Raw genomic sequence first — 54595 nt, 5'->3', positions numbered from 1 at the left:
GCAGATCTTCAGGGCGCTCGCAGCCCTTCAGAAGTTCGTCCAGCAGTTCCTTGGAAATCGTCATCGTCCTTGCTCCTCTCAGGAAGCATGGACCAGATCCCGGTTACACAGAAGATCGGACACTCTCCAGGAACCCCGCTTGCTATTTAATTTTCAAGCCCGCGTCACAAGCGCGGGTTTTTTTTACAAAATGAGGGCCGTGCCGAACAATTCCGGTAGTTTAGCCCAAATCTTGCCAGATTTATCGACAATCTTGGTTTCAGAGAGCAGCCATATCTGTTTGCACCCACATGGTGGCACGCTGGCAGAATGAGCTTTCACAGTATTTTAGGATGAACGCCATGACCGCCGTTTCGCAGAACAAATCTGAGCTGATCCGTGCCTGCACGGTGTCTCGTGATGTGCAAAGTTTCGACCTTCTTATTGAAGATATGGAAACCGAATTTGGTGAGGACTGGGGGGATCTAACCTTTGCAGAAGCCTACGCCTACCTGTCCGAACCCGACGCCGGCGCGCTGGAAGTGATCGCCATTGCGTTGGACGATGCGGATGAATCGTCCATGCAGATCGTCCGCGGCATCATCGAGAAAGCCTCGGCTCGAAGTATCCATATTCTGTTGATAGCCGAAGCATTGTCGCCGATCTTGCTGCACCAGTTATTGCGGGCGGGGGCCGAAGATTTCGTGCCATATCCGCTACCCGAGAACGCCTTGCATGACGCGATTGAGCGGCTTCATAAAGCGGACCAGGCCAAGCTGGACACGGCAGCGGCGTTTACCACACCCGGCGGCAAGCAAGGCTCTGTTCTTGCCGTGCAGGCGCTGTGCGGCGGGGCAGGTTCCACCAATTTCGTCGTAAACATGGCTTGGGAACTTGCGCAGATTTCCAAGACTGAAGAACGGAAGGTCTGCATTCTCGATTTTGACTTTCAATCCGGTTCGGTTGCGACCTATCTTGACCTTGCGCGCACCGAAAAGGTCTATGAACTGCTGTCACAGACCGCATCGATGGACGCGGATGCATTCTTTGCTGCGTTGCAGGTGTTTCAGGAAAAACTGTATGTGCTGACTGCGCCGTCAGACATGCTGCCGCTTGATCTGCTTGCTCCGGAAGAGATTGACCGCGTGGTCTCAATGGCGCGCGAACATTTCGATTATGTCATCATCGACTTGCCGCGTGCTGTCATGCACTGGACGGAAACGGTTCTGAACAAGTCCGACGCGTTCTTTGCCATGATGGAACTGGACATGCGCTCGGCCCAGAACACGCTGCGCATGATCCGCGCCTTGAAGGCCGATAGTATCGACTTGTCGAAGCACCGCTTCGTCCTGAATCGCGCCCCGAAATTCACGGACCTTGGTGGTAAATCGCGCGCCAAGCGCATGGCCGAAAGCCTTGGGATTGACCTTCATCTTCACCTGCCAGACGGCGGTATCCAGGTACGAGATGCCAATGACCACGGGCTCCCTTTGGCTGAATTTGCGGGCAAGAACCCGCTGTTGAAGGAAATTCGCAAAACGGCAATTGAACTGCACAATACTGCCAGCGCCACAAAGCTGGCAGCAGAGTAACGAGGACCAAACATGTTTGCACGTTATCGCAAGAACGCAGAAAATTCTGCGCAGCCTGTACGCCCCTCTGCCGGGGGCACGACACGCCCGGCGCCTTCCGAGCTTCAAAAGGCACCTGTCGAGGCACAGCAAGATCCCAAACCGCGCGCGGTGACCACACCCGTCGCAGGCTCTAAGGAAGAGCAGCGCAAACTGCGCATGAACAAGATCAAGTCGGACTTGCATCGCCGCCTGCTGGACAACCTGAACCTGTCAGCACTGGAAAACGCCAGCGAATCGGAACTGCGCGAAGAGATCAACTCCATCGTGGTCGAAGCCTTGTCCGAAATGAATGTGGTGCTCAACAGTGAAGAGCGCACCACGCTGAACCGCGATCTGTTCTACGAGGTGATGGGTCTTGGGCCGCTGGAACCTCTTTTGCAGGATGATTCCGTCAACGATATTCTTGTGAACGGTCCAAAGCGGATATTTGTCGAACGCGCGGGCAAGCTGGAATTGACCGATGTCACCTTCCGCGACGAACGCCACCTGTTGCGCATTATCGACAAGATCGTGTCGGCCGTGGGCCGCCGCGTCGATGAATCGAACCCCTATGTCGACGCGCGGCTTGCCGATGGGTCGCGCTTCAACGCCATGGTGCCACCGGTTGCGGTGGATGGCTCGCTGGTTTCTATCCGTAAGTTCAAGAAAGAAAAGCTGGGCACCGCCGACCTGGTGAATTTCGGTGCGTTTTCGCCCGAGATGGCACTTTATCTGGAAGCGGCAGTATCGACCCGATTGAACGTGATCGTGTCCGGCGGCACCGGCTCGGGCAAGACCACCACGCTTAACGCATTGTCCAGCTTTATCGGCAATACTGAGCGCGTCTTGACCATCGAGGATACGGCGGAATTGCAGCTACAGCAGGAACATGTCGGCCGCATGGAAAGCCGCCCGGCCAATATGGAAGGCAAGGGCGCGGTCACCCAGCGCGACTGTTTGCGCAACGCACTGCGGATGCGTCCTGACCGCATTATCGTGGGCGAAACCCGTGGCGAGGAAGTGATCGACATGTTGCAGGCCATGAATACGGGCCATGACGGGTCTATGACCACCATCCACGCCAACTCCGCGCGTGACGGCATCAGCCGCCTTGAAAACATGGTCGCTATGGCCGGGATCGAGATGCCGCTGAAAGCTGTGCGCAGCCAGATCGGCTCGGCTGTGAACCTGATTGTCCAGGTCTCGCGGCTGCAAGACGGGTCACGCCGCATGATGTCGATCACAGAGATTACCGGCATGGAAGGCGAAATCATCACCATGCAGGAAATTTTCCGGTTTGAACGCACCGGAATGGAACCCGACGGCACCATCCTGGGCCATTTCACCGGGACCGGTTTGCGCTCGCATTACGCGGACCGATTCAAGCGTTGGGGCTATGACCTTCCGTCTGCAATTTATGACCAAGTGAAGGCGAACTGAACATGGAACTCTCACTTAGCCCATTGATCTATATTGCGATATTTGGTGCCGTCCTGTTCATTATTCAGGGGCTTTATCTGCTTCTTTACGGCAAAAGTATCGAACATGATTCGAAGCTGAACCGTCGCCTGGAGCTGATGTCCAAGGGCAAGTCCAAGCAGGATATCATAGAGCAGCTCCGCAAGGAGCGCTCGGTGCATGTCGCGCGCGATTCTATCCCTCTTTACGGCCTGCTCTCAGATCGTGCGCAGAAAGCCAATATTGCCTTTACCCCCCAAATGCTGCTGATGCTTATGGGCGGGCTCAGCCTGTTCAGCTTTGTTATGCTGACCTTTGGCACAAGCGCGCCGCTTCCCGTGCGTCTGGTCATCGCGATCGCGATGGGCGTGGGGGGCGTATTTTTCTGGGTGTCTCATAAAGCCAAAAAGCGCATCGGAGCAATCGAAGAGCAATTGGCGGAAGCGGTCGATCTTATGGTGCGCAGCCTGCGCGTGGGGCACCCGTTTAGTGCGGCCCTTGGTATTGCGGCGGATGAAATCGCGGACCCGCTTGGCACTGAGTTGGGCTTGATCTCTGACGAGGTCGCCTATGGCCGCGACGCAGGCGAAGCGCTTGCCGAATTCGGCAATCGGGTCGGCCTGCCAGATATCGGGTTCCTATCGGTTGCGGTTTCCATTCAGCAGAAATCTGGGGGCAACCTGGCCGAGATTTTGGATGGTCTGTCCAAAGTCATTCGCTCGCGCTTCAAGCTGTTCCGGCGGGTGCGGGCGATTACCGCAGAAGCGAAATGGTCTGGGATGTTCCTGTCTGGCTTCCCGATTCTGGCCATGGTCATGATTCAGGTCATCAAACCGGACTACTACGACCCCGTGAAGGGCACGCCACTTTACATCCCGTTGGCCATTATCGTCGGCCTGTTTCTGGTCATCAATGTGCTCTACATGCGCAAGATGACCGACATCAAAGTCTGACCTGCACCAGCAATAAGGAAGTTTTCCGATGTTCGATATTTTCCAAGGTGGGTTTGGCACGATCCTGATTTTGGGTCTGGTGGGCCTTGTGCTGGTTGCGATTGCAGGATTTGCCGCAGTTGGCGACAATTCCGGCGACCCGATGAACAGGCTGAAAGAGCAGATTGACGCGGCTGAAAGTGCAAAGGCCGACAAGTCTGGAAGCGCCAGCACTGCACTCCGCCTCAAGCAGAGCAGCGGCCTTAAGGCTCTGGATAAATACGCAAAATTCCTTGAGCCAGAAGACGCAAAGGAGATGTCAGAGGCGCGCCAGCGTATGATCCAGGCGGGGTATCATGGTCGACACGCGGTGCGCGACTTTCAGGCGCTGCAATTCATTCTGGCTATCGGTCTGCTGATTGTATCGCTTTTGGTAGTGTTTGTGATTGCGCCCGACACTTTTGAGAGCACACAGATGAAGGCGGGGGGGATCATTCTTCCCATGCTGATCGGTTATTATGGACCGCGCAAATGGATCGATGGGCGGGTCGAGGCACGCAAGGAAGAGATCATCTCTGGTTTCCCCGATGCGCTTGACATGCTGCTGATCTGTGTCGAGGCGGGACAGTCGCTTGACCAATCCATCCAGCGGGTCTCGATTGAGATCAAGAACGGCTATCCGGCGCTTGGTGAAGAACTGACCACCGTGGGCGAGCAGGTGAAGGCCGGTCGCGAGCGGAGCGAGGTGTTGAAGGACCTGGCCAAGCGGTGCGACATTTCCGACATTACAAGCTTCACCACAGTGATGATTCAGGCCGCCGCCTACGGCACCTCTATCACCGACGCGCTGCGGGTCTTCGCATCCGAAATGCGCGACAAGCGAATCATGCGTGCAGAGGAAAAGGCGAATATCCTGCCAACCAAAATGACGCTTGGTACCATGATGTTCACCGTCCCGCCTTTGCTGATTATCTTGATCGGGCCGTCTGTTGTCGGCATCATGACTGAATTGAGCACCAGCAACATCACGGGCATGTAATGCGGCACTTCGTCTGCCTTGTCCTCTCTCTCGCGGTCCTTGGCTGCGCGCCCTCTGCCGACAGGGCGCGCGACAGCGCATCCGCTATGGGGGCCGGGCCTGACCAGATCGCATCGCGGGGCAACGATATCGCGGAAGCGGTCGACGGGTTGGTCGTTGGTCATCGGTTAATGGCGGCAGGAGAATATGAACTTGCACTGCGGGCTTATTACCGCGCCTCTGCCGAGCGGGGCGTCAATGCCGATATCCTGTCGGCCATAGGCTCTGCCAACTTGCGTCTGGGCCGCGTTCAACAGGCCGAGCAGGTGTTGCGACGCGCGCTTGAACAGGATGAAACTTTCGTGCCCGCGCATAATAATCTGGGCGTCGCCCTCAGCGAGCAAGGCAAATGGGGTGAAGCAGGGCTACATTTTCGCAACGCTTTTGCATTTGATGGCGGAAGATCGCGGGAAATTCGTGAAAACCTGCGTTTGGCAATCGAAAAAACCGAAGAAACCGGGTATGCTGAAATTGAGGCACACCGGCTATCGCTGGTGCGGCGTGGCCAAGGCAGGTTCCTGCTGCTGGATACGCCGTTGTAACGAGCAATGAGGACGCAAAAAATGCGCCAACCCATATTGAGGACGCTGCTTGTGGGCAGCGCATTAGTGATATCCGCCTGTAGCGGCAGCAACCCGGCAAATGTCACGCGCGCGATTGACGCTGTGAATGCAGTTGACCAGAAGAATGTCGCTGAACTGATGCTCGCCTCGGGGAACCCCGAAGAAGCGGTGGCTTATTTCGCGACACAGGTAGAGCGTGACCCCGACAATGTAACCCTTCAGCGCGGGCTTGCCCGATCGTTGGTGCGCGCAGGGCGCTTGGCCGAGGCCATCCCGGCATGGCGCACCGTGGCGCAACATCCCGAAGGCACGCAGGATGACAAGGTCATGTTGGCCGAAGCCCATATGCGCGCCAATGACTGGGATTCGGCAGAAACGGTGCTTAACACCGTGCCACCCACGCATGAAACCTTCGACCGCTACCGGCTGGAGGCGATGATTGCCGATGGCAAAAAAGATTGGAAGAAGGCGGATCATTTCTACGAAACCGCGGCCGGCCTGACCACGCGCCCATCCGGCGTGTTCAATAACTGGGGGTTTTCCAAGCTGACGCGCGGTGCACCGCGCGAAGCCGAACAGCTCTTTTCTCAAGCGTTACAGCATGATCCGCACCTGTTCACGGCCAAGACCAATATGGCGCTCGCAAGGGTTGCGCAGGGCAATTACAGCCTGCCACTGGTGCGGATGACCCAACAGGAACGCGCGATGTTGCTGCACACCATGGCGATTGCCGCAATTCGTAAGGGCGACGTGAATGTCGGGCGCACCTTGTTGCAGGAAGCGATCGATACGCATCCGCAACACTTCGACGAAGCCGTGCGCGCCCTACGCGCGCTCGATGGGGGGATTGGCTGATGGCGCTGTCCGAAATCGCCGCGATCTGGTTTCTGCCATTCGTGGCCCCGATTGCGCTTTGGGTCGCGTGGAGCGACCTGAAATGGATGAAGATCCACAATTACGCCGTGATCGCGCTGGTCGCGGTCTATTCAATCATCGGCCCTTTGGCCTTGCCCTTGCAGGTCTGGGCCTGGGGCTGGGCCGGGCTGGCGCTGGTGCTGGTTGTTGGGTTCGTGCTTAGTTCGGTGGGGTTGTTGGGCGCGGGCGATGCTAAATTCGCCGCGGCCATGGCGCCGTTTATCGCGCTGGCCGACCTTGGCAGCTTCATGCTTCTGTTGTCCGCCGTTATTGTGATCAGCTTTATCGCGCATCGGCTGGCGCGCAGCTCCACGGCGATTGTCGGGTTGGCACCCGATTGGGAAAGTTGGCAGCGGCGCGAGTTTCCGCTTGGCCTGGCACTTGGCCCGGCGCTGCTGTTGTATCTGGTCGCATCGGCCCTTGGTGGCTGATCTGTTTGTGTCCCCGCGCTGCATGACGGGGTTGGAGTGTCTGCAATGAATGTCCATAGCCCCACCATCAACGCGCCGACCGTTCCGCGCAACCTTGACGATACCGGCCTGACGCTGGTGATGATGCGCGATATCCTGCTGAAAACCATGTATCGCATGAGCCTGTCGCGGATTTCCGAAATCGCGCGCACGATATGCCTGCCGATCCCGCAAACAATTGAACTGATCGACCAGTGCCGTCAGGGCAAATTGCTGGAGGCGACGGCAAGCCTGACGGCGAACACGTCAAGCGAGGCCAGCTTTCAGTTGACGGAGGCAGGCAAGGGGCGCGCCATGGACGCGCTGTCGCAGTCTGAATATTATGGTGCGATGCCAGTGCCTTTGGGCAGCTATGCTGAACAGATCAAGAAACAATCCATTCGAAATGTGCAGATCACGCGCCGCCAGTTGCAGATCGCGATGGGCGATCTGATCCTGCCGCAAAACCTATTGAGCGAGCTTGGCCCTGCGGTCAGTTCGGGGCGCTCCATTCTGATGTATGGGCCGCCGGGAAACGGGAAGTCCTCTATCTCGAACGGCATCCGCGCCGCAATGGGGGACCGCATCTATGTGCCGCGCGCGGTCACACATGCCGGTCAGATCATAAGCGTTTACGATCCGATTGTGCACACCATGGTAGAGACGTGGGAGGATGACCCGAACCTGCTGCGCCAGACCGGAAACCGCTTCGATGGACGTTACGTCTATTGCGAACGTCCAACCGTCATCACCGGGGGCGAGCTGACCTTGTCGATGCTGGACCTGACCTTTAACCCGGTGTCACGCACATATCAGGCACCGTTGCAGTTCAAGGCGACAGGTGGGGTTTTCATCATCGACGACCTTGGCCGCCAAGAGGAACCGCCACAATCCATTGTGAACCGATGGATTGTCCCGATGGAGATGAATTACGACATCTTGGCCTTGCAATCGGGCGAGAAATTCGTCGCGCCTTTCGACACGCTGGTGATTTTCTCGACCAATTTTCATCCGAATGAGATTTTCGATCAGGCTGCGCTGCGCCGGATTTTCTACAAGATCAAGATCGACGGACCAAGCCAGCAGGATTTTCTGAAGATATTCGCGCTCGTCGCCAAAAAGCGCGGCTTGCCGCTGGACGAGGATGCGATCATTCACCTGATCAAAACGAAATACCCATCGATCCACAACATTTATGCGAATTACCAGCCGATTTTCCTTGTCGACCAGATGATCGCCATCTGCGATTTCGAAGGCAAGCCGCGCCGCATGTCACCGGAATTGATTGACCGTGCCTGGAAGAACATGTTCGTCGAGACGGAGGAGATCGTGCGGTAAAGCGCGCCGGGTTCATTTGTGCGGCGCGCTATACTCGCTTTAGTCCACTTCGGCCGCGCGCGCTTCAAGAACGTCAAACGGCACACCCGGCTCCAGCTTGGCGCCGCGGATGACGAGCGAAGTCTTGACGGTGATCACGTTGTCTGCGGCAAGTAATTCTTCCGTCAGAAAGCTCTGAAAGGTGGACAGGTCGGGCGCCACGCATTTCAGAATGAAGTCGATCTCGCCGTTGAGCATATGGCATTCGCGCACCAGCGGCCAGTTGCGGCAGCGTTGCTCGAAGCGCGACAAGTCGGCCTCTGCCTGGCTGTTCAGCCCGACCATTGCAAAAACCTGCACTTCGAAGCCCAGATCGCGGCTGTTGACTTGGGCATGATACCCGCGAATGAAACCGGCCTCTTCCAGCGCGCGCACCCGTCGCAGGCACGGTGGCGCAGAGATGCCCACGCGTTTTGCAAGTTCCACATTTGTCATCCGGCCATCGGCCTGAAGTTCCGCAAGTATCTTGCGATCGATCGGATCCAGCTTCCCGCCCGACATTGGTGTTCCCCTTTATTTTGCACTTATGTAAGGTGCTGTGCCGGTTTGCGCAATAATATTTCAAGCAACGGCAATAATTATTCGCGCCCAGATCCCGGGGATTGCCCTCTTGTGTGGCGGGGCACAATGCATAGATTGCGCTGCAACAGAACCCCGAAAGGAATGACCATGACCGAAACGCGCCATACACGCTTGCTTATCATTGGCTCTGGCCCGGCAGGCTATACTGCGGCAGTTTATGGCGCGCGCGCCATGCTGGAGCCGGTTCTGGTGCAAGGCATTCAACCCGGCGGGCAATTGACCATTACAACAGAGGTCGAAAACTGGCCGGGCGACACGATGGTGACTGGACCGGAATTGATGGTGCGCATGGAAGCGCATGCGCGCGAGATGGGGACAGTGATTATCAGCGAGCATATTTCATCGCTCGATCTGTCGGCGCGACCGTTCCGCGCGGTGGGCGATAGCGGCGCCATTTATACCGCCGATGCGGTGGTGCTGGCAACCGGCGCGCAGGCCCGCTGGCTGGGCCTGCCGTCGGAGGAGAAGTTTCAGGGCATGGGCGTTTCGGCCTGTGCGACCTGCGACGGGTTCTTCTACCGTGGCAAGGAAGTCGTTGTTGTCGGTGGTGGCAATACGGCGGTGGAAGAGGCGTTGTTCCTGACCAATTTCGCCACCAAAGTCACATTGGTGCACCGTCGCGACAGCCTGCGCGCAGAGAAGATTTTGCAGCACCGGTTGTTGAAACACCCCAAGGTGCAGGTGATTTGGGACCATAGGTTGGAAGAAGTGCTGGGTGACACAAATGGCGGTGGCGTTCAGGGCGTGCGTTTGGCGCATACAACAACGGGTGAGGCGCAAGAACTTGTCTGTGACGGCGTCTTTATTGCCATTGGCCACAGCCCGGCGAGCGAATTGGTCAAGGACCAATTGAAGATGCAGCCGGGTGGCTATGTCTGGGTCGAACCGGGCAGCACGCGCACGTCTATTCCCGGTGTATTTGCGGCAGGTGATTTGACGGACCACATCTATCGTCAAGCGGTCACTAGCGCGGGTATGGGGTGCATGGCAGCGCTGGATGCCGAGAAATTCCTGGCCGAACAGGGGCTGGACGCCGAGGCCGCCTAAACGCGGCTGACCAAGCCGCCGGGATGGCGCTGCACAGCGCCATCCAGTTCCAGCGCGACAAGTGCAGGGGATATGACCGCAGCCGACAGGCCCATGTCGCGGATGACCATGTCTTCATGGATCGGGGTTGGCCCCAACAGGGACAAGATCGCGGCGTTCAGGTCAGAAGGTGCCGCAGCTTTGGGGCTTTTGGGTGCAGCGGCGGGGGTGCTACCCGGTTTGGGTATGTCATCGCGCAGATGTTGCAGCACTTCCAGCACATCTTCGACATTGCGGATGAGCGTGGCACCTTCGCGGATCAGCCGGTTGCAGCCGCCTGCACGCCCGTCAACCGGGTGGCCGGGCACCGCCATTACCTCTCGTCCCTGTTCCAGCGCGTCTTTCACCGTAATAAGCGTGCCAGATTTTTCCGCCGCTTCTACCACGATCACGGCCATCGAAAGGCCAGAGATAATGCGGTTGCGTGGGGGAAAGTGGCGCGCTTGCGGGTAAGTGCCCATGGGTTGTTCCGACAGGCGCAGGCCCTGGTCAGAGATCGCGGCAGCCAGAACGGCGTTTTCGGCAGGGTAGATCACGTCAACCCCGCCGCCCATTACCGCGATCGTGCCGGTTTTCAGGCTAGCCTGATGCGCGGCGGTGTCGATGCCGCGCGCAAGCCCAGAGACAATCGTATAGCCCGCCAGCCCCAGCCCTTCGGCCAGCATCCGTGCCATTCGGGTGCCAAGGCTGGACGCGTTGCGCGCACCGACCAGCGCGACCATGGGTTGGGCCAAGGGTTTGCGCCCGCCCATGCACCACAGCACCGGGGGCGCGTCTGCAATGGCGGCAAGGCTTTGCGGATACGCCTGTGTTCCAAAGCACAGCATGCGCGCCCCTTTGGCGCGGGCAAGCTCGATCTCGGCTTGGGCCTGGTCTGCGGTGAAGGGCGTGTAGCTGGCGACGCCCGCAGCTTGCGCCACTTTCGGCAAGGCATCCAGTGCGGCCTGTGCGCTGCCATGTTCGCGCATCAGCCGGTGAAAGGTCGTTGGCCCTACGCGCGGCGAGCGAATGAGACGAAGCCAGGATAGCCTGTCCTCTTCCGTGGTGGGTGGGGTGAAGGGTGGGTGAGAAGAAAACAAATCTTTCGCCATCCGTCCTACCTCGTCTCATTCACTTACGAATGTGACCGCTGATAGTTAAGGGCAGGTAAAGATTCGCTGGTTTGGCCAGATTTTTTCACATCGCCGCCGCAAAAAAACCTTAGTCGGCTTTGCGCGCCCGTTGTGCTGCCTTGCGCACCAGCACCTCGCGCAAATCCTGCATGGCCAACAACAGGTCATCGGTGGTGGCTGCAAGTTCCTCCGGGCTGGCCCGGAACTGCGCCCAATGCGCAAGATGGCCGATCTGTTCAAGGGCTTTCGCGCCATCGCCCTCCAGGCCATTGCCATCGGTCAGCCAGGCGTCGATCAGGGCGCGCTCGGCATCTGTCAGGTCGTGGCCGGTGCTTACGTCGACCGCACCAGAGGCCTTGTTGACCCCGGCAATCCGGTGCATTTCGGAACGACGCAACCGAGCATTATACTCAATGCGCAGCAGCATCGCCCCGCCGGGGCGCGGGCGGAAATAGTACTCGCGCCCGCCCCCCATGGTTATTTCAACCCCGCGCAGAAATCCTGAATGCGGGTGCAGGCCTCGCGCAATGCGTCATCCGATGTGGCGTAGCTCACGCGGAATGCAGGCGAGGTGCCAAAGGCTGCGCCGAAGACCACGGCCACACCTTTTTCTTCCAGCAGCGCGGTCGCAAAGGCTTCGTCATTCTCGATCTTGGCGCCGCCCGCAGAGGTCTTGCCAATGCAGCCTGCGATCGAGGGGTAGACGTAGAATGCGCCTTCCGGGACCGGGCAGGTGATGCCCTCGGCCGCGTTCAGCATCTTGACCACCAGATCGCGGCGGCGCTGAAAGGTTTTGTTGTTCTCTGCAATGTAGTCCTGCGGGCCGTTCAGCGCCTCCAGGGCCGCCCATTGGCTGATAGAGCAGGGGTTCGACGTGCTTTGCGACTGGATCTTACGCATCGCGCCGATCACCTCTTTCGGGCCAGCGGCATAGCCAATGCGCCAGCCGGTCATGGCATAGGCTTTCGACACGCCATTGACCGTCAGCGTCCGGTCATAGAGTGCGGGTTCGACCTGAGCGGGCGTGCAGAATACGAAATCATCGTAAACAAGGTGTTCATACATGTCATCCGACATGATCCAGACATGGGGGTGGCGCATAAGCACGTCGGTCAGGGCTTTCAACTCGTCCCAGGTGTAGCCCGCGCCGGTGGGGTTGGACGGCGAGTTGAAGATCAGCCACTTGGTTTTCGGCGTGATCGCCGCTTCCAGTGCTTCTGGCGTCAGCTTGTAGGCGGTGTCCGCGGTGGCTTCTGCAATGATAGGCTCGCCGCCGGCCAGCAGCACCATATCGGGGTAGCTGACCCAGTAGGGCGCAGGGATCACCACCTCGTCGCCCGCGTTCAGCGTGGCGACCAGCGCGTTATACAAAACCTGCTTGCCGCCTGTGCCGACGGTCACTTGTGCGGGCGCGTAATCCAACCCGTTGTCACGCTTGAACTTGGCGCAGATGGCGGCTTTCAGGTCCGGCAGGCCATCAACAGCGGTGTATTTCGTTTTTCCCGCATCAATGGCCGCTTTTGCCGCGTCTTTAATGTTCTGCGGCGTGTCAAAGTCGGGCTCACCGGCGCCAAGGCCAATCACGTCCTGACCGGCGGCCTTCAGCTCCGCGGCCTTGGTCGTGACGGCAATGGTCGGCGACGGTTTGACGCGGGACAGGGTGTCGGACAGGAAAGCCATGATGGGAACTCCGGTTTGTGTCTTGGGCGCCCATGTCATAAGTTGCGGCCAATGGCCGTTCAAGCACAATCAAATCCAGAAGGCAGCGACATGACAGAAAACTCAGAGCAGCAGGATTGGTATTCGGGTGACCATGCCACGTTTGGCGACCGTCTGACAGCAGCACGCGAAGCGCAAGGCATCAGCCAATCGCAAATGGCAAGACGGCTGGGTGTAAAGCTGCGCACGGTAGAGGGCTGGGAAAACGACACCTCGGAACCGCGGGCCAACAAGTTGCAAATGGCGGCCGGGTTGCTGAATGTGTCGTTGCGATGGTTGCTGACAGGCGAGGGGGACGGGGTGGCGGAACCTGCCACTCAAGAAGACCTTGCCGAAGACGCGCAGACGATCTTAAAGGATATGCGTGGATTGCGGGCCGATCTGACCCGCGTTTCGACAGAACTTGGGCGCATGGAAAAACGCCTGCGCCAGATTGTGAAGGAAACGATCTGACATGCAGATTTCCCCGGAAGAAGCGCGCTTGAAGCGGTTGAAAATGCGGTCTTGGCGGCGTGGAATGAAAGAGATGGACCTTATCCTTGGTCCATTTTCAGATACCGAACTGGCAGCGTTCAGCGCCGCCGAGCTTGACGCTTATGAGCGACTGCTCGACGAAAACGACCAAGATCTTTACCTTTGGGTGACAGGCGCGATCGAAGCGCCGCGCCAGCACGCGCCCATGCTTCAGACCATCCGTGTTATGGCCGAAAACAGGTTACGCTGATCTCTTAACGGTTTTTTCGCAAGTTTTCGCGATGCTGTGCGTCAAAAGAACATGACGGAGCATCGCGTGAGCTTGCAACAAGATATGGGCGCCCCAGTGCGCAAGCAGACATTGGTGCGCTATCTGGACAGCGTGGCGCTGCTGGAGCGGATGCACCGGCTGTTGCTGGATGTCATCAAGGACGAATTCGAGCGGTTGGGAATCGTCAACATAAACCCGGTGCAGGCGCTGTTGCTGTTCAACATCGCAGATCACGAGGTGACAGCCAGCGAATTGAAATCGCGCGGCTATTATCAGGGGTCAAACGTCTCTTACAACCTCAAGAAGCTGGTTGAATTGGGCTATATGCACCATCAGCGCTGCGCCATTGACCGCCGTTCGGTTCGCGTGCGGCTGACGCCGAAAGGTCAGGCCATCCGCGCCCGCGTGGCAGAACTGTTCGCACGCCAAGCCGACCAGTTGGACGAAGGCGGCGTAATCGCCTTTGCGACGCTGGATGAAACCGTGCGCGCCTTACGCCGGTTGGAGCGATTCTGGGGCGATCAGATACGGTATATCTACTAGCGCGGGCTGCGGATTTTGAGTGCGTCGGATCAGGCTATGATGGACGCTTTGCTGTGGCTTGAAATAGGGCGATGCCGTTCGGTCTGACGCGCCAGCCTGTGCCGATGGCTCATGGCAGGCCAGCAAGCACGGGGGCGTTGGGCCATCTGGAAACGCTGAACCAAATGCCAAGCCCGCAGCCGAGGCGCTCTCTTCAGCAGTTTCCCGCCCCTCTGTGCTGCTGGAAACCCTGTTCTGCCATAAAGCCCATGGGACAGGTCGCGTCTCAGATATGTGTCACGCAAAATCGCCTGTTCGCTCCATGCCCTTACCTCTCGTTCAGATGGTCATGGATCACCTGCGCCAAAGCATCAGATATGCCCGGCACGGCGCGCAGATCTGCAAGCCCCGCGCGCGTGACCGCCTTGGCAGAGCCGAAATGCGCCAACAGCGCTTTTTTGCGCCCCGCGCCCACGCCCGGAATATCGTCAAGCGGCGAGGCCGTGAAGGCTTTCGCACGTTTCGCGCGGTGGGTGCCGATGGCGAAGCGGTGCGCCTCGTCGCGCAGGCGTTGGACGAAATACAAAACCGGGTCATTATGGCGCAGCGCGAAGGGGCGCCCGCTGGGGCGATGGAATTCCTCTTTGCCCGCGTCGCGGTCCACGCCCTTGGCCACCCCGATCATTGGAATATCGGCCACGCCCAATTCTTCCATAATGCCCGCCACGGCAGAAACCTGTCCTGCGCCACCGTCAATCAGCAGCAGGTCTGGCCATAGGTCGGACTGGCGGTCGGGGTCTTCTTTTTGCAGCCGGGTGAAGCGACGGGTCAGAACCTCTTTCATCATGCCGAAATCGTCGCCGGGGGTGACGGTTTCATCCTTGATATCGAATTTGCGATACTGGCTTTTGATAAAGCCTTCCGGCCCCGCCACGATAAGTGCGCCGACCGCGTGGCTGCCTTGAATGTGCGAGTTGTCATAAACCTCGACCCGCTTCGGGGCGCTTTCCAGCCCGAAAGCATCGGCCAGCCCTTGCAGCAGTTTGGCTTGCGCCGTGCTATGCGCCATGCGGCGGGCAAGGCTCTCGCGGGCGTTGCGCGCGGCACTTTCCACCAGTTCCGCCTTCTCGCCCCGCTGCGGGACCAGAATCTCCACCTTGCGGCCCGCGCGTTGGCCCAGAAGCTCTGTCATCAGATCGGGCTCTTCCAACCCGTGCGACAGCAAAATCTGCCGAGGCGGTTCTTTCCCATCATAGAACTGCGCCATGAAGGCTTCCAAAATCTCTGGTTCCGCGGCCCCCGCGCCAGTCGCGGGGTAGAAATCGCGATTGCCCCAGTTCTGGTTCGCGCGGATGAAGAACACCTGCACGCAAGCCTGCCCCTTTTCCAAATGCAGCGCGATCACATCCGCCTCTGGCACGCCCTGGGGGTTGATGCCCTGTTGCTGCTGCACATTGGTCAGCGCGCGAATACGGTCGCGTAGGGCGGCGGCGCGCTCGAATTCCATCGCCTCTGATGCGGCCTGCATTTCGACCGCCAGATCCTTTTGCAAATGCGTGTCCTTGCCCGACAGGAATCGTTCGGCGTCCAGCATCAGCGCGCCATACTCTTCTTCGGAGATATAGCCCACACAAGGGGCAGAGCACCGCTTGATCTGGTATTGCAAACAGGGGCGCGTGCGGCTGTTGAACACTGCATCGGTGCAGTTGCGCAGCAGGAATACGCGCTGCAACTGGTTGAGCGTGCGGTTGACGGCCCCGGCGCTGGCGAAGGGTCCGAAATACTTGCCTTTCGTCGAACGCCGCCCACGATGCTTGCGCAGTTGCGGAAACGGATGATCGCGCGGCAGCAGGATATAGGGAAAGCTTTTGTCGTCGCGCAGCAGCACGTTGTAGCGTGGTTTGAGCTGCTTGATGAGGTTTTGCTCCAGCAGCAGCGCTTCGGTTTCCGTGCGCGTGGTCAGGAACATCATCGACCGGGTTTCATCTATCATCCGGGCAATGCGGGCGGTGTGGCCCGAGGCGCGCGCGTAATTCGACACCCGCGCCCGCAAGTTCCGCGCCTTGCCGACATAAAGCACCTCTGAGCGCTCGTTCAGCATACGGTAGACGCCCGGCGAATTGTCCAGCACCTTGAGGTAGGACTGAATGCACGCATGGCCGGCAAGCGGCGTTTCGGGGGTGGGGTCTGGCGTGTTCTGCATCTGTTTACTGGAACCTTTGAGAGTGGTCCGATTCTATGTTGCGCTGCCCTGAATTCAAACCCTCTTCAACCTGAATCCTGTCCACTGAATCTGTGGGTAAGTTTGTGGAAAAAACTTGGAGGGGGGCGTTTTTTCCTTATGGCATAGGCGCTTTGATGGTCTGCCCAAAAAATAGGCATTAATTTAAAGCATTGTTTTTGCTAGTAAATTTTTTTCCGCGTTACAAGTCTTTGATAAACCGGCAGTTTTCATTGCAAGTTTGTGACGGTTTCGTGAGCGGTGCACAACTTTTGCGATAACGCGTCACATTCGTTGTCAATGGTCGATGACATCGGCACTTTGCCAAACCAAATGCTGGCCCCCATCAATGCACAATAACTGCCCTGTTACGGCTTTTGCGTCTATGAAATAGCCCAGCGCGGCGGTGATGTCGTCGGGGTTTGCGCCGCGGCCCAGAACGGTCGCGCGGCGGCTTGCGTCGTAGATCGCGCGGGTCTGGTCATGGGCTTGCAGCGTGGGCCCCGGTCCAATGGCGTTGACGCGCACTTGCCCGCCCAAATCCTGCGCCGCCATTTGGGTGAAGGCCCAAAGCCCCATTTTGGCAATGGAATAGGTCATGTGCTGCGGTGTCAGCTTGCGCACCTTCTGGTCGATCATGTTGACGACCAGTCCCTGCGCGACCGGCTCTCCTTGCAGGTCCATGTCGGGCCGGGGCACTTGGGCTGCGAAGGCTTGGGTCAGCACAAAGGGCGCGCGCAGATTGCTCATCATGTGCCGGTCCCAGCTTTCGCGGGTGGCGGTGGCGATGCTGTCCTGCTCGAAAATAGAGGCGTTGTTGACCAACACGGATAGCGGCCCGCCAAGCGCCTCTGCGGCATTGCTCACGATCGGCGCCAGTGCGGCCTCGTCCAGCAGGTCTGCCTGCACAGAAACGGCACGGCGGCCCATTGTGCGGATCTCTTCGGCCAGTGCCTCTGCTTCTGCACCGGAACTGGCGTAGTGGATGGCAACGTCATACCCCCGCCCGGCCAGATACAGGCACATGGCGCGGCCCAAACGGCGCGCGCCACCGGTCACAAGGGCATTGGGCATGAGTCAGGCTCCGGATTGGATAAGAACCCACAGATAGCCCGCATACCCCAGAAGCAAGACCACGCCCCAGACCCGCGTGATCGGCGCGGCACGCCAGATGAAAGGCGCCAGCACCAATGATGCGCCCAGCATGACCCACAGGTCCAGACGGAACATTTCTGGCGGAAAGGTCATGGTGCCGAACAGCCCCGCCGTGCCCAAGATGAACAGCAGGTTGAACAGGTTTGACCCAACAATATTGCCCAGCGCCACGCCGCCCTCGCGGCGGATGGCGGCCATGACTGTTGCGGCCAGTTCGGGCAACGAGGTGCCGATAGCCACCAGCGTCAGCCCGATCAGCGCATCGGATACACCAAGGTCGGTGGCAATGGCGGTGGCCCCGGTGACAAGGAAATTTGCCCCAAGTGGCAGGCCGATACAGCCCAGCACAAGGAAAATCGTGATCTTGTGCCAGCCAATGCCGGGGTCCGCACCCTCCAGTTCATCTGGTTCCACGCGGGATTTCAGCCCGCGGCGGATACTGTCGGCCATGAACAGCGCAAATGCGCCCAGTAAAACCAGCGCCTGCCATGTTCCGATCTGCCCGGTGAAGGCCACGGCAATGAACAGAAGCGAAGCACCGATCATAATGGCGTAATCGCGGGTAATGTCGCGCCCGACCGCCATGGCCGATATCAGCGCGGGCGCACCCAGCACCAGCAGGATGTTGGCAATATTCGACCCCACCACATTGCCAAGTGCCAGCCCGCCGGCGTCCTCGATCGCGGCGCGCACAGAGACCAGCAATTCTGGCGCCGATGTGCCAAAGGCCACAACTGTCATCCCCACCAGAAGCGCGGGAATGCCCAGTCGCAGCGACAGGTTGACGGCCCCCTTCACCAGCAGGTCGCCCGCCAGCAGCAGCACGACAAGGCCGCCCACCACCATCCCAAGATCAAGCAGCATGACTTATCGGTCCTTGCAGGTGCAATCGTCCTGCCCCAGCAGGAAGCGACCACAGGTTTTACATTTGCGGGGTTTCGGCAGTTTGGTGCTGCGCAGCCGGTCCAGCGGGGTGCGATGTTTCGGGTTCAGCCATTTCTGGACCGCGCCCATCACGATCATGAATAGCAAAAACCCGACAACAACCTTGAACAGCATGGGCTACAGCCCGAAGCGCGCATAAAGCGCGCGTTCTTCCGAAAGGGTCAGCGCGTCCTGCATCAGCGATAGCCCGAAGCGCGACAGGAAGGGGCGGCGCGGGCCGTAGACGCGGAATTTCACCTTGTCGCCGTAGCGGTCCTTCAGGGTTGGGACCAGATGGCCAAGCCCGTCGGCCAGCCCCAAATCAACCGCTTGCGCGCCCAGCCAGAATTCGCCGGTGAACAGGTCTTGCTCGGCCAGTTTGTTGCCGCGCCGGTCCTTGACCTGCGCAATGAAATTCTGGTGTATCTGGTCCAGTAGCTTTTGCAGGCGGGCCACGTCTTCGGGCTTTTCTGCGCGGAACGGGTCCAGTTGCGATTTCGACGTGCCAGAGGTGTAGACCCTGCGCTCTACCCCGTAGCGCGCGATCAGGTCTTGCAGCCCGAACCCGGCAGAAATAACGCCAATGGACCCAAGGATCGAATTGGCATCGGCGAACACCTCATCCGCCGCCGTGGCCAGCCAATAACCGCCAGAGGCCGCGACATCTTCGACAAAGGCCAGCACGGGCAGTTTGTGCTCATCGGCCAGCCGCCGGATGCGGGCTGCGATCAGTGCGCTTTGCACCGGGCTGCCACCGGGCGAGTTGATGACCAGCGCCACGGCCTTGGGCTTGCCGCGTTTGAACGCGGTTTCAATTACAGGGGCAAGGGCCGCGTCGTTCAGACGGCCCGCGCCGGGGCCACTGGCGATCATGCCTTGCAGGCGGATGACCGCTACGCTGGGCGGCGTCTTGATGAACGGAATAAGATGTTTCATGATTTCGCAAATAGGCTGGCCGTGCGCAGGCAACAAGAGGGCGCGCCGGATTATCGGCTTGCGTGGCGAAATAGGCTCTGCCCATATACCGGGCAGGAGAATAGCCGCATGCTTGACCGTCTGGAAATGTTCATGGCCCTTGCCGCCGAACGCCATTTTGGCCGCGCTGCCGAGAAATGCGGCATCTCGCAGCCCTCGCTGTCGGCTGGGATAAAGCAGCTAGAGGGCGAATTGGGTGTGCAACTGGTCTGGCGTGGCAGCCGCTTTGAGGGGCTGACGCCCGAAGGCGCGCGGGTGCTGGACTGGGCGCGCCGTATTGTGGGCGATGCGCGCACATTGCGGCAGGAAATGCGCTCTGCCCGGCATGGGTTGTCGGGCAATTTGCGGCTGGGCGTGGTGCCCACTGCGCTGCCTATGGTGGCAGATCTGACCGGCCCGTTCATTGCCCGCCATCCCGGCGTGCAGATCGAAATCCTGTCGCGCAGCTCCATAGAGATCCTGCAACAGATTGATGATTTGCGGCTGGATGCGGGGATCAGCTATCTGGATAACGAACCCTTGGGCCGCGTCGTCACAGAGCCGCTTTACACCGAACGCTACCTGCTATTGACCGCCAAGAGCCGCCCCTGTTCGCGACAATCGTCGCTGAATTGGGCCGATCTGGCGGGGCTGCCCTTATGCCTGTTGACGGAAGACATGCAGAACCGGCGCATTATCAACCATGAACTTGTGCAAGCCGGTGTGCCGATTGCCCCGCGCATCGAATCCAACTCCATGATTGCACTGGTTGCGCATGTTCTGACCGGCGATTGGGTCAGTATCGTAAATGCCGACACGGCCATGCTGTTCGCGGCGCGACCCGAACTTTGCGCCATTCCGCTGCGCGGCGAGCAGAGCTCGAAAGAGGTCGGGCTGATCGCCCCGTGGCGCGAACCGCACACGCCGGTTTTGACGGCGCTGCTGGCACAGGCGCGGCGTTTGTTCAAAGCGCGCAAGGACAAGGCATGAAGGTTCTTTTGGCAGGTGCAACCGGCACAATCGGGCGCGCCGTTCTGGACCGTTTGCAGGCCGAGGGGCATGATGTAACTTGCCTTGCGCGGCCGGGCAGCCGCTTGCCCGAGGGCGTGACGCGTTGCCAAGCGGATCTTGCCCTGCCGGATGCGTTGTCGCCAGGGGCGCTGCGCGGGGTAGATGCGGTGCTGTCCTGTATGGCCTCGCGTTCCGGCGCGCCCGCTGATGCGTGGGCCGTGGACTACGCTGCGCATCTGGCGCTTTTGCGTGCGGCGCAGGCTGCGGGCGTGGGACAATTCGTGCTGTTATCTGCGATCTGTGTGCAAAAGCCGCTGCTGGAATTCCAGCGTGCGAAACTGGCGTTCGAGGCAGAATTGCAAGCCTCTGGCCTGCGCCATTCCATCATTCGTCCCACCGCGTTTTTCAAGTCGCTTTCGGGGCAGGTGGCGCGGGTGCAGGCTGGCAAGCCGTTCCTGCTATTCGGCGATGGTCGGTTGACGGCGTGCAAACCCATCTCGGACCGTGACTTGGCGGCGTTTATCGTGGGCTGTCTTGATGACCCTGCGCGCGAGGGTATCTTACCAATCGGAGGGCCGGGACCGGCAATTACCCCGCGCCAACAGGGGGAAATGTTGTTTCAGATGACCGGCCAAGCCCCGAAATTCCGCAGCCTGCCCGTGGGCGTTATGGACACGATTATCGGCGCGCTGTCACTTGGCGGGCGGGTGGTGCCAGCCCTGCGCGCAAAGGCCGATTTTGCCCGCATCGGGCGCTATTATGCGACTGAATCGATGCTGGTTTGGGACGGCAAATGCTATGACGCCGACGCTACACCAGAATTCGGCACCGAAACCCTGCGCGACCATTACGCAGCGCTATTGCGGGGCGAGGTGACAACCGATCTGGGCGATCACGCGATGTTTTAGGGGTCTTGCCCGGCTAGTCGCCGCGCTGGGCCGCGACGGCGCTGGCGCGGCGGGCTGCGCCCTTGATGCCGCGCTTTGGCGAGGTGACGGGCGGCCTTCGGGCCAATGCTCAGGGCGATAAAATCTGTTGCGCTGGCACATCCCCATTCAACTTGCGTACCGCGTCGCCCCGCGTCGCCGTGCATCCACCGGTTTTGACAGAACCACCGCATTATGCGCGCGTTGGTCGCAATCCGCTCTTGGGCAGGTGCGGCAATTTATGCCTATGGGCACCGGCCGTGTTTTGCTGGCCCGCAGGCTTTCAGCATAGCCGATCTGCGCGGCATGTTCGACATCGCAGCCCATTGCCACCGCCAGCCGCACGTCGGTTGCGTGTCCGGACAGACTGGGTCGATCCACCGTGCGCGAGAACACGAAAAACTGGCTGCGGTCTGCCATTTCCACGAATTGCGGCACAATCTGCCCCGGCGTGCGGAACGACGTATGCACGTCCAATCGTGGACAGGCTCCGCCATATTCCGCCAAGTGAAAATCTGTCGCGTTGAACCGCTTGGTCACGTTGCCGGCCTTGTCGATTCGTACGAAGAAGAACGGCACCCCCTGCGCGCCTGCCCGCTGCAAGGTGGTCGCCCGGTGGCAGGCCTGTTCAAAGCTGACCCCGAAACGCGTGGCCAGATGCGTGAAATCGTATTTAGACGCCAGGGCTTCGGACAAGAATGGCGCATAGGGCATCAACACGGCGGCGGCGAAATAGTTGGTCAGTTCCACACGGCAGCGGGCCAGCCCGTGCGGGTCGGTGATTCGTGATTGCGACAGAAGCTTTTCCAGCAGGTCCGCATGTTCGATCAACCCTGCGACATGAACAAGCTGGAACACCCGGTTGGGATGGTCCATCGCTTCCGACAGGCGCACCTCGCGGGCGGCTTCGTCATATTCGCGCAATGTGTCCGGCATCTCTGCGGTTGTGACCAGACGCACATGCAGGCCCAGCCGGTCGCGCAGCAGCGCTTTCAGCGTGGCATAGGTGTCGTCGGGGGCAACCGTCTTGCCGCCCCAGAACTCTGCCGCGACCGATTCGAGCACCGCGAAATGGTTGTGATTGCGCCGAAAGAAGTTATGCACGGCGGCTTCGGGCGAGCTTGGCAGCACATCGCCCGCGCCGCTGCCGCTGGTCGCCAGTGACATGAGTTGATCTGTCGCAGCCTGATACGCGCGGTGCAATGTCAGGAAAGACGCCACAAGGTCAGGACTGTGGATTTGTGCGGCCCGCAGTTGCGGTAAATCGGGGCGATCTGCGTCGAACAGGTTGTCCAGAAGCGCCGCGCGCAGGTCGGCCAGTGTGGCGGTATCATCATCTTCGGCAATGTCGCGCCATTCGACGCCATAGGTTTCGAATATCTTCAGCAAAACCGGGACCGATACTGATCTTTCGTTCTTTTCCAGTAGGTTGACGTAAGATGTCGATATCCCCAGCGCCCGCGCCATTTGGCTTTGAGTCTGGCTATGCTCCTGCCGCAGGCGCCGCAGTCGGGGGCCAATGAAGGTTTTCAGCATGCAATTGTATCCTGTAAAATTCACAGATTTACAGAAATGATAACATGTAAATCTTCGCATTTACAGCAGGACGCGGAAAGAATTCACGAACCGCTATTTGTGCCGCATGGTCTGCCCATCGCGTTTGGGAGGACGCCGCACATGACCATCGGACAATCACATCTTTTCACGCCCGGCCCAACGCCGATCCCCGAAGCCGTGCGCCGCGCCATGAACGTGGCGGCAGAGGACCATCGCGCCCCCGGTTTCGGTGCTTTGGCGCGCGACATTAGCGCTGGGCTGCGCCAGATTATGCGGATGGAGCGGGGCAATGTCTTTCTGTTCCCCGGTTCCGGGTCTGCCGCATGGGAGGCCGCGATCACCAACACGCTCAACCCCGGTGACCGCGTGCTGATGGCGCGGCATGGGCATTTTTCTGTGCTTTGGGCGCAGATGGCCGAGCGTTTGGGGCTGGATGTCGAGTTGATTGATGTCGCTTGGGGCGCGGGTTGTCCGGTCAAGGAAATTGAGCGCCGTCTGGGTGCTGACAAGGATGACCGCATCAAGGCCGTCTTCGTCACGCATAATGAAACCGCAACCGGCGTCACGTCCGATGTGGCCGCTGTGCGCCGCGCGCTGGACATGACTTTCCACGATGCGCTTTTGTTCGTGGATGGCGTCTCGTCCATCGGCTCTATCGAGTTTCGGATGGCCGATTGGGGGGTCGATCTGGCCGTGACGGGTAGCCAGAAGGGGTTTATGTGCCCTGCCGGTCTGGGCATTCTTGGCGTCAGCGACAAGGCGATGCAGGCGGCTAAAACCGCAACCATGCGCCGCGCCTATTTTGAATTTGCCGATATGGCAAATTTGCAGGACGACGGGGTCTTCCCCTACACGCCGCCTATTCCGCTGCTGCACGGGATGCGCGCTTCGGTTGGGCTGCTGCTGGAGGAAGGCATCGACACCGTCATTGCCCGTCATGCCCGCATGGCAACTGGCGTGCGCGCCGCCGTGCAGGCTTGGGGGCTGGAGATGGTCGCAGAACACCCCTCGCTTTATTCCGACACCGTGACCGCCATTCGCACGCCCATGCACATTGATGCGCGCGAGGTGATCGCCATTGCCTATGACGAACTTGGTGCATCCTTCGGCGGCGGGCTTGGCCGCTTGGCAGGGCGGGTGTTCCGCATCGGGCATCTGGACTGGGTCAATGAAGGCTCGTTGGCGGGCGCGCTGTCGATGGCCGAAATGGCCATGTGGCGCGCGGGCGTTAATATTGAACTGGGCGCGGGGCTGGCGAGCGCCCAACGCTATTGGTCGGACGGCAAGCGCCGTGACCGCCCGCGCGTGGTGGAAACCACCCCGATCGCGGCCGAATAACCCCACTCTGGAAGGGACATTTCATGTCACACACTCTTTACCCGCTTCGGCGGCAGCGTCTGCATCGGTCCGAATTGGCGGTGCCTGCCTCGAATATCGACATGGTGGTGAAGGCCGCCGACAGCGATGCCGATGTGGTGTTCCTGGACCTGGAGGATGCGGTTGCGCCGCCCGAAAAGGAACAGGCCCGCAAGAATGCGGTCAAGTTGCTGAACGAGATTGACTGGGAAGCCAAGGGCAAGACCGTGTCGGTGCGCATCAACGGGCTGGACACGCATTACATGTATCGCGACGTGGTCGATATCATGGAACAAGCGGGCGACCGGGTGCATACGCTTCTGGTGCCGAAAGTGGGTGTGCCATCGGACCTGTATATGGTCGAGGCCATGGTGAACCAGATCGAACAAGGCTGCGGTTTGAAAACCCGCGTGGGGCTGGAAGCGCTGATTGAGACCGCGCTGGGCATGGCCAATGTCGAAGCCATCGCGCAATTCGGCGGGCGTCTGGAATGTCTGCATTTCGGCGTGGCCGACTATGCCGCGTCGATGCGCGCCCGCACCACGAATATCGGCGGTCTGAACCCCGATTATCCGGGCGACCAGTGGCACGCCTCGATCACCCGCATGGTTGTGGCCTGCCGCGCCTACGGGCTTCGCGCGGTCGATGGACCGTTCGGCGATTTCTCGGACCCCGAAGGCTACAAGGCTGGCGCACGCCGTGCCGCGGCTTTGGGCTGCGAAGGCAAATGGGCCATTCACCCCAGCCAGATCGCGCTGGCGAACGAGGTGTTCAGCCCGCCGGAATCGGAAGTGACCAAGGCACACCGCATTATCGAAGAGCTGAAGAAAGCCGAAGCGCAGGGCAAGGGCGCTGCCTCGCTCGATGGCAAGATGATCGACGCGGCGTCCGAGAAGATGGCGCGCAACCTGATTGATGTGGCCGAAGCTATCGCGGCCAAAGGCTGAGAACTCCAAGGGAGGAGAGACCATGGACATTCATGAACATCAAGCCAAGGATATTCTGGCCAAATTTGGCGTGCCGGTGCCCAATGGGGGCTTGGCCTATTCGCCAGAGCAAGCCGCCTATCAGGCGCGCGAAATCGGCCTGCCGGTGGTTATCAAGGCGCAGATCCATTCGGGCGGGCGCGGCGAAGCGGGTGGCGTGAAATTCTGCCGCACGGATGAAGAAGTGCGCGAATTTGCCGCCAATATTCTGGGCCGTCAGCTTGTGACCAAGCAAAGCGGGCCAGCGGGCAAAGGCGTTTATCGCCTGTGGGTGGAAGCGGCGACCGACATTGCGCAAGAGATTTATCTGGGCTTTGTGCTGGATCGCAAATCCGAACGCATCATGATTGTCGCGTCGGGTGCAGGCGGGATGGAGATTGAGGATCTGGCCGAAAACGACCCCGACAGCCTTGTGCGCATGATTATCGATCCGGCCTCTGGCCTGTGCGACTTTGAGGCGCGCGAGCTGGCCTTTCGGCTGGGCCTGACGGGCAGCCAGATCGGCCAGATGGTCAACACGCTGCGCGCCTGTTACCGCGCGTATCGCGATCTGGACGCCACCATGGTAGAGATCAACCCGCTGGCGATTACTGGCTCTGGCGATCTGGTGGCACTGGATGCGAAGATGAGCTTTGACACCAACGCCATGTTCCGCCGCCCCGAAGTGGCCGCGCTGCGTGACCTAAGCCAGGAAGACCCGCGCGAGGCGATGGCGGCAGGCTCTGGCCTGTCCTATATTGGCCTTGATGGCGATATTGGCTGCATTATCAACGGCGCGGGCCTTGCCATGGCGACGATGGATATGATCAAGCTGGCCGGGGCTGAACCCGCCAACTTCCTTGACATCGGCGGCGGGGCGAGTGCCGAGCGCGTCGTGACCGCCTTCCGCACGGTTCTGACCGACCCGAATGTAAGCGTGATCTTGGTCAACATCTTCGCAGGCATCAACCGGTGCGACTGGATCGCGGCAGGGGTTGTGCAAGCCTATAAAGAAGTGGGCATGACCATCCCTGTAGTTGTTCGCCTGGCGGGCACCAATGTGGAAGAAGGTCGCCGCATCCTCGAAAGCGCCGATGTGCCGATCATAACCGCAGGCACCTTGGCAGAGGCCGCAGAGGCCGCCGTCAAAGCGCGCCCCAATGCCGCCGCTGCATAAGAAAGGACCACCAAAATGGCTATCCTGATTACACCAGAGACCAAGATCATCGTGCAGGGCATTTCGGGCCGCATTGGCCAGTTCCACGCGCAGGAAATGATCGAAACCGGCACCAATGTCGTGGGCGGCGTTACGCCGGGTCGCGGTGGCACCACCGTGCTGGGTCGCCCTGTGTTCAACACCGTGCGCGAAGCGGTGGAAGCAACCGGCGCCGATGCGTCCTTGATGTTCGTGCCCCCGCCCGTTGCCGCCGATGCGATGATGGAAGCGGCGGATGCGGGCATTCGCGTGGCGGTCAGCGTGGCCGACGGTATCCCGGCGCAAGATATGATGAAGGTCAAACGCTTCCTGCGCCGCTACAAGGAAACCCGCAAAATGCGCCTGATCGGGCCGAATTGCGCGGGCGTTATCAGCCCCGGCGTGGGCTTTATGGGCATCATGCCGCCGCATATCTACATGCCGGGGCGCGTGGGCATCGTGGGGCGCTCTGGCACGCTGGGCTATGAAGCGGCAAGCCAGATGAAAGAACTGGGCATCGGTGTTTCGACCTCTGTCGGCATCGGTGGCGACCCGATCAACGGCTCCAGCTTCAAGGATATTCTGGAACTGTTCGAGAACGACCCCGACACCGACGCGGTGATGATGATTGGCGAAATCGGTGGCCCGCAGGAAGCCGAAGCCGCCGAATATATCCGCGATCACATGACCAAACCGGTCGCGGCCTATATTGCCGGGCTGTCCGCGCCCAAGGGCCGCAAGATGGGCCATGCGGGCGCAATCATCTCTGCCTTTGGCGAAAGTGCGCAGGAAAAGGTTGTCATCCTGCAGGAAGCAGGCATCAAGGTCGCGCCGAATCCGTCCTCCATGGGGGTGACGGTGGCAGAAATCCTTGGCAAAAAGGCTGCTGCATGATGCACCCCAAAGGGTATGAAGATAAAGCCGTGGCCGATCCGCAAGCATGGGTCGGCCGCGTGGAAGAACATGATGGCGCGCTGACGCAGAACTTGGCGGGGATGATGGGCGCGACGCTTTCGCACGCATCATCCCCTGCGCATGACCTGCGCGTGGGCGCGCCCCTGCCGCCCCTGTGGCACTGGATCGCGTTCCCGGAATTCGTTCCGCTGTCAGAGCTTGGCACCGATGGCCATCCGGCACTGGGGGGCTTCCTGCCGCCCTTACCTTATCCGCGCCGCATGTGGGCGGGGGGCAAGCTGGAATGGTCGGGCGCGCTGGAGGTGGGCGAGGTCTTGCACCGCCGGTCCGAAATTCTGGCCGTGACCGAAAAGCAGGGCACGACAGGGTCGATGTTCTTCGTGCGGGTTGGCCATGATCTGCACGGCAAGAACGGGTCCATCCGAGAAGAACAGGACATCGTCTATCTGGACATGCCCGACACGTTTCGCCCGCCCCGTGCCATTCCTGCGCCGGACACCCCCGATTTCCACGAGGTCGTGCCGATGAACGAAGCGCGCCTATTCCGCTTTTCCGCCGTCACCTTCAACGCGCACCGCATTCATTACGACATGCCCTACGCGCGTGAGGTGGAGAAATACCCGGCCCTGATCGTGCATGGCCCGATGCAGGCCTGCCTGCTGATGGACGCCGCCTGCCGCCATACCGGGCAGGCCCCCAAACGCTTCCGCTTCAAAGGAGTGCACCCGATGTTCCACACAGAGGACACCGCCCTTGTTGGCCAGATGGACGTCGCCGCCCCGGCGGTTGACCTGTTCAGCGTCGCCGCCACAGCGAACCATCAATGCATGCAGGCCCGGATGGAGTGGTCTGCGTGAGTGGTATCCTGAACGGAATGCGCGTGGTCGAAGGCTCGGCCTTTGTCGCTGTCCCGCTTGCAGGCATGACGCTGGCGCAGATGGGGGCCGATGTCATCCGCTTTGACCGTGTCGAAGGCGGGCTTGACGCCGGGCGCTGGCCCGTCGCGCCCTCTGGCCAAAGCATGTTCTGGGCGGGGATGAACAAGGGCAAACGCTCCATCGCCATCGACATGAAACACCCCCGCGGGCGCGAGATCATTTCGGAACTGATCTGCGCGCCGGGCGACGATGCAGGCCTTTTCATCACCAATCTGCGCGTGCGCGGCTGGATGGATTATGAAACCCTGTCCACCCGCCGCCCCGACCTGTGCATGGTCACGCTGACGGGCGATCGCGCGGGCCGCCCGGCGGTGGATTATACCGTCAACCCGGCCTTGGGTTTTCCCATGGCGACCGGACCCGAAGGCTCCACCGACCCTGTCGCGCACGCGCTGCCGGCTTGGGATTGCATCGCGGGCAATATGGTTGTTTCAGCCCTTCTGGCGGCAGAGCGCAAACGCTTGCGCCACGGCCACGGCTCTGCGGTCGATCTGGCGCTGAAAGATGTCGCCGCCGCCATGCTCGGCCATCTGGGCGTGATCGGCGAAGTCGAGGTTAATGGCATTTCGCGCCCCAAATCCGGCAATGCGCTTTACGGCGCTTACGGGCAGGATTTCCTCTGCGCCGACGGCAAGCGCGTCATGGTCATCGGCCTGACCGACCGTCAATGGCGCGGCTTGCAAAAAGTCACCGCCACGACAGACGCCATCGACGCGTTGGAATCGCGCCTTGGCGTGTCTTTGCGCGATGAGGGCGCGCGCTGGGAGCATCGCCATTCCATCACAGACATTCTGCGCCCGTGGTTCAAAGCCCGCAAAGTTGCCGATTTTGCCCAAGCCTTAGAGGATGCAGGCGTCACCTGGTCGCAATTCAGGACCTTCAAGGAAGCCGTTGCCGAAGATGAGGACATGTCGCTTGATAACCCCATGTTCAGCGACCTCGATCAACCCGGAATCGGCCGTTACCGCGTGCCCGGAACGCCCATGTCCTTCAGCCACGACCCGCGCGAAGCGCCGGTGCGCGCGCCGGTGCTGGGTGAACATACCGAAGCGATCTTGGGGGATGTGATCGGCCTGCCCGATACCGAAATCGCGTCGCTTTTCGACAACGGCGTGGTCAGCCAAGGCAAACCATAGCCTTTCATTGTGCTGTAACCTACGTTTTAGCACTGATACCTGGGGTTTGATACCGGAAGTGGGCGGGGGTCCGGGGCCTATCCCGGATCGGATTGATATTTCCGTTTATAGACCCTGCGATACCAGTCGTGAATGGCAGACCGTTTGACTTGCCGTTCTGGCGGGAAGTTTTGGGCTACGTCATCCGCGATCTGGTCAAAGGTCATCCGGTTGAACCGGGCGTCCACAAAGGCGCGCAAATCAGGATCGGCGGCAAGTTTCTTGGGGCGTCCGGGGCGGTGTTCGCGCAAGTGCTGCGAGGGTTGAGCCGGGCGTTGAACGGGGACTTTAACGGCGTCTTCATGGCCATTTTCAAGGCTTGCCAGAAGGGCTTCGGCTTCGCGTTCGATCCGGGCAACATCGGCCCGAACGTCCCGGCACATGGCAAGGATACCTTGCGCGGTTGCGCGCCGGTCTGCATTGGACGGTATGTCTTGCTCTGCCATGGCACCTTCCCTTTCATGAAACAGGCGGGGGCGCGCAGCCTCGCCCCCGCCTTATCGCGGCCCCTGTTGAACCGTGTCAGGGGCCACGGAACCGGCACTGGTGATGAACTCGCTCTGGCCGGTATCTGGTGACGGCTTACACCTTTGCCAGCTTGGCCGGGTCAATCCCAAGCTGCGAACAGACGGCCATTTCCTCAGCGCTCTGCGCGCTTGTGCTGAACCGCTTTTCAGGGGCCACGCTACGCGCGCCGCTTGGTCCGAACAGGTGGCCAAAGGCCGGGGGGCTGGACGCAATGAAGCGATCAAAGCTGTCCGGGTCTTGGCGGCAAAGCGCCACGGCCCAATCCTTCATCGCAGGCGTGATGTAGCCTTCGCGCATGGCCTCTGACACGCGGCTTTGCGCCTGTTGTTCCGAGTTCAGCGCCAAGGCGCTACCGCGCTCTGCGATCAATTCGCGCACCGCTTCAATCGGCACGAATTTGGCCGGGTCCGGCGTGACTTCGGACGCGGTGGCCAGCTTCTCGCCCAGGGCGGCAAGAATGGCGTCTTCGGTCGCATCATCTGGCAGGCCAAGCGCCTTTGCGATCCGGGCAAAGGGGGTCGATGTGTCGGGCATGGGCTGCTCCTGTTCGCTGGCAAGGGCCTTGAGGTGTAGGGCTGGCCTATGGACAAGGGACGCGCCCATAAGCCGTGTGATCCGTCCATTCGCATCATGCGTGAACACGGGCGACAGATAGGGGTATTCGCGGTTCGCGATCATCTCGCGCGCGCGGGCCGTCCAGTCCACCTTGGCCCATAGGCCGGACCGGGCGTCATAGAAGAGCGACTTGATCCAACCCGCAGCCGGGACAGGCCCATTGCCGCGCCGCGCCGGATCATCCTCTTGGTGTTCGTAGTCAACCGGCTTGTCCACCGCGTCGGCCTTGAAAAGCGCGATCAGGCCATTCGGGTTGTCCAGCCGAAAGCCGCGCCCGTCGCGCGCCGTGAACGCGCCGGGGGGCAATAGCTGCACCGTGTCAGGCGCGGTTCCCCCCGGCAATTCGCTGCATGTGGCGTGAACAAGGGTCATGATCAGGCCGCGTTCAGAAAGGGCGTGACAATCGGTTTCGCCGTGCCCTTCCATTCGTTCGAGTTGCCGCCGTCCACATGTTCAGTGTTCAGCAGGCGCATGGCCGCGCCTTCCAGTTCCGGGGGCACAACCAGAACCGTGGGCTTGATCCCCAAGGGACGGCCCTTGTCAAATACCTGACGCTGCATCGCGGTGCGCGCGGCTTCATGGTTCGCCTTGTTCAGCGGCGCGCGGCTGGCATAGGCCATTTGCCGCCCGTCCGCGTCCGTCACGGGGCCGTCTTCATCGACCACCGGGTGTTCGGTATCAAAGAAGCTCTGACCGTCATAGCATTCGGTGGCAAAGCCAGCCGCCAGCAGGCCGAACACCACATGATCGGGGTGAATTGCGGCCTCATAGCCCATGCTTTGGATCACCGGGCTGAACACGCCCAAGCGATCATCTGCAATGTCGTCGCGGCCGATCGAAATGGTGCTTTCGAACTTGCGGTTCGTGATGGTGAAGCCATGCGCTTCAAGCTGCCGGATCACGCGTTCGTCGCCAACCCATTCGCGCATTTGGGGAAACTGGCCAAGCCAGTTATAGGTTTCGTCGCGCGCGGCGCTGGTCACGGTCATAGCGACTTCGCTGGCCTGCGACGGGGCGTCAAGCGCCGCCGTGGTGTAGAGCGTTTTGAAGCCCTTGAACATGGCGTCAAGTGTGGCTGCGTTGATAATCATCGGTCAAGGTCTCCGGGTGTTGGAAGGGTCGGGCGCGGGAAGCGCGCCCATGTCTTGCAGGCGTTTTTTTTGACGCCCAACTGTTCGGATTGTGGTGTTTGCCGCTTCTGCGATCTGTGCCAGCGACGCCCCGTCGCGCAGCATGGTGTAGATCAGCCATGCCACGCGGTTCTTGCGGGCCAAGGGGCCAAAGTGAACAATAATCTTGCCTGCCCCAAACCGTTTGGACATCCAGATTTTCGCTTGTCCAAGCGCATCGGTCGCGGGTTCGGGTGTGTTCTTGACGTGCATTTCGCGCCCGCCATGCGCCAAGATCACGGCTTTCAGAACGTCAAAGCCCAGATCGTCTTCAAGGTCATATTGCCAATCTGGACCGGCATAAATGCCAATGCCCGCGCATTGCGCGCAGGACGGATAGGGCAAGTCTGAGGGGCGTTCTCTGGTCATAGTCTGACCATAGTCAGCCTTGACACTTGTCCAACCTAGACACCTGTCAAGGGCCGGGTATCTGCCCCGAAACCATGCACCATTGAACCGTAGCAGAAAGCCATTTTGCGGCGCAAGCCGGGAATGCCAGATCAGGATTGCGGGCAAACGCGCCGTTAAACACCGATTAAAGGGGGCAGGACCGGCCAAGCGTGAATTTCATGGGGCGTTCTGCCAAAAGAAAGGGGCGCGGCTTTCACCGCGCCCCTTTCTGCGTTGTCCGGTCGGGTCAGGCCGCGCGCGATGTCATCGCCTTCAGCGCCGTGATCACCTTTGCCGCCGTGGCCTTGTCCAGAAACCGCAAGCTGGTCAGTTTGAAACTGCGTTCAAGCCACTTGTTCAACTCGCTCTGGCCCGCGCGGCCCCGGCTGTATTCGGTCCAAAGCGCCCGGATCAGTTCAAGCTGCGCATAGCTGGCCATGCCGGGGCGCGTGCCACAGTTCGCCCCGTTGCGGGTCATGGGCTTGAACCCACGCCATTCAAAAAACCCAGCAGCAGTTCGAACACCGCCTGGTCAAGCTCGGTCGAACTGGTCACGCCGCACAGGTTCGCCAGTATCGACCGATACAGATCATCATCGATCCCAAACTTGGATTGCGCCACATGGATCAGCGAATACTGTTTCCTACTCAAAGGCATGTCAGGCTCCTTCGCTTTTAACCGCGTCGCGGAATTTCAGGTCCAGCTTGAACAGGGCTTCCAGTTCGTCATCTTCACCCCCGCGACATGCCCGCGCAAACAGCCTCAGAACCGGCGTAATGTCCGGCGTGTCATTGTCTGAATTGCCCAGAAACTCGCAGGCGCGGCCCAAATCGCTGATCAGGTCATAGGCTTGCGGCAACGCCCGCGTGATCATGTCCAGATCGTTTTCGGACAGGTGCAGCGTGACAGGCTTGGGCGTAGTCCGGCGCTCTTTTTCTGCCGTGATGTGTTTCGATCTTGCTCATGCGTCGAACTCCCCGTTCGGCTTGCCGCCGAAATGGCGCATTAAGCCTGCGTTCGCCCGTTCGGTGCTCTTGCGCCGTTGTTCTTCAGGGCTATCGGGATTGGACGGCTGATATTCCACCACACGCGCGCGGGCTTCGTCTGGAAAGCGCCTTCCAGCCGTGCTTTGCCTTCTGGGTGATAGGGTTGGCACCGGATCACATTGAGGTTCGACAGGTCAGCCATGGCCGCGAACCGCGTCGTGCATTCCGAAATGAACCCATATTCACCGCCGTTATCGATGATGAAGGTTTCAGGCATACCGCCCCACGGGCAGGTCACAACCTCATAAAGCGAATTCGCCACGTCCCTTTGCGAGATACCTTGATTGCCTCGTGTCATGACCGGCGTTGCCCAGATATATCCGCTGGAACAGTCCATCCATGCAATCAGAAATGCCTTTTGGCCGCTGGTCAGATCGACTGTGTGCGCGTCCCCCATAAGGGCTTGCATCGGGCGTGCGGTCAGGCCGCGCTTGACATGGAATTCATGCCGGTCTGTGAACCGTTTGTTGTCCCGTTCGAAGGCATGGACAATGCGCATATCCCTGAAACGCTTTGCAAATTTTATATTCAGCTTGCAGACTTCAGCCAAGCGCGACCCCGATACAGGGCTTCCCGCGCCTTCGGTCATCCTTGTAAAAATATCCTGGGGGAGTGCGGTCCCGGCACGGGGCCGGACGGGGGCAAAGCCCCCCGAAACAAAGACCTGGGCGAAGCCCGCTATTTGGTCAGCACCAACAGCTCTGCCGTCACCAGAACCGGGTTCGCCCCGGCCACCAGCCGCCCCGCGATCATCCGGCCATCCAGCCCGATGCTCGCGGCGTGCAGCGTCACACCCTCCGGACCGACATGGCCATCGGTCAGCAATATCTCTGTCGCATAGCTGTCCAGCCGGTCCGCGTCGGTTTCGGTTCCGATCAAGCTGCCCAAACCCTTCACAAGGCCTGTCAGCCCAAGCCCTGCCAGTGCCGCGCCAATATCCTGATTGGGGCGCAGCGTGACCAGATGCGCGGGCAGGCCGCCGCTGCGCGCCGCGCGCATTTCTGGTCGGAACAGCGTAAACCCAGTTTCCGGGTCCGGCTGTGCCACAAGGCAGCCGCCTGTCAGCCCCCAGCCCGTGACCGTGCAATCGCGCGCGACCACCGCCTGATCCGGCAGGATATGCCCCATATGCCGAGCGCCCGTCGCGTCTTCCCATATGCCATGCGTATGCGTGAACCGCGCGCCATCGCGCCAGCCCATATGCACGCAGCCTTGCACAATCCGTGCGCCTGCACCCATCTGCTGCGTTGCGCTATACCATGCTGCAAACCCGTTCTGTGCGGGGCCGGGGATGACATAGGCCAGCGGGTCCATCGCCACATCGCGCAGCTCCAGAAACCCGCCCTCGAAACCCTCGAACGCGGTCGCAACTGCCTCCCCGAATGGCAAACCACCGCGCAAGACAACTTCGACCGGATGCGCCTGCACCGGCAGCACGGTCACGCGTGGTTCAACCGCTGCTCCGGGATGGACAACATGGCGCATCATGGCAGTTGTCCGCGCGCATCCAGTTCCTCGCGGATCATCTTTTTCGTGATCTTGCCATAGGCGGATTTCGGCAGTTCGTCCCAGAACACGACATGGCGCGGCAGCTTGTAGCGGGCGAGTTTGCCCGATAGCCAGTCCAGCAGGTCGGCGGGCGGATCTCCGTTGCAGACGCAAACCGCCATCCCCACCTCGCCCCAGACCGGGTCGGGCACGCCCAGCACCGCGACCTCAGAGATCGCTGGGTGCATCAGCAATTTTTCTTCAATCTCGCGCGGGTAGATGTTCGACCCGCCAGAGATATACATATCCGATGCACGGCCCGTCAGATAGACGAAGCCAGCCTTGTCCATATGCCCCAGATCGCCGGTCAGGAACCAGCCACCCCGGAAGGATTTTGCATTGGCATCGGGGTTGTTGAAATACCCGGCAAAGACGGCGGGGCCGATGACGGCTATCTCGCCGGTCTCATACGCTGCCACCTCTTGCCCCTCGGCATCCTGTATCTGCACCTGCATTCCCGTTCGGGCAAACCCGCACGTGCCGATGCGCATGGCCCCGTCGTCAGTATGGTGATGCGCTGGCGGCAGCACGGTGATGTTGCCCGTCACCTCGCCCAGCCCGAAATACTGCACCAGCACTGGCCCCAGCTTTTCCAGCGCGCGGATTTGGTCGGCGCGATACATTGGTGCGCCTGCATAGATGACATAGCGCAAGGACGCGTGGTCATGCGCGTCGACGCTTGGGTGTTCGACCAACAGTTTCACGATGGTTGGCACGGTGAACATGTTGGTCACGCGCCAGCGCGCGACCAGCGCCCACAGTTCATCGGGGTCGAATTTCGCGCCCGCGGGCAGGATGGTTTTCACCCCATGCGCGACTTGGCTCAGTTGATGAATGCCCGCGCCATGCGATAGGGGTGCCACGACGAGTGATGCATCCTGGGGCCCGGTCGCGGGCATAAGGTCGCACAGGTGGTTGGTGATGACAAAGGCCATTTGCCCATGTGTCAGAACCGCCGCCTTGGGCCGCCCGGTGGTTCCGGAAGTGAAGAAGAACCAGCACGGGTCGTCGCGGTAAACGTCGGCCACCGGCTGCGGCTGGCCGATATGGGGGGCGATCAGCGCCTCATAATCCGGGCCGAACTCCGAGTCGCCAATGGCGATGGTGGGCAGGCCGCAGGCCGCCGCGTGCTCTGCAAATTCGGCCCCGCAAAGCATCAGTTTCGCACCAGAGGATTGCGCAAGGAAGGCCACATCCTCGGGCGATTGGCGGTAATTTGCTGGCACCCACACAGCCCCCGCGCGCCAACATCCGAAAACCGCTTCGAACATCTGGTTGCAATTGGCCGATTGCACCAGCACGCGGTCGCCCTTTTGCACACCGTAATCCTGCACCAACACGCGGGCAAAGGCGGTGGCGCGGGCCTCAAGTTCGGCCCAAGTCCAGCTTTGCTCACCCCAGACCAGCCCCAAGTCATCGGGCGCACGGCGTGCGCTTTCCGTCAGCAGATGCGACAGGTTCATCACACGGGTAGATACGGGCGTCATGCCTTGCGACAGGTCCATGCTCACTTCACCCGCTCCATGATCGAAACATAGTTCGTCACAGCCGCCCCGCCCATGTTGAACACGCCTGCCATACTGGCGCCCGGTATCTGCATGTCGCCCGCGTCATGCGTCAGTTGTTGCGCGGCCATCACATGCATCGACACGCCGGTCGCGCCAATCGGGTGGCCCTTGGATTTCAGCCCACCAGAGGGGTTCACCGGCAAGCGCCCGTCCTTGGCGGTAATCCCCTCGCGGATGACGCGGCCGCCTTGGCCCGGTTCTGCCAGCCCCATGGCTTCATATTCCAGCAGTTCGGCAATCGTGAAGCAGTCATGCGATTCGACAAGCGACAGGTCATCGAGCGTGACACCCGCATCGGCCAGCGCGCGGCCCCACGCCAGCCGCGCGCCTTTGAACTCCAGCACATCGCGGCGCGACAGGGCCATGATGTCATTCGCATGGGCGCGTGCGCGAAAGGAAATCGCCCGGTTCAGGCCAGCAGCCGTGTCCGCATCCGCCAGCACCAGCACTGCCGCCCCATCGCTGACAAGCGAGCAATCGGTGCGTCGCAGCGGGCCCGCCACGCGCGGGTTCTTGTCCGATACGGTGTTGCAGAACGCCACATCAAAGGGTTTGCGCATATGGGCCAGCGGGTTGGCCATGCCGTTGGCGTGGTTCTTGGCGGCGATCATGGCCAGCTCTTCCGATTTGTCGCCGTAGCGTTGGAAATAGCTGGCCGCGATCTGCCCAAACAGGCCCGCGAACCCGCCATCAACCTCGGCTTCCTCGGCGCGGTAGCTTGCCCCCAGCAGAATGTCGCCCACCTCGGCAATAGGGGTGGCGGTCATCTTTTCAGCGCCCACCACCAGCGCAATGCGCCCGCGCCCGGATTCGATGAAATCCATCGCGCCATGCAGGGCGGCTGACCCGGTGGCGCAGGCATTTTCATAGCGCGTGGCAGGGGTATGGGCGAAACGTTCGTCCGCCATGGCGACAAGCGCGCCTTGAAAGTCTTGGCGGGAAAATCCGTTGTTGTAGACGCCCACAAAAATGCCATCGACATCTTCCGCGCCAATGCCCGCATGTTCCAGCGCAGGGGCGAGGGCTTGGGCTATCAGGGCTTCGGTGGTCTCGGCCTCTGATTTGCCGAAGGCGGTGTGGGACCAGCCCACGATCTGCGCTTGTGCCATGTCAATTCCTCCCGTTTGGATGAGAGGTTAGACCGCGACCCTGAACTTGGCCAGAGTTTGCTTGCGCGCAGGCAAAAGGCGGACCGCTTGCGCAGGCCCGCCTTTCAGATTGTCGCAGCCCTTAGCTGTTGACGGCGTCTTTCAGAGCCTTGGCGATCGTCACCTTTACGGCGCGGTCGGCTTCTTTGGTCATGGTTTCGCCCGTGGCGGGGTTCCGGACCTGACGCTCTGGGCGGGCGCGGCACATGACCTTGCCAATGCCGGGCAGCGTGACAGCACCACCGGCCGCAACCTCGCGCATGACCAGCGCGGAAATCGCGTCCAGCGCGGCATTTGCGGTTTTCTTGTCGGCGTCCATCTCTTCTGCCAGGGCGGCGACAAGCTGGGTTTTGGTCATCGGTTTCGCGGTCATTCGTCTCTCCTGCATAAGTTTGGCGGTCTCGCTCGCACCGCTGTGAACTGTTTTGCGATGCGCATCTAGCCTTGTTTTACGGGTGGTGACAATTCCTTGAACCCCGCAAAAGCACCTTTTCCAGTGGAAAAATGCCAGAAACCCGCGTGTTCCGGCGATGGGCGGGCCAAATATCGACTGATGGTTACAAAAACGCCGTTTCGCTGAAGCTGCGCAGTTTCCGGCTGTGAATACGCTCCAGCGGCATGTCACGCAGCAATTCCATGGCGCGAATCCCGATTTGCAAATGTCGCGCGACCTGTGCTTTGTAGAAGCTGGATGCCATGCCGGGCAGCTTCAACTCGCCGTGCAGAGGCTTGTCGGACACGCATAGAAGCGTGCCATAAGGCACCCGGAAGCGGAACCCATTGGCCGCAATCGTGGCGCTTTCCATGTCCAGGGCAATCGCGCGGGATTGTGACAATCGCTGCACCGGGCCGGATTGATCGCGCAATTCCCAGTTGCGGTTGTCAATGGTGGCGACAGTGCCGGTGCGCATGATCTGCTTCAGCCCGTACCCGTCCAGTTGCGTGACCTGTGCCACGGCGTCTTGCAGCGCGATCTGTATTTCGGCCAAAGCTGGGATTGGCACCCAGACGGGCAGGTCGGCATCCAGCACATTATCCTCGCGCAAATATGCATGCGCCAGTACGAAATCGCCCAAGGCCTGAGAGTTGCGCAGCCCCGCGCAATGGCCAACCATCAACCAGGCATGAGGACGCAAGACGGCAATATGATCGGTCGCGGTTTTCGCGTTCGAGGGGCCAACCCCGATATTGACCAGCGTGATGCCCGCGCCCTTGGCGCGTTTCAGATGATAGGTCGGCATTTGCGGCAGGCGGGGCAGGGGGGGGATAACGCCATCCGGCTGGGTGATGACCGCATCACCGGGGGCGACAAAGGCGGTATAGCCGCTGTCGGGGTCGCGCAGCATCTCGCGGGCGAAGGCTTCGAATTCATCGACATAGAACTGGTAGTTTGTGAACAGGATATGGTTCTGGAAATGCTCTGGCGTGGTGGCGGTGTAATGCGCCAGCCGCGCCAGCGAGTAATCGACGCGCTGCGCGGTAAACAGCGCAAGAGGCAGCGACCCATCGGCGTTGCGCACCCGGTCGCCATTGACGATGTCGTCATTCGTGGTGTCCAGATCAGGCACATCGAACACGTCCCGCAAGGACAGCGCCATCTCGCCGCCCTCTGGCAAGGCTACGTCACCGCGCCCGGCCATTGCGAAATGTAGCGGGATCGGAGTGGCAGAGGGGCCGATGCTGACGGGCATGCCATGATTTTCCATCAAAAGCGCGATCTGCTGGCGCAAGTAATGGCGAAACAGGTCGGGCCGCGTGACCGTGGTGGCATATTCGCCGGGTTCCGCGACATGGCCAAAGCTCAGGCGCGAATCCACCTTGTCAAACCGCGTCGTGACAAAACGGATCTCGGGGTAGAATGCCCGATAGCGGCCTTGCGGGCTGGCCCCCTTGGCAAGATCGTTGAACGCCGCAATCAGGAATTGCGTCGCCTCTTGATAGAGAGCCTCCAGCTTTGCCACCGCCGCATCGGGATCGGTAAAGGTGTTGTGCGGCGCAACAGGCGGGGTCTGGATATCGGCAAGGGTCATGGCATGTCCAATTCGGGCTTTGACGCAGCTTGCCCCAAGCCCACCGCTGCGACAAGCGGCGCGGGCATGGAAATTGCACTTCCCCCTCAGACCTTGATCGAATACCGTCCAAGGCATGACAACTGCATTTTATACCCATGCCGATGGTGAGGCGCACCAGACCCCGCCCGGCCATCCCGAAGCGCCCGCGCGGCTGGCCGCGATTGCAGACGCTCTGGCCGCGCGGGAATTCGACGCGCTTGATCGCCAATCCGCACCGCTTGCCACCGAAGAGCGCGTGCGCCTATGCCATCCGCAAGCCTATATCGACCGCATTCGCCGCGCGTTGCCCGCGGCGGGTATCTACCAGCTCGACGCTGACACGCATGTGTCCAACATGTCCATGCAGGCGGCCTTGCGTGCAGTGGGCGGGGCTTGCGCGGCGGTGGACCGGGTCATGGGCGCGCAGGGTGGCAATGCCTTTGTCGCCATGCGCCCGCCGGGCCACCATGCCGAAACGGAAAAACCCATGGGCTTTTGCCTGTTCGGCACGGCCGCGATTGCTGCAAAATACGCGATGCAGATGCATGGGCTGACCCGTGTCGCGGTGGTGGATTTCGACGTGCACCACGGCAACGGCACGCAAGACCTGCTGTGGGACGAAAGCCGGGCGCTGTTCATCTCCAGCCACCAGATGCCGCTTTGGCCGGGCACCGGCAATGCGGATGAAACCGGCGCGCATGGCAACGTCATGAACGTGCCACTGAAGCCGGGCACCGATGGCGCAGCTTTCCGGCGCATCTATGAAGATATTGTCTTGCCCCAACTGGACCGTTTCGCGCCGGAACTGGTCATTGTCTCTGCCGGGTTCGACGCGCATCGGGATGACCCGCTGGCACAGCTAGACCTGCTGGAAGATGATTTCGCATGGGTCACGGGCGCTTTATGCGACTTGGCGGCGAAACATGCTGATGGGCGGCTGGTTTCCGTGCTGGAAGGCGGCTATGCCCTGCCCGCGTTGGGCCGCTCGGTCGCGGCGCATGTCAAGGTTCTGATGGAGCGCAGCGCATGAGCGACACCCCGATTGACGAGATGAGCTTCGAGGCCGCCTTGGCAGAGTTGGAGCAGGTTGTCACCCGGCTGGAACGCGGCGATGTGCCCTTGGAGGACTCTATCACGTTGTATGAACGCGGCGCAAAGCTGAAAGCGCATTGCGAGGCGCGGCTGCAAGCGGCGCAGATGCGGGTTGAAGCGATCCGGCTGGCCGAAGACGGCAGCCCAAAGGGCACAGAGCCGTTCAATCCATGAGTGCCTTTCCCACTGCGTTAAGTGCCGCCGCCGACAGGGTCGAAGCGCGGTTGCAAGTTGAGATCGCGACCCTTCCGCCCAGTATGGTGCGTGATGCGATGGCTTATGCGGCAAGGGGTGGCAAGAAGCTGCGCGGATTTCTGGTGCTGGAAAGCGCGCGATTGCACGGGATCGGGCCGGAACACGCGATCGCCAGCGCTGCCGCGATCGAAGCGATCCACGCCTATTCGCTGGTGCATGATGACTTGCCCGCGATGGATGACGATGATCTGCGGCGCGGCCAGCCCACGGTGCATGTGAAATGGGACGACGCGACTGCTATCCTGACGGGCGACGCGCTTCAAACGCTGGCCTTCGGGCTGCTGGCGCGGGACGATGCCGCGCCCACCGATGCCGGTCGTCTGGCGCTGTTGGTATCGCTGGCCCATGCCTCTGGCGGGGCGGGTATGGTGCTGGGGCAGGCGCTGGATATTGCGGCCGAATCCGCCGCATCGCCGCTGGATCTGGACGCGATCACCGAGTTGCAACGCGGCAAGACAGGCGCGCTGATCGAATGGTCCGCCTGTGCTGGCGCGCGCATGGCTGGGGCCGACACCGCACCGCTTGCGGCCTATGCGCAGGCGCTGGGGCTGGCTTTCCAGATCGCTGACGACTTGCTGGACATAGAAGGTGACGCCGCGCTCGCCGGTAAACGCCTGCAAAAGGACATGGCGGCGGGTAAGGCGACATTCGTCTCTCTGCTTGGGGTCGACGGCGCCAAGGCGCGTGCGCGCCAGTTGGTCGCGCATGCACAGGATGCCCTTGCCCCCTATGGCTCGCAGGCCGATATATTGCGAGACGCCGCCCAATTCGTTATTGCCCGCAAGGCGTAACCTTCTGCGCGCATGCCAAGGACCAAAGCCCATGCCTGACACGCCCCTTCTGGACAAGGTCCGCAGCCCCGCCGATTTGCGCGGCATGACCGATGCGCAGTTGCGGCAAGTGGCCGACGAATTGCGTGCAGAAACCATCTCGACCGTGTCTGAAACCGGCGGTCACTTGGGCGCAGGGCTTGGCGTGGTGGAACTGACTGTTGCCCTGCATGCGGTGTTCGACACGCCCCGCGACCGGCTGATCTGGGATGTATCGCATCAATGCTACCCGCATAAGATTCTGACGGGCCGTCGCGACCGAATGCGCAGCTTGCGGCAAGAAAACGGACTGTCGGGTTTCACCAAACGGTCGGAATCGCCCTATGACCCGTTCGGCGCGGCGCATAGTTCGACCAGTATTTCCGCCGCCTTGGGCTTTACCATGGCGCGCGACCTTGGCGGCACGCCCGACCCGGCGCTTGGCGACGCGATTGCGGTCATCGGCGACGGTGCCATCAGCGCGGGCATGGCCTATGAGGCGCTGAACAACGCGGGCCATCTGGGCAAACGGCTGTTCGTTATCCTCAACGACAATGAAATGTCCATCGCGCCGCCCACCGGCGCCATGTCCAGCTATCTGTCGCGCATTTACGCCGACCGTCCGGTGCAAGACCTGAAACACGCGGTAAAGGGGGCTTTGTCCTTCATGCCCGGCCCGATTCAGGAAGGCGCGCGCCGCGCCAAGGATTTGCTGAAACACGCGACCGTTGGCGGCACCTTGTTCGAGGAGTTGGGCTTCAATTACATCGGCCCCATCGACGGGCATGATCTGGACCAGCTTTTGTGGGTTCTGCGGACGCTTCAGGCGCGTGCCGATGAACCTGTGCTGATCCATGTGCTGACCAAGAAGGGCAAGGGCTATGCCCCGGCCGAAGATGCCGAGGATCGCGGCCATGCCCGCGCCAAGTTCGACATGGTCACGGGCAAGCAGCAAAAAGCCGCGCCCAACGCCCCCAGCTACACCAAAGTTTTTGCGCAGGCTTTGATTGACGAGGCCGGACGCGATGACAAGATCGTGGCCGTCACGGCGGCCATGCCCGATGGCACGGGGTTGGACCTGTTCGCCAAGGCGCACCCGGACCGCATGTTCGACGTGGCGATTGCCGAGCAACATGGCGTGACTTTCTGCGCCGGGCTGGCCGCTGGCGGCATGAAACCGTTTTGCGCGATGTATTCGACATTCCTGCAACGCGGCTACGATCAGGTCGTGCATGACGTGGCCATTCAACGCCTGCCGGTGCGCTTTGCCATCGACCGGGCGGGGCTTGTCGGCGCGGATGGCGCGACCCATGCGGGCAGTTTCGATGTAGCCTATCTGGCCAACCTGCCGGGGTTCACCGTTATGGCGGCTGCGGACGAAGCGGAACTGGTCCATATGGTCGCCACCGCCGTGGCGCACGACGAAGGCCCCATCGCCTTTCGCTATCCGCGCGGCGAAGGCGAGGGCGTTGAGATGCCAGAACGTGGCATCCCGCTGGAGATTGGCAAGGGCCGGATGATCCAGCAAGGCAGCCGCGTGGCGATCCTGTCTTTTGGCACGCGTCTGGGCGAGGTGCTGAAAGCCTGCGAGGCGCTGGCCGCCAAAGGCATTACCCCAACCGTGGCCGATGCGCGCTTTGCAAAGCCGCTGGATCGCGAAATGATCCTTGGCCTTGCGCGCGACCACGAGGCGCTAATCACCATAGAGGAAGGCGCTGTCGGCGGCTTCGGCAGCCACGTTGCGCAGCTTCTGGCAGAGGAAGGCGTGTTTGACCATGGGCTGAAATTCCGCTCCATGGTGTTGCCCGACACCTTCATCGACCAAGCCAGCCCGGCGGCGATGTACGACGTGGCCGCCATGAACGCGCCGCAGATTGTCGAGAAGGTGCTGTCAGTGCTGGGCGAAAGCGCGCAGGCACTGACAGCTTGATCGATCCGCGATTGCCCGCAGATGCTTAGTCCTGTGCCCGCAGAATTCCTGCGGGCCGCGCGCCCAAGGGCCGCAGCGCGAATAGCAAACCGGCGATCAGCGTGGCAATGACGCCACCCGCGATGATGCCCAATGCCGAATACGGTTCGAACCGGTAAGTGCTTTCCATCACGAAGCGCATAACTGCCCAACTGGCCAGCGCGCCAGCCCCCAGCGCCACGATCCCTGCCGCCGCCCCCATCAGCGCAGAGCGTAGCGCAAAGCTGGTCAGGATAGCGGCGCGGCTTGCGCCAAGGGTTTTCATCACCGCCGCTTCGAACACGCGCGCGCGTTCACCCGCCGCAGCCGCGCCGATCAGCACGACAAAACCTGTAAGCAAAGTGGCCAAGGCCGCGTAGCTTGTGGCGGTGGCCATGGTCGACAGCGCCTCTGTCACCCGTTCCGCCGCTTCCCGAACACGAATGGCGGTGACATTGGGAAACAAGTTGGACAGATCGCGCAGGATCGCGCCCTCTGCGGCTTCTGCCGCGTAAACGGTGGCAATATGCGTGTGCGGCGCGGCAGAGATCGGCATGGGTGACATGACCATCACGAACCCTATGCCGCCGGTCGAAAAATCGACCTCGCGCAGGCTGGCGATGGTGGCGGTGATCTCGCGCCCCAGCACATTGACGGTGACAGTGTCGCCCAAGCTCAGGCCCAGTTCGTCGGCTTCTTCCTGCGCGAAACTTATCAGGGGCGGGCCGGCATAGTCGGGCGCCCACCATTCGCCAGCGGTCAGGGTTGCCCCCTCTGGCAGGTTGGCGGAATATGACACGCCGCGATCCCCGCGCAGCACCCAATGGCCAGAATTCGGATGCTCGCGCGCCGGGATGCCGTTCAGCGCGGTCACAACACCGCGCAGCATGGGCGCGGTTTGCACATCTTGCACATCGGGGTCTTGAGCAAGCCGGTCCAGAAACCCGTCTATCTGCGTATTCTGGATATCCAGAAAGAAATAGCTTGGCGCGCGGTCGGGCAGGTCCGTGGCAATGGCGTTGCGCAGATTGTGGTCAATCTGGCCCACGGCGGCCAGCACCGTCAGCCCCAGCCCCAGCGACAGGATAACCGCGCCCGCGCCCTCACGCGGGTTGGAAATGGCACCCATTGCCATGCGCAGCGCGGTTTTGCCGCGCAGCGCGCGCGACCGGGCCAGACGCCGTGCCAAAACACGCACCCCGATGGCCGCCAGTGCCAGCACGACCAGCGCGCCAAGCACGCCGCCAGCCGTGGCGAAGGCCAGGGCCGGGACCGACGCAAAGGCGGCAGAAATCAGCACCAGGACAACCACCAGCGCGGCGATCACCAGCAGATAGGGCAGGCGCGGCCAGCTTTGCGTGGCCTCTGCTGCGCCCCGAAAGATCGTCGCCGCGCGCACATGTTCGGTGCGCGCCAATGGCCAAAGCGTAAAGATAAGCGCGGTCAGCGCGCCGTATATGGCGGCTTCGGACAAGGCCGCGGGCGAGAGCGAAATCTGCAAGGACACCGGCAGTTGGTCCGCGACCAAGGGCGCGACAATGAAGGGCACAAGCGCCCCCAGCGCCAGCCCCACGGCAAGCCCCAGCCCGGTGAGAACGCCGATTTGCATAAGGTAAACGGTAAAGATGGTCCGGCTTTGCGCGCCCAGCGTTTTCAGCGTGGCGATGGTGTTGGTCTTGCTGTCCAGATAGGTGCGCACGGCGGCGGATACGCCCACGCCCCCCACAGCCAGCCCCGCAAGCCCCACCAGCACAAGGAAAGACGACACCCTGTCAATGACCCGGCGCACCTGTGGCGCGGCGTTGCGGCTGTCGCGCCAGCGCACGCCCGCGCCCTCCAGCCCCGCAAGGGCTATGTCGCGCGCTTGGTCCAGATCGGCACCGGGCAAAAGCAGGCGGTAGTTCACCTCATAGAGCGTGCCCGGCCCTAGTAGTTCGGCATTTTCCAAGGCTATCTTGCGCACCAGCGTGCGTGGGCCGAATCCGAAATTGCCGCCAAACCCGTCGGGTTCGCGCAGGATATGGGCCGTCAGGACAAAATCCTGCACGCCCAAGCGGAAGGTATCGCCAATCTCCAGCCCCAAACGGTCGGCCAAAATGGGTTCCATCACGCCGCCGGGCAGGCCATTTGCACCGTCCAGAGCTTGCGACAACGGCAAAGGAGGGTCGAGCCGCATCTCGCCCACCAGCGGATAGGCGCTGCCTACCGCTTTTACTTGCGTGATCGCGCGCTCTGCATCCTCGCCGCCCACGCCGCCCACGGCCATGGAGCGGAAATCATACACTTCGGACACGCTCGCTGCGAATGCGTCGATGAAGGCGCGTTCCTCTGCATTCGCCTCGCGGTAGGTGAAGCGCAATTCCGCATCACCCCCAAGAAGCGTCGCGCCCTCGCGTTCCAGCCCCGCGTCGATCGCGCTGCGAATAGACCCGATGGCCGCAATCGCGCCGACACCAAGCGCCAGACAGGCAAGGAATACCCAGAACCCGCGCAAGCCGCCGCGCAACTCGCGCCGGGCAATGTTCCACGCGACCCGGATCATTCGGCGGCCTTTGAAACGCGTGCGTTATCCTGCGCGACCCTGCCATCGGCCAGATGGATGACCCGGTCGCAGCGCGCGGCAAGGTCGGGCGCGTGTGTGACCAGCACCAGCGTTGCCCCATGGCGGTCGCGTAATCCGAACAGAAGATCCATGATCGCTTGTCCGTTTGGCCCGTCCAGATTGCCCGTCGGTTCATCCGCCAGCAAAATATCGGGGCGCGGCGCGGCGGCGCGGGCCAAGGCCACGCGCTGTTGCTCGCCGCCCGACATTTGTGCGGGGTAATGGTCCATCCGGTGGCCAAGGCCCACGGCGCGCAATTCTTCCTCGGCACGGTCGAACGCATCGGATTTTCCGGCGAGTTCCAGTGGCGTGGCCACGTTTTCCAAGGCCGTCATGGTCGGAATAAGGTGGAAAGACTGGAACACCACCCCCATATGATCCCTGCGAAAACGGGCGAGCGCATCTTCGTTCAGCGTGGTCAGATCGTTGCCAAGGGCCGTGATCTTGCCTGCTGTCGCGCGCTCCAGCCCGCCCATCAGCATCAGGAGGGATGACTTGCCCGACCCCGACGGACCCACCATGCCCACAGTCTGCCCGCGCACAATGTCGAGAGTAATGTCACGCAGAATAGTGACCGGCCCGGCATTTCCTGCAAGGGTTAGCCCGACATTCGACATAGAAAGCACGGAATCAGTCATGAAAATCGTCCTGCATCAGTTCGCTTCCTTCGCATATGGGGTGTCACGTTCCGCTGGCAACCGCGCACGCGCCGGGCTTTTGGGTTTAACGGCGTTATGTGCGCTTTCCGTCGCACCCGCCACGGCAGACACGGTGCGGCTGGTGGCGCTGGGGGATAGCTTGACCCAAGGCTACGGCTTGGCAGACGGTGAAGGCTTTGTCCCCGTGTTGCAGGACTGGCTGACACAGCAAGGCGCGGATGTAACGGTGATTAACGCAGGCGTGTCGGGCGATACAACGGCGGGCGGGCTTGCGCGCATGGATTGGACGCTGGCCGAACCCGCCGACGCGATGATCGTGGCGCTTGGCGGCAATGACCTGCTGCGCGGCCTTAGCCCGAAAACCAGCCGCGAGAATCTGGACGGTATTCTGGCCCGGCTGAAGTTGGAGCGCATCCCGGCACTGTTGGTCGGTCTGCCCGCGCCGGGGAATTATGGCCCCGAATTCAAAAATGCGTTCGAGGCCATGTATGTCGATCTGGCGGCGAAATACGATGTGCCGCTTTACCCCGATTTCCTGCGCCCGTTGTCGGAGAAGGCGGACGCTGGCATGTCGTTTCGGGATTTGATGCAGGATGACAACATCCACCCCAACGCGACCGGCGTGCAAGAGATTGTCGATGCGATGGGGCCAGAGGTCTTGCAGCTTGTGCAGTCGGTCGCGGAGGCAGAGGGCTAAGGCGCAGATTACTGGTCGCGCGCCGGCACCTTTTGCAACAGCGGCATCAGCGCGCCCATTTCTGGCCCGCGCGCTTGGCCCGTCAAAGCCATGCGCAGCGGCATGAACAGACCCTTGCCCTTGCGCCCGGTGGCCGCTTTGACCGCATCGGTCCAGTCTTTCCACGCGGTCGGGCCATAGGGGGGCGGCGGTAGCAGGGTCAGGGCTTGGGCAATGAACTCGCGGTCTTCGTCTGCAATGACCGGGCTTGCCCCGTCGCGGCAGAGCGCCCACCAGCCCGACAGATCATCCAATGTTGTGATGTTTTCGCGCGCCACGTCCCAGAACTGCGGTGCCAGATCGTCGGGCACACCAAGGCTGCGGATGGTGTCCGCAACCGCCGCATAGGGCCGCGCTTGCAGGTCGCCGCGCGTCAGGGGCCACAGATCTTCGGCATCGAATTTGGTGGGGGCGGACCCGAATTGCGACAACTCGAAGCCCTCGGCAATCTCGTCCAGCGAGGCGCGCAACTCCACCGGCTGGCTGGACCCAAGCCGCGCCATCAGCGACAACAGCGCATTCGGCGTGACACCCTGTTTGCGCAGATCGCGCAACGACAGCACGCCCAGCCGTTTCGACAATGCTTCACCCTGCAGGCCGGTCAGAAGCGAGTGATGCGCAAAGCTGGGAACGGTTCCGCCAAGCGCCTCGATGATCTGGATTTGCGTGGCCGTGTTCGTTACATGGTCGGACCCGCGCACGACATGGGTGATGCCCATATCGGTGTCATCCACCACAGAGGCCAGCGTATACAGCACCTGCCCATCGGCGCGGATCAGCACCGGGTCGGACACGCTTGCGGCATCAATCGACAGCGGCCCAAGAATGCCATCGTCCCATTCGATCCGGGCTTGGTCCAGCAAGAACCGCCAATAGCCATCACGCTCGGCCCGCAAGGCTTCGCGTTCGGCTTCGCTGAGCGTGAGCGCCGCGCGGTCATAGACCGGCGGGCGGCCCATGTTCAACTGCTTCTTGCGCTTCAGGTCCAGTTCGGTCGGGGTCTCGAAACATTCGTAAAAGCGGCCATCCGCGCGCAGCTTCTCGGCGGCGTCCTTGTAGCGGTCCAGCCGTTTCGATTGCTGCTCGACCCGGTCCCATGTCAGGCCCAGCCATTCCAGATCGAACTTGATCGCGTCGATATATTCCTGCTTGGAGCGTTCCGGGTCCGTGTCATCCAGCCGCAGCACGAAGGTGCCACCCTGCTGCCGCGCGATCAGGTAGTTGAACAGCGCCGTGCGCAGGTTACCGATATGCAGATGCCCGGTGGGCGAGGGCGCGAAGCGGGTGACGATGCTGGACATGGTGAAAACCCCTTTTTCATCCGCTTTCCTCTTTCACAAGCCCCGCGCGCATGCAAGACCGTGAGCATGAACGACACGCTCTGGACCGACCACCTGCCCCCAGATGACGCCGATTTTCTGGCGCTGGTCGCGGCTGCGATTGCGGAGCTGCCAGAGCCTTTTGCCACCCATGCCAAAGCGGTTGCCGTGCAGGTCGTCGACTTCGCGCCCGATGCCATGCTGCAAGAGCTGGATATAGATGACCCGTTCGAGTTGACGGGACTGTATGACGGCACGCCCCTGCCAGAGAAACTGGGCGAGCAGGTGCTTGGGCCGGATACGATCTGGCTGTTTCGCCGTCCGATTCTGGACGAATGGGTTGCGCGCGGTGACATTCCGCTGGGCCATCTGGTCGCGCATGTTTACCTGCACGAATTGGCGCATCATTTCGGCTGGTCAGATGGCGATATCGCGCAGGTCGCACCGTGGATGGATTAAGTGCATAGGCGCTTGTCTGTGCATTGCCATGGCCCTAACGTGGCGCGGCAGCTTCGGGAGGGCGGATGCACAAACTCTGGGTATTGATCGCGGTTCAGGCCACCGTTGCCGCCGCAAGCCTTGTGGTCGAAATTGTCGCGGGCCGAATGCTGGCACCCTATGTGGGCATGTCGCTTTATACATGGACCTCTATCATCGCGGTGGTGCTGGCGGGGTTTTCGGCGGGGCATTGGGTTGGCGGGCGGCTGGCGGAATTGCCGCCGGACCAAGCTTTGCGCGCGAATGGCTGGGCGCTGCTGGCGGCGGCGCTGACCACGGGCGGCGCGTTGTTCCTGTTGCGCGGGGTTGCGGGGCCGGTCATCACAACGGTTGACCACCCGGTCGCCGTGATCGTGGTGCTGACGACGCTGGTGTTCTTCCTGCCGTCCTTCTTCGCGGGTATCCCGGCGCCGATCCTGAGCCATGTGGCCGTGTTGCGCCACCCGGACCGCGCCGGCCGCGCTTTGGGCGCGATGTTTGCCGCAGGCGCGTGGGGGGCCATTCTGGGCACGCTGGCGGCGGGGTTCATCTTCATCTCGTGGCTCGGCAGCACCGGCACCTTGGTTGTCGTTACGGTGGTTTATGTGCTTTTGGCCTTGCACAGCCTTTGGGCCGCGCGCGGATTTGGCCGCTGGATGACGCAAGGTGCTATCGCCGCGCTTCTGCCCTTGGTGCTGGCCGGCACGACCCTGACCCGGCCTGATCCGTGTTTGGTTGAAAGCAGCTATTTCTGTATTCGAGTCGTAGACCAGCCGGGCGAGCCGCTTGTGCGCTATATGGTGTTGGACCACTTGGTGCATGGCGTTTCGGACGCAGAAGACGCGCGCGCCATGATCCCGTCACATGGGATCATGCTGGACGGTCTTTCGCGGCTGCGGATGGCAGAGCGCGACGCTTGGTCGGCTTTCCTGATCGGCGGCGGCAATTATGCCTTGCCGCGCGCATGGACCGCGCATGAAGAACCGGTTGATGTGACCGTGGCCGAAATGGACCCGGAAGTGACCCGGATTGCGGCGGAACAGTTCTGGTTCGACCGGGATACGGCAACCGTTATCCACGCCGATGCGCGGCGGGTGTTGACGCGGTCGGATGTGACTTATGACATTGTGATTGGCGATGCCTTCACCGATATCGCCGTGCCGGAACATCTTATCACGCAGGAATTCTTTAGCCTTGTAAATCGCCGGCTGAACCCCGGCGGCGCCTATATCATGAACGTGATCGACCATATGGACCGGCTGGAGGCGTTGGCCTCGGTCGTGGCCACCGCGCAGGCAGAGTTCGACGTGGTCGAGATCTGGGCCGACCCGCTGCATGACCCGTCAGAGGATCGGCGCGTGTTCATCATGGTCGCAGGCGACGCGCCAACCCCGGTCAGCCAGTTCACCCATCTGCACCCCGAACCGCGTCAGGTGGTGCGGGTGGATGCGGCGTCGATCCGCGATCTGGTCGCACGCGATACGACCGTTGTCATGACGGATGATTACGTGCCGATTGCCCGCCTGATGGGGGCGCGGAGTTAGGTGGAAGGGTGGCTATGCGGACGAAGCGGGCTTTCGCAGCGACTGCGCCAAGGTCGGCTTTTTTGTAAAGGCGGGCGGCAAAAACGGCCGTTTTTGACAGCGTTGCGCAACCGCAAAGAAAGTCAGAAAAAAGTCCGAATTTGATGAAAAGCTTTATCTGCTTAGGGCCACAGTCGGTCGATCAGCCAGCTCTTTCCATCTTCAGCTAAGCTATACCGCCGCCGCTTGTGATTGCGGTCAGTGGCACCCTGCCAAAACTCGACAACTGACGGAGCTACGGCATAGACTCGCCAGCCTGTTTCAACGTGATCTGGGTTATTTTCTAAGAATGCCTGCGCCTTAGCCATTCTTCGATTAAGCTCTTCATTGTCCGTCAACACATCGCTTTGTAGCGATGCCATAGCCGCTGTGCGCGAACCGATTGGGCGGTCCAAAAAATCTGACGCACATTCTTCTGGTGAAAGCGCCAGAGCGGGTCCGCGCAGGCGAATTTGTCTACCCAAATCAGACCAGTAAAAAGTTAGTGCCACTTGGGAGTTTGTTTTAATCTGCTCGCCTTTTGGGCTACTGGCCTTAATCGCAAAGTGCCATCCACGGCTATCGACATTCTTCAAAATCAGCACGCGTGCATCTGGTCCGCCGTTTTCGTCCACAGTTGAGAGGGTCATTGCATGTGGTTCTCGAACACCAGCGTCTAAGGCGTCCACTAGCCAAAGTTCAAAAGCTTCATGAGGGTTTTCTGGCAGAGTAGTCAGGTCTTCGTCAGGCAATGGTCCCTTTAGTGAAGGAATTTTGCGGAGAATTTCTTTCATCGACCGTTCACTCATAGAAACACCTCTTTCATCGTAGCGTTATGTAAAATCACTATTTCACAAAGAGCGCAGCTTCAAAAGGTTGGCAAAGGCACTATCCGATGGCGTTCCGAAAACGGTCGTTTTTGTCACTCACGGCATGGTAAGCCAAAACGTTTAAAAATCTTGTGCCACAAACCCTTGGCGAAACTGCCTCTGATTTTGTCACGTTTTTGGCCGTTTTCCGAGGAGCGGACGTTGGTGCGATGTGCAGCATCGGTCAAAGAAGGCTCCAAGCCGACATACACTATTTTCTGTATGATAGAGCCCCCTAAAACGGAAAAAACAGTGGAATGACCCCGACCGCCATCGCCGCGTAAAGCAGGTTCAGCGGCAGGCCCACGCGCAGGAAATCGGTGAATTTGTAGCCCCCGGCGCTATAGACAAACGTGTTCGTCTGGTAGCCGATGGGCGTGGCGAAGCTGGCAGAGGCGGCGAACATCACGGCAATGATAAACGGGCGCGGGTCGTAGCCCAGTTGCAGCGCCAGCGCGATCACGATGGGGCCGACCAGCACCGCGACAGCGTTGTTCGACACCATTTCGGTCAGCGCGTTGGTCAGCACATAGACCGCCGCCAGAATGGCCAATGGCCCGAAGCCCCCCACCAGCCCGATGAACTGCGCCACGATCAGCTCTGCCGTGCCGGTGGCGGCCATGCCCATGCTTAGCCCCAGCATGCCGAAGATCAGGAACAGGATGCGCCAGTCGATGGCGTCGAACGCCTCTTCCGGGTCGACGCAGCGGGTCAGCATGACCACCACCGCGCCCACCACCGCCAGCCCGGCGATGGGCATGATGTTCAGCGCCGCCAGCCCCACCACGGCCAGCACGGTGCCGATGGCAATCGGGGCCTTGCCGCGCCGCACGGGTTGCTCGGACGGTTCGGTCAGGTTGACGATGCCGCCATCCTCGATCATGCGCTGAATGCCCTCGGGCGGGCCTTCCAGCAGCAGCGTATCGGCGAATTGCAGGCGCAGATCCTGCACTTCGTCCGAGATGTTGCGCTCTTGGCGGTGCACCGCCATCAGGTAAACCCCGTAGCGCCGCCGCAGCTTGAGCGCCTTGATGGGTCGCCCGCGCAGGGGCGAATTGGGGCCGATACTTGCTTCCATCGTGATGGTGCGATCGGCGGTGACGGGGGCGAAGCCGCTATCGGCCATGTCGCGGAATTCGATCTCGCCGTCTTCCTTCAGGCCAAGAATTTCGCCGGTATCGGTCTTGATGACCACGCGGTCGCCCGCTTCCAGCACCACGTCGTCCATCTTGCGCCGCAAGGACACCTCGCCGCGCACCACGTCCAGCACCCGCGCGGCCCGGCTGTTGAAAGGCAGGTCTGCCAAGGTTTGCCCGATATAGGTAGAGCCCGCCGGGATCAGCAGACGTGCCATGAACTTGCGTTTGCTATCTTGCCCCAGCATCGACGCCATGGACGTGCGGTCAGGCAACAGGAACCGACCGGCAAACACCATATACAGGATGCCGACACTGGCCATCATCAACGCCGGCATGGTCATCTCGAACATCGTCAGCGGCGGTTGCCCCGCGTCCAGCGCGACCCCGCTCATCAGGATGTTGGTCGATGTGCCGACAAGTGTCAGCGTGCCGCCCATGATCGCCGCGTATGAGAGTGGGATCAACATACGGGACGGGGCGACACCCAGAGAGCTGGCGACCGAAATCATGACCGGTGTCAGCAGGATGACCACGGGCGTATTGTTCATGAAGGCCGATGCCGCCATCGCGCCACCCATCATCAGGAACATCGCCCGCAGGTAAGACCCGCGCGCATGTGTGCGCATCCAGGCGCCAAGTATGTCCAGAACGCCCGTGCGTTCCAGTGCTGCCGACAGGATGAACATCATCGCAATCGTGATCGGCGCGGGCGAGGAGAAGACTTGCAGAAAATCGTTCGTGGGTAGAATTCCCGTGACCAGCAGCGCAGCAGAAGCGCCCAGAGCGGTCACTTCGGGCGGGTAAATTTCCTTGGCGAAACTGAACAGAACAGCCGCCAGCACCAATAAAACGAAGATCTGATCGAAGCTCATTCAAGGCCTGCCGGAATCGGGTTCAGTTCTGCGCAGTTAAGTCTGAATTGTGCCTGTGTCACAATGGGAAAACCGGGCCGCACAAGCGATGCTTTGCCGACACGCCGCAAAATGCTGCAACGCACCGGCGGCTTGGCATGGTCTTGACGCACGCTCTGCATTAGGCTCGTGTCAAACACAGGGAAAGGATTGCAAGGATGACATTCAAGGCGCTCGTGGTCGACAAGCTGGAAGACGGCACCACCAAAGCCAGTGTGCAGGATATGACCGAAGACCGGCTGCCCGAAGCCGAGGTTCTGGTGCAGGTCGCCTATTCTACCGTCAACTACAAGGATGGGCTGTGCATTGGCCCCGGCGGCGGTTTGGTGCGCAAGTATCCGCATGTGCCCGGCATTGATTTCGCCGGAACGGTCGAGGCGTCGGATGACCCGCGCTACAAGCCCGGAGATGCGGTCGTTTTGACCGGCTGGCGCGTGGGTGAGGCGCATTGGGGCGGTTACGCCCAGAAGGCCCGCGTCAAGGCCGATTGGCTGGTGCCCCTGCCCGACGGGATAAGCGCGCGGCAGGCGATGGCGGTTGGCACGGCAGGGTTCACGGCGATGCTGGCAGTCATGGCGCTGGAAGATCACGGGCTGAAGCCCGGCAATGGCCCCGTGCTGGTCACGGGGGCCGCGGGTGGGGTCGGTTCCGTTGCCGTGGCGATCCTGTCGGCTTTGGGCCACGAGGTTGCTGCCGTCACCGGGCGTCCGGAAACCGAAAGCTACCTGCGCG

General features: G+C 61.0%; 56 protein-coding genes (1 of these 56 cut by a window edge). 28 read left to right on the top strand and 28 right to left on the bottom strand.

The genetic code is table 11. From position 1 onward, the window contains the following. Positions 1-341 precede the first annotated feature (341 nt). Genes M3N55_RS05375 through M3N55_RS05340 form a run of 8 tightly spaced genes read left to right on the top strand, consistent with a single transcriptional unit; the run spans position 342 to position 8325 of the window. Entirely contained in the window at positions 342-1571 is a 1230-nt protein-coding gene (locus M3N55_RS05375) for a CpaE/TadZ family protein (RefSeq protein ID WP_346429255.1), read from the top strand. A gap of 12 nt (positions 1572-1583) precedes the next feature. After that, on the top strand, positions 1584-3032 hold the full coding sequence (locus tag M3N55_RS05370; protein WP_249057127.1) for a TadA family conjugal transfer-associated ATPase: 1449 nt from the start codon (positions 1584-1586) through the stop codon (positions 3030-3032). A 2-nt stretch (positions 3033-3034) separates the two neighbouring features. Further along, positions 3035-4003 carry a type II secretion system F family protein gene (locus M3N55_RS05365; RefSeq protein ID WP_249057125.1) on the top strand — a complete coding sequence of 323 codons (969 nt, stop codon included), beginning with the start codon at positions 3035-3037 and terminating at the stop codon, positions 4001-4003. Between the two features lie 28 nt (positions 4004-4031). Next, positions 4032-5021 carry a type II secretion system F family protein gene (locus M3N55_RS05360; protein ID WP_249057123.1) on the top strand — a complete coding sequence of 330 codons (990 nt, stop codon included), beginning with the start codon at positions 4032-4034 and terminating at the stop codon, positions 5019-5021. After that, the gene (locus M3N55_RS05355) at positions 5021-5602 is read left to right on the top strand and encodes a tetratricopeptide repeat protein (protein ID WP_428982607.1); all 582 of its coding nucleotides are present in this window, start codon (positions 5021-5023) and stop codon (positions 5600-5602) included. The genes M3N55_RS05360 and M3N55_RS05355 overlap by 1 nt, the downstream gene beginning before the upstream one ends. Before the next feature lie 21 nt (positions 5603-5623). Beyond that, positions 5624-6478 (top strand): tetratricopeptide repeat protein, encoded by an 855-nt coding sequence (locus M3N55_RS05350; protein WP_249057121.1) that lies wholly within the window; start codon positions 5624-5626, stop codon positions 6476-6478. Further along, positions 6478-6969 carry a prepilin peptidase gene (locus M3N55_RS05345; RefSeq protein ID WP_249057120.1) on the top strand — a complete coding sequence of 164 codons (492 nt, stop codon included), beginning with the start codon at positions 6478-6480 and terminating at the stop codon, positions 6967-6969. Before M3N55_RS05350 ends, M3N55_RS05345 begins: the two co-directional genes overlap by 1 nt. A 45-nt stretch (positions 6970-7014) precedes the next feature. Then, the gene (locus M3N55_RS05340) at positions 7015-8325 is read left to right on the top strand and encodes an ATPase (protein WP_249057118.1); all 1311 of its coding nucleotides are present in this window, start codon (positions 7015-7017) and stop codon (positions 8323-8325) included. Between the two features lie 39 nt (positions 8326-8364). On the opposite strand, the gene M3N55_RS05335 is transcribed toward M3N55_RS05340, so the two are convergent. Then, on the bottom strand, positions 8365-8865 hold the full coding sequence (locus M3N55_RS05335) for an Lrp/AsnC family transcriptional regulator (RefSeq protein ID WP_249057116.1): 501 nt from the start codon (positions 8863-8865) through the stop codon (positions 8365-8367). 168 nt (positions 8866-9033) lie between these two features. On the opposite strand from M3N55_RS05335, the gene trxB reads away from it, so the two are divergent. Beyond that, positions 9034-9993: a thioredoxin-disulfide reductase gene (gene trxB, locus M3N55_RS05330; RefSeq protein ID WP_249057114.1), complete on the top strand. Its 960-nt coding sequence runs from the start codon at positions 9034-9036 to the stop codon at positions 9991-9993. On the opposite strand, the gene dprA is transcribed toward trxB, so the two are convergent. The 3 genes from dprA to M3N55_RS05315 all read right to left on the bottom strand — a co-directional run bounded on the left by dprA (position 9990) and on the right by M3N55_RS05315 (position 12824). Then, positions 9990-11123, bottom strand: a complete 1134-nt coding sequence (gene dprA, locus M3N55_RS05325; RefSeq protein ID WP_249057112.1) for a DNA-processing protein DprA — start codon at positions 11121-11123, stop codon at positions 9990-9992. The genes trxB and dprA overlap by 4 nt on opposite strands. A gap of 109 nt (positions 11124-11232) precedes the next feature. Then, positions 11233-11619, bottom strand: a complete 387-nt coding sequence (locus M3N55_RS05320; RefSeq protein ID WP_249057110.1) for a hypothetical protein — start codon at positions 11617-11619, stop codon at positions 11233-11235. A 2-nt stretch (positions 11620-11621) separates the two neighbouring features. Then, a complete protein-coding gene (locus tag M3N55_RS05315) occupies positions 11622-12824 on the bottom strand; it encodes a pyridoxal phosphate-dependent aminotransferase (RefSeq protein WP_249057109.1) in 1203 nt (400 codons plus the stop codon). Positions 12825-12914: 90 nt separating this feature from the next. Here M3N55_RS05315 and M3N55_RS05310 point away from each other — a divergent pair, with 90 nt between their 5' ends. The 3 genes from M3N55_RS05310 (at position 12915) to M3N55_RS05300 (ending at position 14151) form a co-directional block, all read left to right on the top strand. Continuing rightward, positions 12915-13316, top strand: a complete 402-nt coding sequence (locus M3N55_RS05310; protein WP_249057107.1) for a helix-turn-helix domain-containing protein — start codon at positions 12915-12917, stop codon at positions 13314-13316. A 1-nt stretch (position 13317) separates the two neighbouring features. Next, positions 13318-13587 (top strand): FAD assembly factor SdhE, encoded by a 270-nt coding sequence (locus M3N55_RS05305; RefSeq protein WP_249057106.1) that lies wholly within the window; start codon positions 13318-13320, stop codon positions 13585-13587. 84 nt (positions 13588-13671) lie between these two features. After that, positions 13672-14151 carry a MarR family winged helix-turn-helix transcriptional regulator gene (locus tag M3N55_RS05300; RefSeq protein ID WP_249057160.1) on the top strand — a complete coding sequence of 160 codons (480 nt, stop codon included), beginning with the start codon at positions 13672-13674 and terminating at the stop codon, positions 14149-14151. A gap of 307 nt (positions 14152-14458) precedes the next feature. Here M3N55_RS05300 and uvrC read toward each other — a convergent pair whose 3' ends face one another. The 5 genes from uvrC to M3N55_RS05275 all read right to left on the bottom strand — a co-directional run bounded on the left by uvrC (position 14459) and on the right by M3N55_RS05275 (position 19366). Then, complete coding sequence (uvrC, locus tag M3N55_RS05295) at positions 14459-16333, bottom strand: excinuclease ABC subunit UvrC (RefSeq protein WP_249057104.1); 1875 nt, start codon at positions 16331-16333, stop codon at positions 14459-14461. A 315-nt stretch (positions 16334-16648) separates the two neighbouring features. Further along, positions 16649-17425, bottom strand: coding sequence for an SDR family oxidoreductase (locus M3N55_RS05290; RefSeq protein WP_249057103.1), 777 nt, complete (start codon positions 17423-17425; stop codon positions 16649-16651). A gap of 3 nt (positions 17426-17428) precedes the next feature. Continuing rightward, positions 17429-18370, bottom strand: coding sequence for a calcium/sodium antiporter (locus tag M3N55_RS05285; protein ID WP_249057101.1), 942 nt, complete (start codon positions 18368-18370; stop codon positions 17429-17431). Between the two features lie 3 nt (positions 18371-18373). Further along, complete coding sequence (locus tag M3N55_RS05280; RefSeq protein ID WP_249057099.1) at positions 18374-18565, bottom strand: hypothetical protein; 192 nt, start codon at positions 18563-18565, stop codon at positions 18374-18376. A gap of 3 nt (positions 18566-18568) precedes the next feature. After that, positions 18569-19366, bottom strand: a complete 798-nt coding sequence (locus M3N55_RS05275; protein ID WP_249057097.1) for a S49 family peptidase — start codon at positions 19364-19366, stop codon at positions 18569-18571. A 108-nt stretch (positions 19367-19474) separates the two neighbouring features. On the opposite strand from M3N55_RS05275, the gene M3N55_RS05270 reads away from it, so the two are divergent. Together M3N55_RS05270 and M3N55_RS05265 are read left to right on the top strand one after the other, a co-directional pair. Further along, entirely contained in the window at positions 19475-20374 is a 900-nt protein-coding gene (locus tag M3N55_RS05270; protein WP_249057095.1) for a LysR family transcriptional regulator, read from the top strand. Further along, positions 20371-21303, top strand: a complete 933-nt coding sequence (locus tag M3N55_RS05265) for an NAD(P)H-binding protein (protein WP_249057093.1) — start codon at positions 20371-20373, stop codon at positions 21301-21303. Before M3N55_RS05270 ends, M3N55_RS05265 begins: the two co-directional genes overlap by 4 nt. Before the next feature lie 147 nt (positions 21304-21450). Here M3N55_RS05265 and M3N55_RS05260 read toward each other — a convergent pair whose 3' ends face one another. Continuing rightward, positions 21451-22857 (bottom strand): helix-turn-helix domain-containing protein, encoded by a 1407-nt coding sequence (locus M3N55_RS05260; protein ID WP_249057091.1) that lies wholly within the window; start codon positions 22855-22857, stop codon positions 21451-21453. Between the two features lie 141 nt (positions 22858-22998). Here M3N55_RS05260 and M3N55_RS05255 point away from each other — a divergent pair, with 141 nt between their 5' ends. The 6 genes from M3N55_RS05255 to M3N55_RS05230 are packed head-to-tail and all read left to right on the top strand — an operon-like array spanning position 22999 to position 29383. Continuing rightward, the gene (locus tag M3N55_RS05255) at positions 22999-24216 is read left to right on the top strand and encodes a pyridoxal-phosphate-dependent aminotransferase family protein (protein WP_249057090.1); all 1218 of its coding nucleotides are present in this window, start codon (positions 22999-23001) and stop codon (positions 24214-24216) included. Positions 24217-24239: 23 nt separating this feature from the next. After that, complete coding sequence (locus M3N55_RS05250; RefSeq protein WP_249057088.1) at positions 24240-25181, top strand: HpcH/HpaI aldolase/citrate lyase family protein; 942 nt, start codon at positions 24240-24242, stop codon at positions 25179-25181. A gap of 22 nt (positions 25182-25203) precedes the next feature. After that, positions 25204-26376: a malate--CoA ligase subunit beta gene (locus M3N55_RS05245; protein ID WP_249057086.1), complete on the top strand. Its 1173-nt coding sequence runs from the start codon at positions 25204-25206 to the stop codon at positions 26374-26376. A gap of 15 nt (positions 26377-26391) precedes the next feature. Then, a complete protein-coding gene (sucD, locus tag M3N55_RS05240; protein ID WP_249057084.1) occupies positions 26392-27288 on the top strand; it encodes a succinate--CoA ligase subunit alpha in 897 nt (298 codons plus the stop codon). Further along, complete coding sequence (locus tag M3N55_RS05235) at positions 27285-28166, top strand: HTD2 family dehydratase (RefSeq protein ID WP_249057082.1); 882 nt, start codon at positions 27285-27287, stop codon at positions 28164-28166. The genes sucD and M3N55_RS05235 overlap by 4 nt, the downstream gene beginning before the upstream one ends. Then, positions 28163-29383 carry a CoA transferase gene (locus M3N55_RS05230; protein ID WP_249057080.1) on the top strand — a complete coding sequence of 407 codons (1221 nt, stop codon included), beginning with the start codon at positions 28163-28165 and terminating at the stop codon, positions 29381-29383. The genes M3N55_RS05235 and M3N55_RS05230 overlap by 4 nt, the downstream gene beginning before the upstream one ends. Before the next feature lie 77 nt (positions 29384-29460). Here M3N55_RS05230 and M3N55_RS05225 read toward each other — a convergent pair whose 3' ends face one another. From M3N55_RS05225 to M3N55_RS05165, 13 genes are all read right to left on the bottom strand, one after another. Then, positions 29461-29868, bottom strand: a complete 408-nt coding sequence (locus M3N55_RS05225) for a hypothetical protein (RefSeq protein ID WP_249057077.1) — start codon at positions 29866-29868, stop codon at positions 29461-29463. 136 nt (positions 29869-30004) lie between these two features. Next, positions 30005-30937 carry a phage protease gene (locus M3N55_RS05220; RefSeq protein ID WP_249057075.1) on the bottom strand — a complete coding sequence of 311 codons (933 nt, stop codon included), beginning with the start codon at positions 30935-30937 and terminating at the stop codon, positions 30005-30007. A gap of 2 nt (positions 30938-30939) precedes the next feature. Further along, positions 30940-31656 carry a Mu-like prophage major head subunit gpT family protein gene (locus M3N55_RS05215; RefSeq protein ID WP_249057073.1) on the bottom strand — a complete coding sequence of 239 codons (717 nt, stop codon included), beginning with the start codon at positions 31654-31656 and terminating at the stop codon, positions 30940-30942. A gap of 3 nt (positions 31657-31659) precedes the next feature. Beyond that, entirely contained in the window at positions 31660-32103 is a 444-nt protein-coding gene (locus tag M3N55_RS05210) for a hypothetical protein (RefSeq protein ID WP_249057071.1), read from the bottom strand. A gap of 268 nt (positions 32104-32371) precedes the next feature. Next, a complete protein-coding gene (locus M3N55_RS05205) occupies positions 32372-32602 on the bottom strand; it encodes a phage protein GemA/Gp16 family protein (RefSeq protein ID WP_249057069.1) in 231 nt (76 codons plus the stop codon). Then, positions 32599-32781, bottom strand: coding sequence for a regulatory protein GemA (locus M3N55_RS05200; RefSeq protein WP_249057067.1), 183 nt, complete (start codon positions 32779-32781; stop codon positions 32599-32601). The genes M3N55_RS05205 and M3N55_RS05200 overlap by 4 nt, the downstream gene beginning before the upstream one ends. Position 32782: 1 nt before the next feature. Continuing rightward, on the bottom strand, positions 32783-32998 hold the full coding sequence (locus M3N55_RS05195; RefSeq protein WP_249057065.1) for a hypothetical protein: 216 nt from the start codon (positions 32996-32998) through the stop codon (positions 32783-32785). Between the two features lie 131 nt (positions 32999-33129). Then, positions 33130-33669, bottom strand: a complete 540-nt coding sequence (locus M3N55_RS05190; protein ID WP_249057062.1) for a transposase family protein — start codon at positions 33667-33669, stop codon at positions 33130-33132. A gap of 179 nt (positions 33670-33848) precedes the next feature. Continuing rightward, complete coding sequence (locus M3N55_RS05185; protein ID WP_249057060.1) at positions 33849-34658, bottom strand: PPC domain-containing DNA-binding protein; 810 nt, start codon at positions 34656-34658, stop codon at positions 33849-33851. Then, positions 34655-36223 (bottom strand): acyl-CoA synthetase, encoded by a 1569-nt coding sequence (locus M3N55_RS05180; protein WP_249057159.1) that lies wholly within the window; start codon positions 36221-36223, stop codon positions 34655-34657. Before M3N55_RS05180 ends, M3N55_RS05185 begins: the two co-directional genes overlap by 4 nt. Before the next feature lie 2 nt (positions 36224-36225). Beyond that, positions 36226-37395, bottom strand: a complete 1170-nt coding sequence (locus M3N55_RS05175) for an acetyl-CoA acetyltransferase (RefSeq protein ID WP_249057059.1) — start codon at positions 37393-37395, stop codon at positions 36226-36228. Between the two features lie 121 nt (positions 37396-37516). Next, positions 37517-37807 (bottom strand): HU family DNA-binding protein, encoded by a 291-nt coding sequence (locus M3N55_RS05170; protein WP_249057057.1) that lies wholly within the window; start codon positions 37805-37807, stop codon positions 37517-37519. 184 nt (positions 37808-37991) lie between these two features. Continuing rightward, a complete protein-coding gene (locus M3N55_RS05165; protein ID WP_249057055.1) occupies positions 37992-39464 on the bottom strand; it encodes an AMP nucleosidase in 1473 nt (490 codons plus the stop codon). 115 nt (positions 39465-39579) lie between these two features. On the opposite strand from M3N55_RS05165, the gene M3N55_RS05160 reads away from it, so the two are divergent. Genes M3N55_RS05160 through dxs form a run of 4 tightly spaced genes read left to right on the top strand, consistent with a single transcriptional unit; the run spans position 39580 to position 43571 of the window. Beyond that, entirely contained in the window at positions 39580-40515 is a 936-nt protein-coding gene (locus tag M3N55_RS05160; RefSeq protein WP_249057052.1) for a histone deacetylase family protein, read from the top strand. After that, positions 40512-40751 carry an exodeoxyribonuclease VII small subunit gene (locus M3N55_RS05155; RefSeq protein ID WP_249057049.1) on the top strand — a complete coding sequence of 80 codons (240 nt, stop codon included), beginning with the start codon at positions 40512-40514 and terminating at the stop codon, positions 40749-40751. Before M3N55_RS05160 ends, M3N55_RS05155 begins: the two co-directional genes overlap by 4 nt. Further along, complete coding sequence (locus M3N55_RS05150; protein ID WP_249057048.1) at positions 40748-41623, top strand: polyprenyl synthetase family protein; 876 nt, start codon at positions 40748-40750, stop codon at positions 41621-41623. Before M3N55_RS05155 ends, M3N55_RS05150 begins: the two co-directional genes overlap by 4 nt. 31 nt (positions 41624-41654) lie before the next feature. Then, positions 41655-43571, top strand: a complete 1917-nt coding sequence (gene dxs / locus M3N55_RS05145; protein ID WP_249057046.1) for a 1-deoxy-D-xylulose-5-phosphate synthase — start codon at positions 41655-41657, stop codon at positions 43569-43571. Between the two features lie 25 nt (positions 43572-43596). Here dxs and M3N55_RS05140 read toward each other — a convergent pair whose 3' ends face one another. Both M3N55_RS05140 and M3N55_RS05135 read right to left on the bottom strand, forming a co-directional pair. Continuing rightward, on the bottom strand, positions 43597-46131 hold the full coding sequence (locus tag M3N55_RS05140; protein ID WP_249057044.1) for an ABC transporter permease: 2535 nt from the start codon (positions 46129-46131) through the stop codon (positions 43597-43599). Then, positions 46128-46829 (bottom strand): ABC transporter ATP-binding protein, encoded by a 702-nt coding sequence (locus M3N55_RS05135; protein ID WP_249057041.1) that lies wholly within the window; start codon positions 46827-46829, stop codon positions 46128-46130. Before M3N55_RS05135 ends, M3N55_RS05140 begins: the two co-directional genes overlap by 4 nt. Between M3N55_RS05135 and M3N55_RS05130 the strand changes: the two genes are divergently transcribed. Next, the gene (locus tag M3N55_RS05130; protein ID WP_249057039.1) at positions 46828-47547 is read left to right on the top strand and encodes an arylesterase; all 720 of its coding nucleotides are present in this window, start codon (positions 46828-46830) and stop codon (positions 47545-47547) included. The two genes, M3N55_RS05135 and M3N55_RS05130, sit on opposite strands and share 2 nt — an antisense overlap. Before the next feature lie 8 nt (positions 47548-47555). Here M3N55_RS05130 and gltX read toward each other — a convergent pair whose 3' ends face one another. Beyond that, the gene (gltX, locus tag M3N55_RS05125) at positions 47556-48887 is read right to left on the bottom strand and encodes a glutamate--tRNA ligase (RefSeq protein WP_249057037.1); all 1332 of its coding nucleotides are present in this window, start codon (positions 48885-48887) and stop codon (positions 47556-47558) included. A gap of 66 nt (positions 48888-48953) precedes the next feature. On the opposite strand from gltX, the gene M3N55_RS05120 reads away from it, so the two are divergent. Continuing rightward, positions 48954-49364 carry a metallopeptidase family protein gene (locus tag M3N55_RS05120; protein ID WP_249057035.1) on the top strand — a complete coding sequence of 137 codons (411 nt, stop codon included), beginning with the start codon at positions 48954-48956 and terminating at the stop codon, positions 49362-49364. A gap of 65 nt (positions 49365-49429) precedes the next feature. Then, a complete protein-coding gene (locus M3N55_RS05115; protein WP_249057033.1) occupies positions 49430-50926 on the top strand; it encodes a fused MFS/spermidine synthase in 1497 nt (498 codons plus the stop codon). 161 nt (positions 50927-51087) lie between these two features. Here the strand turns inward: M3N55_RS05115 and M3N55_RS05110 are convergent, their stop codons facing one another. Together M3N55_RS05110 and M3N55_RS05105 are read right to left on the bottom strand one after the other, a co-directional pair. Further along, positions 51088-51753: a pyridoxine/pyridoxamine 5'-phosphate oxidase gene (locus M3N55_RS05110; protein ID WP_249057031.1), complete on the bottom strand. Its 666-nt coding sequence runs from the start codon at positions 51751-51753 to the stop codon at positions 51088-51090. 295 nt (positions 51754-52048) lie between these two features. Beyond that, a complete protein-coding gene (locus M3N55_RS05105) occupies positions 52049-53824 on the bottom strand; it encodes an SLC13 family permease (RefSeq protein WP_249057029.1) in 1776 nt (591 codons plus the stop codon). 197 nt (positions 53825-54021) lie between these two features. Here M3N55_RS05105 and acuI point away from each other — a divergent pair, with 197 nt between their 5' ends. After that, on the top strand, positions 54022-54595 hold the 5' portion of the coding sequence (gene acuI, locus M3N55_RS05100; RefSeq protein ID WP_249057027.1) for an acryloyl-CoA reductase. It continues 419 nt past the right edge of the window; only the first 574 of its 993 coding nucleotides appear in the window; the start codon lies at positions 54022-54024; its stop codon lies off the right edge, out of view.

This window comes from Roseinatronobacter domitianus, from assembly GCF_023336755.1.
GTDB classification, from domain to species: domain Bacteria; phylum Pseudomonadota; class Alphaproteobacteria; order Rhodobacterales; family Rhodobacteraceae; genus Roseinatronobacter; species Roseinatronobacter domitianus.
The sequence above is the reverse complement of the archived record's forward strand: the minus strand, read 5'-3'. Positions and strand labels throughout refer to the sequence as shown.

What these genes read in the sequence shown, in the direction of transcription:
- M3N55_RS05375 (WP_346429255.1), top strand. Translation starts at nt 342, where the DNA reads ATGACCGCCGTTTCGCAGAACAAATCTGAGCTGATCCGTGCCTGCACG.
- M3N55_RS05370 (WP_249057127.1), top strand. Translation starts at nt 1,584, where the DNA reads ATGTTTGCACGTTATCGCAAGAACGCAGAAAATTCTGCGCAGCCTGTA.
- M3N55_RS05365 (WP_249057125.1), top strand. Translation starts at nt 3,035, where the DNA reads ATGGAACTCTCACTTAGCCCATTGATCTATATTGCGATATTTGGTGCC.
- M3N55_RS05360 (WP_249057123.1), top strand. Translation starts at nt 4,032, where the DNA reads ATGTTCGATATTTTCCAAGGTGGGTTTGGCACGATCCTGATTTTGGGT.
- M3N55_RS05355 (WP_428982607.1), top strand. Translation starts at nt 5,021, where the DNA reads ATGCGGCACTTCGTCTGCCTTGTCCTCTCTCTCGCGGTCCTTGGCTGC.
- M3N55_RS05350 (WP_249057121.1), top strand. Translation starts at nt 5,624, where the DNA reads ATGCGCCAACCCATATTGAGGACGCTGCTTGTGGGCAGCGCATTAGTG.
- M3N55_RS05345 (WP_249057120.1), top strand. Translation starts at nt 6,478, where the DNA reads ATGGCGCTGTCCGAAATCGCCGCGATCTGGTTTCTGCCATTCGTGGCC.
- M3N55_RS05340 (WP_249057118.1), top strand. Translation starts at nt 7,015, where the DNA reads ATGAATGTCCATAGCCCCACCATCAACGCGCCGACCGTTCCGCGCAAC.
- M3N55_RS05335 (WP_249057116.1), bottom strand. Translation starts at nt 8,865, where the DNA reads ATGTCGGGCGGGAAGCTGGATCCGATCGATCGCAAGATACTTGCGGAA.
- trxB (WP_249057114.1), top strand. Translation starts at nt 9,034, where the DNA reads ATGACCGAAACGCGCCATACACGCTTGCTTATCATTGGCTCTGGCCCG.
- dprA (WP_249057112.1), bottom strand. Translation starts at nt 11,123, where the DNA reads ATGGCGAAAGATTTGTTTTCTTCTCACCCACCCTTCACCCCACCCACC.
- M3N55_RS05320 (WP_249057110.1), bottom strand. Translation starts at nt 11,619, where the DNA reads ATGGGGGGCGGGCGCGAGTACTATTTCCGCCCGCGCCCCGGCGGGGCG.
- M3N55_RS05315 (WP_249057109.1), bottom strand. Translation starts at nt 12,824, where the DNA reads ATGGCTTTCCTGTCCGACACCCTGTCCCGCGTCAAACCGTCGCCGACC.
- M3N55_RS05310 (WP_249057107.1), top strand. Translation starts at nt 12,915, where the DNA reads ATGACAGAAAACTCAGAGCAGCAGGATTGGTATTCGGGTGACCATGCC.
- M3N55_RS05305 (WP_249057106.1), top strand. Translation starts at nt 13,318, where the DNA reads ATGCAGATTTCCCCGGAAGAAGCGCGCTTGAAGCGGTTGAAAATGCGG.
- M3N55_RS05300 (WP_249057160.1), top strand. Translation starts at nt 13,672, where the DNA reads ATGGGCGCCCCAGTGCGCAAGCAGACATTGGTGCGCTATCTGGACAGC.
- uvrC (WP_249057104.1), bottom strand. Translation starts at nt 16,333, where the DNA reads ATGCAGAACACGCCAGACCCCACCCCCGAAACGCCGCTTGCCGGCCAT.
- M3N55_RS05290 (WP_249057103.1), bottom strand. Translation starts at nt 17,425, where the DNA reads ATGCCCAATGCCCTTGTGACCGGTGGCGCGCGCCGTTTGGGCCGCGCC.
- M3N55_RS05285 (WP_249057101.1), bottom strand. Translation starts at nt 18,370, where the DNA reads ATGCTGCTTGATCTTGGGATGGTGGTGGGCGGCCTTGTCGTGCTGCTG.
- M3N55_RS05280 (WP_249057099.1), bottom strand. Translation starts at nt 18,565, where the DNA reads ATGCTGTTCAAGGTTGTTGTCGGGTTTTTGCTATTCATGATCGTGATG.
- M3N55_RS05275 (WP_249057097.1), bottom strand. Translation starts at nt 19,366, where the DNA reads ATGAAACATCTTATTCCGTTCATCAAGACGCCGCCCAGCGTAGCGGTC.
- M3N55_RS05270 (WP_249057095.1), top strand. Translation starts at nt 19,475, where the DNA reads ATGCTTGACCGTCTGGAAATGTTCATGGCCCTTGCCGCCGAACGCCAT.
- M3N55_RS05265 (WP_249057093.1), top strand. Translation starts at nt 20,371, where the DNA reads ATGAAGGTTCTTTTGGCAGGTGCAACCGGCACAATCGGGCGCGCCGTT.
- M3N55_RS05260 (WP_249057091.1), bottom strand. Translation starts at nt 22,857, where the DNA reads ATGCTGAAAACCTTCATTGGCCCCCGACTGCGGCGCCTGCGGCAGGAG.
- M3N55_RS05255 (WP_249057090.1), top strand. Translation starts at nt 22,999, where the DNA reads ATGACCATCGGACAATCACATCTTTTCACGCCCGGCCCAACGCCGATC.
- M3N55_RS05250 (WP_249057088.1), top strand. Translation starts at nt 24,240, where the DNA reads ATGTCACACACTCTTTACCCGCTTCGGCGGCAGCGTCTGCATCGGTCC.
- M3N55_RS05245 (WP_249057086.1), top strand. Translation starts at nt 25,204, where the DNA reads ATGGACATTCATGAACATCAAGCCAAGGATATTCTGGCCAAATTTGGC.
- sucD (WP_249057084.1), top strand. Translation starts at nt 26,392, where the DNA reads ATGGCTATCCTGATTACACCAGAGACCAAGATCATCGTGCAGGGCATT.
- M3N55_RS05235 (WP_249057082.1), top strand. Translation starts at nt 27,285, where the DNA reads ATGATGCACCCCAAAGGGTATGAAGATAAAGCCGTGGCCGATCCGCAA.
- M3N55_RS05225 (WP_249057077.1), bottom strand. Translation starts at nt 29,868, where the DNA reads ATGGCAGAGCAAGACATACCGTCCAATGCAGACCGGCGCGCAACCGCG.
- M3N55_RS05220 (WP_249057075.1), bottom strand. Translation starts at nt 30,937, where the DNA reads ATGACCCTTGTTCACGCCACATGCAGCGAATTGCCGGGGGGAACCGCG.
- M3N55_RS05215 (WP_249057073.1), bottom strand. Translation starts at nt 31,656, where the DNA reads ATGATTATCAACGCAGCCACACTTGACGCCATGTTCAAGGGCTTCAAA.
- M3N55_RS05210 (WP_249057071.1), bottom strand. Translation starts at nt 32,103, where the DNA reads ATGACCAGAGAACGCCCCTCAGACTTGCCCTATCCGTCCTGCGCGCAA.
- M3N55_RS05205 (WP_249057069.1), bottom strand. Translation starts at nt 32,602, where the DNA reads ATGACCCGCAACGGGGCGAACTGTGGCACGCGCCCCGGCATGGCCAGC.
- M3N55_RS05200 (WP_249057067.1), bottom strand. Translation starts at nt 32,781, where the DNA reads ATGCCTTTGAGTAGGAAACAGTATTCGCTGATCCATGTGGCGCAATCC.
- M3N55_RS05195 (WP_249057065.1), bottom strand. Translation starts at nt 32,998, where the DNA reads ATGATCACGCGGGCGTTGCCGCAAGCCTATGACCTGATCAGCGATTTG.
- M3N55_RS05190 (WP_249057062.1), bottom strand. Translation starts at nt 33,669, where the DNA reads ATGCGCATTGTCCATGCCTTCGAACGGGACAACAAACGGTTCACAGAC.
- M3N55_RS05185 (WP_249057060.1), bottom strand. Translation starts at nt 34,658, where the DNA reads ATGATGCGCCATGTTGTCCATCCCGGAGCAGCGGTTGAACCACGCGTG.
- M3N55_RS05180 (WP_249057159.1), bottom strand. Translation starts at nt 36,223, where the DNA reads ATGGACCTGTCGCAAGGCATGACGCCCGTATCTACCCGTGTGATGAAC.
- M3N55_RS05175 (WP_249057059.1), bottom strand. Translation starts at nt 37,395, where the DNA reads ATGGCACAAGCGCAGATCGTGGGCTGGTCCCACACCGCCTTCGGCAAA.
- M3N55_RS05170 (WP_249057057.1), bottom strand. Translation starts at nt 37,807, where the DNA reads ATGACCGCGAAACCGATGACCAAAACCCAGCTTGTCGCCGCCCTGGCA.
- M3N55_RS05165 (WP_249057055.1), bottom strand. Translation starts at nt 39,464, where the DNA reads ATGACCCTTGCCGATATCCAGACCCCGCCTGTTGCGCCGCACAACACC.
- M3N55_RS05160 (WP_249057052.1), top strand. Translation starts at nt 39,580, where the DNA reads ATGACAACTGCATTTTATACCCATGCCGATGGTGAGGCGCACCAGACC.
- M3N55_RS05155 (WP_249057049.1), top strand. Translation starts at nt 40,512, where the DNA reads ATGAGCGACACCCCGATTGACGAGATGAGCTTCGAGGCCGCCTTGGCA.
- M3N55_RS05150 (WP_249057048.1), top strand. Translation starts at nt 40,748, where the DNA reads ATGAGTGCCTTTCCCACTGCGTTAAGTGCCGCCGCCGACAGGGTCGAA.
- dxs (WP_249057046.1), top strand. Translation starts at nt 41,655, where the DNA reads ATGCCTGACACGCCCCTTCTGGACAAGGTCCGCAGCCCCGCCGATTTG.
- M3N55_RS05140 (WP_249057044.1), bottom strand. Translation starts at nt 46,131, where the DNA reads ATGATCCGGGTCGCGTGGAACATTGCCCGGCGCGAGTTGCGCGGCGGC.
- M3N55_RS05130 (WP_249057039.1), top strand. Translation starts at nt 46,828, where the DNA reads ATGAAAATCGTCCTGCATCAGTTCGCTTCCTTCGCATATGGGGTGTCA.
- M3N55_RS05135 (WP_249057041.1), bottom strand. Translation starts at nt 46,829, where the DNA reads ATGACTGATTCCGTGCTTTCTATGTCGAATGTCGGGCTAACCCTTGCA.
- gltX (WP_249057037.1), bottom strand. Translation starts at nt 48,887, where the DNA reads ATGTCCAGCATCGTCACCCGCTTCGCGCCCTCGCCCACCGGGCATCTG.
- M3N55_RS05120 (WP_249057035.1), top strand. Translation starts at nt 48,954, where the DNA reads ATGAACGACACGCTCTGGACCGACCACCTGCCCCCAGATGACGCCGAT.
- M3N55_RS05115 (WP_249057033.1), top strand. Translation starts at nt 49,430, where the DNA reads ATGCACAAACTCTGGGTATTGATCGCGGTTCAGGCCACCGTTGCCGCC.
- M3N55_RS05110 (WP_249057031.1), bottom strand. Translation starts at nt 51,753, where the DNA reads ATGAGTGAACGGTCGATGAAAGAAATTCTCCGCAAAATTCCTTCACTA.
- M3N55_RS05105 (WP_249057029.1), bottom strand. Translation starts at nt 53,824, where the DNA reads ATGAGCTTCGATCAGATCTTCGTTTTATTGGTGCTGGCGGCTGTTCTG.